At 69.6% G+C, this 49104-nt stretch carries 57 protein-coding genes; 30 read left to right on the top strand and 27 right to left on the bottom strand.

The window, feature by feature from the left end:
- The coding region (locus tag O2L01_RS24875) for a phosphotransferase (RefSeq protein WP_270124759.1) at nucleotides 1-701 on the bottom strand (701 nt) is incomplete at its 3' end.
- 116 nt (nucleotides 702-817) lie between these two features.
- On the opposite strand from O2L01_RS24875, the gene O2L01_RS24870 reads away from it, so the two are divergent.
- Nucleotides 818-1630, top strand: coding sequence for a CPBP family glutamic-type intramembrane protease (locus tag O2L01_RS24870; RefSeq protein WP_270124758.1), 813 nt, complete (start codon nucleotides 818-820; stop codon nucleotides 1628-1630).
- A 50-nt stretch (nucleotides 1631-1680) separates the two neighbouring features.
- On the opposite strand, the gene O2L01_RS24865 is transcribed toward O2L01_RS24870, so the two are convergent.
- Nucleotides 1681-2364: an NAD(P)-dependent oxidoreductase gene (locus O2L01_RS24865; protein WP_270124757.1), complete on the bottom strand. Its 684-nt coding sequence runs from the start codon at nucleotides 2362-2364 to the stop codon at nucleotides 1681-1683.
- 92 nt (nucleotides 2365-2456) lie between these two features.
- On the opposite strand from O2L01_RS24865, the gene O2L01_RS24860 reads away from it, so the two are divergent.
- Nucleotides 2457-3161: a TetR/AcrR family transcriptional regulator gene (locus O2L01_RS24860; RefSeq protein ID WP_270124756.1), complete on the top strand. Its 705-nt coding sequence runs from the start codon at nucleotides 2457-2459 to the stop codon at nucleotides 3159-3161.
- A gap of 29 nt (nucleotides 3162-3190) precedes the next feature.
- On the opposite strand, the gene O2L01_RS24855 is transcribed toward O2L01_RS24860, so the two are convergent.
- The 6 genes from O2L01_RS24855 to O2L01_RS24830 all read right to left on the bottom strand — a co-directional run bounded on the left by O2L01_RS24855 (nucleotide 3191) and on the right by O2L01_RS24830 (nucleotide 8222).
- Nucleotides 3191-3862: an alpha/beta fold hydrolase gene (locus tag O2L01_RS24855; RefSeq protein WP_270124755.1), complete on the bottom strand. Its 672-nt coding sequence runs from the start codon at nucleotides 3860-3862 to the stop codon at nucleotides 3191-3193.
- On the bottom strand, nucleotides 3855-4814 hold the full coding sequence (locus O2L01_RS24850) for an EamA family transporter (protein WP_270124753.1): 960 nt from the start codon (nucleotides 4812-4814) through the stop codon (nucleotides 3855-3857). Before O2L01_RS24850 ends, O2L01_RS24855 begins: the two co-directional genes overlap by 8 nt.
- 78 nt (nucleotides 4815-4892) lie before the next feature.
- Nucleotides 4893-5612, bottom strand: a complete 720-nt coding sequence (locus O2L01_RS24845; RefSeq protein ID WP_270124752.1) for a TetR/AcrR family transcriptional regulator — start codon at nucleotides 5610-5612, stop codon at nucleotides 4893-4895.
- 92 nt (nucleotides 5613-5704) lie between these two features.
- Complete coding sequence (locus O2L01_RS24840; protein ID WP_270124751.1) at nucleotides 5705-6925, bottom strand: FAD-dependent monooxygenase; 1221 nt, start codon at nucleotides 6923-6925, stop codon at nucleotides 5705-5707.
- A 222-nt stretch (nucleotides 6926-7147) separates the two neighbouring features.
- On the bottom strand, nucleotides 7148-7399 hold the full coding sequence (locus tag O2L01_RS24835; protein WP_270124750.1) for a DUF397 domain-containing protein: 252 nt from the start codon (nucleotides 7397-7399) through the stop codon (nucleotides 7148-7150).
- Entirely contained in the window at nucleotides 7332-8222 is an 891-nt protein-coding gene (locus tag O2L01_RS24830; RefSeq protein WP_270124749.1) for a Scr1 family TA system antitoxin-like transcriptional regulator, read from the bottom strand. The genes O2L01_RS24835 and O2L01_RS24830 overlap by 68 nt, the downstream gene beginning before the upstream one ends.
- Before the next feature lie 417 nt (nucleotides 8223-8639).
- Here O2L01_RS24830 and O2L01_RS24825 point away from each other — a divergent pair, with 417 nt between their 5' ends.
- Together O2L01_RS24825 and O2L01_RS24820 are read left to right on the top strand one after the other, a co-directional pair.
- Nucleotides 8640-8927 (top strand): hypothetical protein, encoded by a 288-nt coding sequence (locus O2L01_RS24825; RefSeq protein ID WP_270124747.1) that lies wholly within the window; start codon nucleotides 8640-8642, stop codon nucleotides 8925-8927.
- On the top strand, nucleotides 8920-9231 hold the full coding sequence (locus O2L01_RS24820) for a hypothetical protein (protein WP_270124746.1): 312 nt from the start codon (nucleotides 8920-8922) through the stop codon (nucleotides 9229-9231). The genes O2L01_RS24825 and O2L01_RS24820 overlap by 8 nt, the downstream gene beginning before the upstream one ends.
- A 138-nt stretch (nucleotides 9232-9369) precedes the next feature.
- Here the strand turns inward: O2L01_RS24820 and O2L01_RS24815 are convergent, their stop codons facing one another.
- Nucleotides 9370-9888 carry a CGNR zinc finger domain-containing protein gene (locus O2L01_RS24815; RefSeq protein WP_270124745.1) on the bottom strand — a complete coding sequence of 173 codons (519 nt, stop codon included), beginning with the start codon at nucleotides 9886-9888 and terminating at the stop codon, nucleotides 9370-9372.
- Nucleotides 9889-9987: 99 nt separating this feature from the next.
- Between O2L01_RS24815 and O2L01_RS24810 the strand changes: the two genes are divergently transcribed.
- The 4 genes from O2L01_RS24810 to O2L01_RS24795 all read left to right on the top strand — a co-directional run bounded on the left by O2L01_RS24810 (nucleotide 9988) and on the right by O2L01_RS24795 (nucleotide 14426).
- Nucleotides 9988-10533, top strand: a complete 546-nt coding sequence (locus tag O2L01_RS24810; protein WP_270124744.1) for a putative glycolipid-binding domain-containing protein — start codon at nucleotides 9988-9990, stop codon at nucleotides 10531-10533.
- A gap of 435 nt (nucleotides 10534-10968) precedes the next feature.
- On the top strand, nucleotides 10969-11676 hold the full coding sequence (locus O2L01_RS24805; RefSeq protein WP_270124743.1) for a hypothetical protein: 708 nt from the start codon (nucleotides 10969-10971) through the stop codon (nucleotides 11674-11676).
- Between the two features lie 657 nt (nucleotides 11677-12333).
- Entirely contained in the window at nucleotides 12334-13113 is a 780-nt protein-coding gene (locus tag O2L01_RS24800; protein WP_270124742.1) for an SDR family NAD(P)-dependent oxidoreductase, read from the top strand.
- A 107-nt stretch (nucleotides 13114-13220) separates the two neighbouring features.
- Nucleotides 13221-14426 (top strand): sulfotransferase family protein, encoded by a 1206-nt coding sequence (locus O2L01_RS24795; RefSeq protein WP_270124741.1) that lies wholly within the window; start codon nucleotides 13221-13223, stop codon nucleotides 14424-14426.
- A gap of 58 nt (nucleotides 14427-14484) precedes the next feature.
- Here O2L01_RS24795 and O2L01_RS24790 read toward each other — a convergent pair whose 3' ends face one another.
- From O2L01_RS24790 to O2L01_RS24780, 3 genes are all read right to left on the bottom strand, one after another.
- Nucleotides 14485-14778 carry a hypothetical protein gene (locus O2L01_RS24790; RefSeq protein WP_270124740.1) on the bottom strand — a complete coding sequence of 98 codons (294 nt, stop codon included), beginning with the start codon at nucleotides 14776-14778 and terminating at the stop codon, nucleotides 14485-14487.
- 130 nt (nucleotides 14779-14908) lie between these two features.
- Nucleotides 14909-16108 (bottom strand): right-handed parallel beta-helix repeat-containing protein, encoded by a 1200-nt coding sequence (locus O2L01_RS24785; RefSeq protein ID WP_270124739.1) that lies wholly within the window; start codon nucleotides 16106-16108, stop codon nucleotides 14909-14911.
- A gap of 188 nt (nucleotides 16109-16296) precedes the next feature.
- The gene (locus tag O2L01_RS24780) at nucleotides 16297-17175 is read right to left on the bottom strand and encodes a sigma-70 family RNA polymerase sigma factor (protein WP_270124738.1); all 879 of its coding nucleotides are present in this window, start codon (nucleotides 17173-17175) and stop codon (nucleotides 16297-16299) included.
- A gap of 79 nt (nucleotides 17176-17254) precedes the next feature.
- Here O2L01_RS24780 and O2L01_RS24775 point away from each other — a divergent pair, with 79 nt between their 5' ends.
- Nucleotides 17255-18010 carry an SDR family NAD(P)-dependent oxidoreductase gene (locus O2L01_RS24775; protein ID WP_270124737.1) on the top strand — a complete coding sequence of 252 codons (756 nt, stop codon included), beginning with the start codon at nucleotides 17255-17257 and terminating at the stop codon, nucleotides 18008-18010.
- Nucleotides 18011-18050: 40 nt separating this feature from the next.
- Here the strand turns inward: O2L01_RS24775 and O2L01_RS24770 are convergent, their stop codons facing one another.
- Nucleotides 18051-19094 (bottom strand): glycoside hydrolase family 43 protein, encoded by a 1044-nt coding sequence (locus O2L01_RS24770; RefSeq protein ID WP_270124736.1) that lies wholly within the window; start codon nucleotides 19092-19094, stop codon nucleotides 18051-18053.
- A 186-nt stretch (nucleotides 19095-19280) separates the two neighbouring features.
- On the opposite strand from O2L01_RS24770, the gene O2L01_RS24765 reads away from it, so the two are divergent.
- Entirely contained in the window at nucleotides 19281-20027 is a 747-nt protein-coding gene (locus O2L01_RS24765; RefSeq protein ID WP_270124735.1) for an SAM-dependent methyltransferase, read from the top strand.
- Nucleotides 20028-20121: 94 nt separating this feature from the next.
- The gene (locus O2L01_RS24760; RefSeq protein ID WP_270124734.1) at nucleotides 20122-20961 is read left to right on the top strand and encodes an alpha/beta fold hydrolase; all 840 of its coding nucleotides are present in this window, start codon (nucleotides 20122-20124) and stop codon (nucleotides 20959-20961) included.
- Nucleotides 20962-21016: 55 nt separating this feature from the next.
- On the opposite strand, the gene O2L01_RS24755 is transcribed toward O2L01_RS24760, so the two are convergent.
- The 7 genes from O2L01_RS24755 to O2L01_RS24725 form a co-directional block, all read right to left on the bottom strand.
- Nucleotides 21017-21694 (bottom strand): hypothetical protein, encoded by a 678-nt coding sequence (locus O2L01_RS24755; protein WP_270124733.1) that lies wholly within the window; start codon nucleotides 21692-21694, stop codon nucleotides 21017-21019.
- Complete coding sequence (locus O2L01_RS24750) at nucleotides 21694-22512, bottom strand: ATP-binding cassette domain-containing protein (protein WP_270124732.1); 819 nt, start codon at nucleotides 22510-22512, stop codon at nucleotides 21694-21696. Before O2L01_RS24750 ends, O2L01_RS24755 begins: the two co-directional genes overlap by 1 nt.
- Complete coding sequence (locus O2L01_RS24745; protein ID WP_344469129.1) at nucleotides 22509-22838, bottom strand: PadR family transcriptional regulator; 330 nt, start codon at nucleotides 22836-22838, stop codon at nucleotides 22509-22511. Before O2L01_RS24745 ends, O2L01_RS24750 begins: the two co-directional genes overlap by 4 nt.
- A gap of 127 nt (nucleotides 22839-22965) precedes the next feature.
- Nucleotides 22966-23868: an ABC transporter substrate-binding protein gene (locus O2L01_RS24740; RefSeq protein WP_270124729.1), complete on the bottom strand. Its 903-nt coding sequence runs from the start codon at nucleotides 23866-23868 to the stop codon at nucleotides 22966-22968.
- Nucleotides 23865-24584, bottom strand: coding sequence for an ABC transporter permease (locus tag O2L01_RS24735; protein ID WP_270124728.1), 720 nt, complete (start codon nucleotides 24582-24584; stop codon nucleotides 23865-23867). Before O2L01_RS24735 ends, O2L01_RS24740 begins: the two co-directional genes overlap by 4 nt.
- Nucleotides 24581-25249, bottom strand: coding sequence for an ABC transporter permease (locus O2L01_RS24730; protein ID WP_270124727.1), 669 nt, complete (start codon nucleotides 25247-25249; stop codon nucleotides 24581-24583). The genes O2L01_RS24735 and O2L01_RS24730 overlap by 4 nt, the downstream gene beginning before the upstream one ends.
- Nucleotides 25246-26058 carry an ABC transporter ATP-binding protein gene (locus O2L01_RS24725; protein WP_270124726.1) on the bottom strand — a complete coding sequence of 271 codons (813 nt, stop codon included), beginning with the start codon at nucleotides 26056-26058 and terminating at the stop codon, nucleotides 25246-25248. Before O2L01_RS24725 ends, O2L01_RS24730 begins: the two co-directional genes overlap by 4 nt.
- Before the next feature lie 76 nt (nucleotides 26059-26134).
- On the opposite strand from O2L01_RS24725, the gene O2L01_RS24720 reads away from it, so the two are divergent.
- From O2L01_RS24720 to O2L01_RS24705, 4 genes are all read left to right on the top strand, one after another.
- On the top strand, nucleotides 26135-26671 hold the full coding sequence (locus O2L01_RS24720) for a PadR family transcriptional regulator (protein WP_270124725.1): 537 nt from the start codon (nucleotides 26135-26137) through the stop codon (nucleotides 26669-26671).
- Nucleotides 26672-26718: 47 nt separating this feature from the next.
- Complete coding sequence (locus O2L01_RS24715; RefSeq protein WP_270124724.1) at nucleotides 26719-27696, top strand: zinc-binding alcohol dehydrogenase family protein; 978 nt, start codon at nucleotides 26719-26721, stop codon at nucleotides 27694-27696.
- Between the two features lie 124 nt (nucleotides 27697-27820).
- Nucleotides 27821-28639: an NAD(P)H-binding protein gene (locus O2L01_RS24710; protein ID WP_270124723.1), complete on the top strand. Its 819-nt coding sequence runs from the start codon at nucleotides 27821-27823 to the stop codon at nucleotides 28637-28639.
- 120 nt (nucleotides 28640-28759) lie between these two features.
- Nucleotides 28760-30775, top strand: coding sequence for a potassium transporter Kup (locus O2L01_RS24705; RefSeq protein ID WP_374727623.1), 2016 nt, complete (start codon nucleotides 28760-28762; stop codon nucleotides 30773-30775).
- A 50-nt stretch (nucleotides 30776-30825) separates the two neighbouring features.
- Here O2L01_RS24705 and O2L01_RS24700 read toward each other — a convergent pair whose 3' ends face one another.
- Nucleotides 30826-31692: an SDR family oxidoreductase gene (locus O2L01_RS24700; RefSeq protein WP_270124720.1), complete on the bottom strand. Its 867-nt coding sequence runs from the start codon at nucleotides 31690-31692 to the stop codon at nucleotides 30826-30828.
- Between the two features lie 97 nt (nucleotides 31693-31789).
- Here O2L01_RS24700 and O2L01_RS24695 point away from each other — a divergent pair, with 97 nt between their 5' ends.
- From O2L01_RS24695 to O2L01_RS24685, 3 genes are all read left to right on the top strand, one after another.
- Nucleotides 31790-32182: a winged helix-turn-helix transcriptional regulator gene (locus O2L01_RS24695; RefSeq protein ID WP_270124719.1), complete on the top strand. Its 393-nt coding sequence runs from the start codon at nucleotides 31790-31792 to the stop codon at nucleotides 32180-32182.
- Between the two features lie 61 nt (nucleotides 32183-32243).
- On the top strand, nucleotides 32244-33356 hold the full coding sequence (locus O2L01_RS24690) for a PP2C family protein-serine/threonine phosphatase (protein ID WP_270124718.1): 1113 nt from the start codon (nucleotides 32244-32246) through the stop codon (nucleotides 33354-33356).
- A 349-nt stretch (nucleotides 33357-33705) separates the two neighbouring features.
- Complete coding sequence (locus O2L01_RS24685; protein WP_270124717.1) at nucleotides 33706-36651, top strand: RICIN domain-containing protein; 2946 nt, start codon at nucleotides 33706-33708, stop codon at nucleotides 36649-36651.
- A gap of 57 nt (nucleotides 36652-36708) precedes the next feature.
- Here O2L01_RS24685 and O2L01_RS24680 read toward each other — a convergent pair whose 3' ends face one another.
- On the bottom strand, nucleotides 36709-37266 hold the full coding sequence (locus O2L01_RS24680; RefSeq protein ID WP_270124716.1) for a TetR/AcrR family transcriptional regulator: 558 nt from the start codon (nucleotides 37264-37266) through the stop codon (nucleotides 36709-36711).
- Nucleotides 37267-37363: 97 nt separating this feature from the next.
- Between O2L01_RS24680 and O2L01_RS24675 the strand changes: the two genes are divergently transcribed.
- Together O2L01_RS24675 and O2L01_RS24670 are read left to right on the top strand one after the other, a co-directional pair.
- The gene (locus O2L01_RS24675) at nucleotides 37364-38086 is read left to right on the top strand and encodes an SDR family NAD(P)-dependent oxidoreductase (protein ID WP_270124715.1); all 723 of its coding nucleotides are present in this window, start codon (nucleotides 37364-37366) and stop codon (nucleotides 38084-38086) included.
- A gap of 73 nt (nucleotides 38087-38159) precedes the next feature.
- A complete protein-coding gene (locus O2L01_RS24670; RefSeq protein ID WP_270124714.1) occupies nucleotides 38160-38753 on the top strand; it encodes a 3'-5' exonuclease in 594 nt (197 codons plus the stop codon).
- 96 nt (nucleotides 38754-38849) lie between these two features.
- Here the strand turns inward: O2L01_RS24670 and O2L01_RS24665 are convergent, their stop codons facing one another.
- Complete coding sequence (locus O2L01_RS24665) at nucleotides 38850-39794, bottom strand: aldo/keto reductase (protein WP_270124712.1); 945 nt, start codon at nucleotides 39792-39794, stop codon at nucleotides 38850-38852.
- 160 nt (nucleotides 39795-39954) lie between these two features.
- On the bottom strand, nucleotides 39955-40731 hold the full coding sequence (locus O2L01_RS24660; protein ID WP_270124711.1) for an SDR family oxidoreductase: 777 nt from the start codon (nucleotides 40729-40731) through the stop codon (nucleotides 39955-39957).
- A 168-nt stretch (nucleotides 40732-40899) separates the two neighbouring features.
- Here O2L01_RS24660 and O2L01_RS24655 point away from each other — a divergent pair, with 168 nt between their 5' ends.
- The 7 genes from O2L01_RS24655 to O2L01_RS24625 all read left to right on the top strand — a co-directional run bounded on the left by O2L01_RS24655 (nucleotide 40900) and on the right by O2L01_RS24625 (nucleotide 45331).
- Entirely contained in the window at nucleotides 40900-41754 is an 855-nt protein-coding gene (locus O2L01_RS24655) for a helix-turn-helix transcriptional regulator (RefSeq protein WP_270124710.1), read from the top strand.
- 83 nt (nucleotides 41755-41837) lie between these two features.
- Nucleotides 41838-42293 carry an SRPBCC domain-containing protein gene (locus O2L01_RS24650; RefSeq protein ID WP_270124709.1) on the top strand — a complete coding sequence of 152 codons (456 nt, stop codon included), beginning with the start codon at nucleotides 41838-41840 and terminating at the stop codon, nucleotides 42291-42293.
- Complete coding sequence (locus O2L01_RS24645) at nucleotides 42290-42643, top strand: ArsR/SmtB family transcription factor (RefSeq protein WP_270124708.1); 354 nt, start codon at nucleotides 42290-42292, stop codon at nucleotides 42641-42643. The genes O2L01_RS24650 and O2L01_RS24645 overlap by 4 nt, the downstream gene beginning before the upstream one ends.
- 14 nt (nucleotides 42644-42657) lie before the next feature.
- Nucleotides 42658-43104 (top strand): SRPBCC family protein, encoded by a 447-nt coding sequence (locus O2L01_RS24640; protein ID WP_270124707.1) that lies wholly within the window; start codon nucleotides 42658-42660, stop codon nucleotides 43102-43104.
- Nucleotides 43105-43237: 133 nt separating this feature from the next.
- Nucleotides 43238-43783 carry a hypothetical protein gene (locus tag O2L01_RS24635; RefSeq protein ID WP_270124706.1) on the top strand — a complete coding sequence of 182 codons (546 nt, stop codon included), beginning with the start codon at nucleotides 43238-43240 and terminating at the stop codon, nucleotides 43781-43783.
- Between the two features lie 91 nt (nucleotides 43784-43874).
- Entirely contained in the window at nucleotides 43875-44522 is a 648-nt protein-coding gene (locus O2L01_RS24630) for a TetR/AcrR family transcriptional regulator (protein WP_270124705.1), read from the top strand.
- Nucleotides 44519-45331 carry an SDR family oxidoreductase gene (locus tag O2L01_RS24625; protein ID WP_270124704.1) on the top strand — a complete coding sequence of 271 codons (813 nt, stop codon included), beginning with the start codon at nucleotides 44519-44521 and terminating at the stop codon, nucleotides 45329-45331. The genes O2L01_RS24630 and O2L01_RS24625 overlap by 4 nt, the downstream gene beginning before the upstream one ends.
- Here the strand turns inward: O2L01_RS24625 and O2L01_RS24620 are convergent.
- Complete coding sequence (locus O2L01_RS24620; protein WP_270124703.1) at nucleotides 45289-46635, bottom strand: APC family permease; 1347 nt, start codon at nucleotides 46633-46635, stop codon at nucleotides 45289-45291. The genes O2L01_RS24625 and O2L01_RS24620 overlap by 43 nt on opposite strands.
- A gap of 80 nt (nucleotides 46636-46715) precedes the next feature.
- Between O2L01_RS24620 and O2L01_RS24615 the strand changes: the two genes are divergently transcribed.
- Nucleotides 46716-47180 carry an Lrp/AsnC family transcriptional regulator gene (locus O2L01_RS24615; protein WP_270124702.1) on the top strand — a complete coding sequence of 155 codons (465 nt, stop codon included), beginning with the start codon at nucleotides 46716-46718 and terminating at the stop codon, nucleotides 47178-47180.
- Nucleotides 47181-47184: 4 nt separating this feature from the next.
- Here O2L01_RS24615 and O2L01_RS24610 read toward each other — a convergent pair whose 3' ends face one another.
- Nucleotides 47185-47610, bottom strand: coding sequence for a hypothetical protein (locus tag O2L01_RS24610; RefSeq protein ID WP_270124701.1), 426 nt, complete (start codon nucleotides 47608-47610; stop codon nucleotides 47185-47187).
- Nucleotides 47611-47701: 91 nt separating this feature from the next.
- On the opposite strand from O2L01_RS24610, the gene O2L01_RS24605 reads away from it, so the two are divergent.
- Nucleotides 47702-48061: a MerR family transcriptional regulator gene (locus O2L01_RS24605; RefSeq protein WP_270124700.1), complete on the top strand. Its 360-nt coding sequence runs from the start codon at nucleotides 47702-47704 to the stop codon at nucleotides 48059-48061.
- Here the strand turns inward: O2L01_RS24605 and O2L01_RS24600 are convergent.
- Nucleotides 48042-48677, bottom strand: a complete 636-nt coding sequence (locus O2L01_RS24600) for a TetR/AcrR family transcriptional regulator (RefSeq protein ID WP_270124699.1) — start codon at nucleotides 48675-48677, stop codon at nucleotides 48042-48044. The two genes, O2L01_RS24605 and O2L01_RS24600, sit on opposite strands and share 20 nt — an antisense overlap.
- A gap of 37 nt (nucleotides 48678-48714) precedes the next feature.
- On the opposite strand from O2L01_RS24600, the gene O2L01_RS24595 reads away from it, so the two are divergent.
- A complete protein-coding gene (locus tag O2L01_RS24595) occupies nucleotides 48715-49041 on the top strand; it encodes a rhodanese-like domain-containing protein (protein WP_270124698.1) in 327 nt (108 codons plus the stop codon).
- The last annotated feature ends 63 nt before the right edge of the window (nucleotides 49042-49104 follow it).

Raw genomic sequence — 49104 nt, 5'->3', positions numbered from 1 at the left:
AGCAGCATCCAAGCGGCGCACAGATCGGCCGCCGGGTCGCCCGCGCACAGCTCACCGAAGTCGATGACACCTGTCAAGACACCCTCAGCCCCAACCGCATTCGCCGGATGCAAGTCACCGTGAATCCACACAGGACCACGCTTCCATGAATCTGCAGCAAGCGCGTCGGCCCAGATCTCGCGCATCGCCGCGGCGTTCCCCGCCGTCGACCAAGCCTCGATCCCCCGCTCCACATCAGCCGCATGATCGGGCAGCGGCAGGCTCCGGTGCGGGTTGATCGGCGCGTCCGCGGGCGCCTCCTCGTGCAGGGCCGCAAGGAAACCCGCCAGCGCCGCCGCCGATTCGGGCCCGCGTTCGAGCGGCCTGCGGTCGATCGGTTCGCCTGCGACCCAAGTGGTCACGAGCCAGGTCGCGGGGAACGCCGCAGTCGGCGCACCGAACCTGACCGGTGCAGATACAGGAAGCGGCAGCCGCGCCGCGATGTCCGGCAGCCACCGGTACTCCTGGTCGAGCAGGTCCGGCCCGCGCGGTGTGCGCGGGATGCGGACGGCCAGGTCGTCGCCGAGCCGCCACATCTTGTTGTCCCAACCACCCTCGACCTCCCGAAGAGGCAGCCCAGCCAGATCGGGATGCCGCTCGCGCAGCATCGCCCGCACGAAGGCTTCGTCAATCTCGATGTCGCTCAACTGCAAGTCGGTCATCCAGGCAACCTACACGCGGGAGGTAAACCCCCTGCAAAGCGCGCTGTCATGCGCCGCCGTAGCCGCGACAGCGGCGTGACAGGCCCGTGTCAGTTCGCGGGGCGAAGCTCTACGACATGCAGAACACGCAGTCGCTCACCGCCAATGCGGAAGCCCCCCAGACCAAGGGATTCGTCGCGAAGCTCCTCGCCGACCGGCACTCGATCCCGCTGTCCATCGCCCTCCACCTCGTCCCCGGCGCGCTCATCGTCGCCGCCTACGCCTGGATCGGCGCCCCGATCAGCCACGCCGTCGGCGCGCCGATCTTCGCCGCCTGGGCCATCGCGCTCATGATCGTGCTGTTCCCGCTGCTCTTCGGCCTGTTCTGGCTGGGCAAGAAGCAGACCGGCCGCTACACGCTGCGCGGCGGCGTGGTCCACTACCGCGACAAGCCGTTCTCGCGGGGCAAGATCACGCTGATCGGCATCGGCTTCCTGCTGTACATGGCGATCGTGTCGCTCTCCCTTGCGCCGCTTGACGCTTGGACGTACGACACCTTCTTCACCTGGGTGACGTTCGAGGGCTCCGGCAGCTCGGGCACGACCTACCTGGACGCGTACAGCAACGAAACCATCCTCACCACGATGCTGATCTTCGGCCCGTTCACCGGTTTCATCCTGCCGCTCATCGAGGAGTACTACTTCCGCGGCTTCCTGCTCCCGCGCCTCCCGCAGCTCGGCTGCTGGGCCCCGCTGTTCAACACGACCCTGTTCTCGATCTACCACTTCTGGGCGATCTGGACGGTCCCGTCGAAGATCATCTTCCTGCTCCCGGGCGTCTGGTTCGTCTGGGGCAAGCACGACATCCGCGCCTCCATCTGGATGCACCCGGGTTCGGCGCTCCTGATGACCGTGGTCGGCACGACCGCCTACTTCTTCGGCCTCATGTAAGACCAACCCGAAAAGGGCCCCTCGCATCGAGCGAGGGGCCCTTCGCCGTTTCAGTAGCCGACGGTGAAGCGGCGCTTGACATGCCGTGCGGTCTCGGCCTCGTCGACGACCGCCATGGCGAGGTCTTCGAGGCTGATGTCGCTGGTGCCGTCGGCGCGCACCAGGAGCTGGTCGCCGCCGATCCGGAACCGGCCGGTCCGCTCGCCGGGTTCGATGCGCCCGGCGGACGGGCTGAGGTACGTCCAGTTCCGGTTGGATGTGCGGTACCGGTTCAGTGCCTCGACTCCGGCCCTGACGGGGTTGACGTACTCGACAGGAACGCCGAGCGCCTTCGGCAGGTTCTCCGCGAAGCCCTCGGCCTCGACGACCGTGACGCCCGGCGCGACTTCGAGGCTCCCGGCCCCGCCCATGACGATGACCCTGAGGTCCGGGCGCGAGGTGAGCGCTTCGATCATCGCGCTTGCGGCCCTGGGGAACACGTCGGCGTTGGCGATGGTCTCGGGGACGTCCCGCCCGGCGTTGATCGCGCTCACGACGACGTCGAGCCCGTCGATGGCCGAGGCGATGCTCGCGGGGTCGAGCGCGTCGGCGACCTGCCAGGTCACGCTGTCCGCAGTCGGGCCGAACCGGGCCGGGTCGCGGGTGAACGCGGTGATCTGGTGGCCGCGTGCGACGGCTTCGACGACGATCTGGCCGCCGATGGCGCCGGTGGCGCCGAATACTCCGATGCGCATGAAGGATCCTCCTCGACTCAACAGCGCACAAACATTGAACGCCGTGTAGTTTTCATACGGAGCATAGTTTCTACATGGGGTACACTGTCAACGTGACGAACACGACTCCGACTCGGCGCCAACAACTTCGGCTCGACACGACCGCCGAGATCAAGCGGGTCGCGCTGGAACTCCTCGCCGAGGGCGGGCCGGACGCGATCTCGCTGCGCGCCATCGCCCGCGAAATGCGCATGACCGCCGGGGCGCTGTACAGCTACTACGCCACCCGCGACGAGCTGATCACCGCGTTGACCGCCGACATGTACACCTCGTTGGTGGACAAGGCGGAAGCGGCACGCGACGCACACCCCGCCGACGAGCCGGGCGCCCGCCTGCGCGCCTGGGGGGAGGCGTTCCGGGCATGGGCCGTCGCCGACCCCGCCGGATTCAAGCTCGTCTACGGCGACCCCGTGCGCGGCTACAAGGTGCCCGAGGGCGGCGCCGCCCCCGAGGCCGCTTCGCGCGCCTGCGCCGGGCTCACCGGCCTCGTCGCCGCGGCCTGGCCCGTGAAAAGCCAAGGCCCCGAAGACGAATACACCTGGGACGACTTCGATCCGGGCCTCGCCGACCTCGTCAGGACGAAGTTCCCGGAGCTCCCGCCCGCCGCCGTGGCGCTCGCACTGCGCGTCTGGGGCAGGATGCACGGCCTCGTCGCGCTGGAGGTCTACGGACACCTGCGCGCGCAGACGAAGGATCCGGCCCGGCTCTACCGGGCCGAACTGCGCGACCTCGCCCGCTCGCTCGGACTCGAGGACTAACGAGGCCCCGCCAGCCGGAGGCCGCGACCTCAGCGCGGCAGTTCGGTCCAATACCGGTGCAGGCGTTCGGCCAGTTCGCGCGGCCGGGCGAGGGCGATCATGTGGCCGCCGTCGATCTCGTCGGGGACGAAGCCGAGCCGGTCGTTCACCATGGCGCGCACGAACACCGGCGGGAAGAACCGGTCGTCGCGGCAGAGCAGGAACCGGGTCGGGACGTCCGGCCAGGCCTTGAGCGGTGACGGTTCGCCGTCGCGCTCGCCCGTCTGCGCACGGCCGCGCGCGGTGCACTCCTCGGCCAGCGCAGCAGGCACGCCGTTGTAGAACTGGTCCTCTTCGGACTCTGACGCCTCGAGGTCACTGAAGCCGCTCGCAGCCCACCAGTCATTCGGCGCCTCCCCGGGCAGGGGCACCATCGCGGTCACGAACACCAGCAGTTCGGCGTCGATGCGGGAGGCCACGATCGGGGCGACGAGCCCGCCCCACGAGTGCGCGACCACGACGAGGTTCGGGCGGCCGGCGCAGGCTTCGACGACGGCGTCGGCGTACTCCCCGACGCCGTTCGCCGGGTCCTCGATGGGCAGGTCGACGGCGACGACCTCGTGCCCGAGTCCCTTCAGGACCGGGGCGACGAGGTGCCAGTCCCAACTGGTGCTGCCTCCGCCGTGAATGAGGACGAAGGTCGCGGTGCTGCTGTCAGCCATGGTCGGGCTCCTCTGGTCGCTTCCGTTGGGGGCGTTCGGTACTCACAACGATGACGACGGCGGCGATGACGATCGCGCCACCGACGATGATCGGCACGGTCACCGCCTCGGACAGGATCAGCCAGCCGAGGAACACGGCCACCAGCGGGTTCACGTACGCATAGGTGGCGACGAGCGAGATGTTCGCCGCCTGAAGGAGCCAAACATACGCTGAGAACGCAACCACCGAGCCGAACACGACGAGGTAGGCCCAGGCGGCCCAGGACCGTGCCGAGTACGCGGCCGGGTCGAACCGCTCGCCCGACGCGAGGCCGACCGCCAGCAGCACGACCCCGGCGACCGCCATCTCGTAGACGGCCGCCACGAACGCGTCCTTCGGCATCCGCAAGCGGGGCTGGAGCCAGGACCCGAATGCCCACGACGCGCTCGACAGCAGCACCAGCACGATGGTCCAGAACGGGAACTCGCCGCCCACGCCGTTCGCGATCAGCAGCGCGGCGAGCCCCGCGAAGCCCATCGTCACGCCCGCGACCGTGGCCTTCTTGGGCCGCTCGCCGGAGAGCAGCCGGTAGAGCAGGACCCACAGCGGCACCGCCGCGATCAGCAGTGCGACCAGACCCGAAGGGGCGCCGCCGCTTTCGGCGATCGTCACCAGGCCTTGGCCGAGGACGGGCAGCAGCAGGCCGATCAGCGCGCACGAGAGCAGTTCGGCCCGGGTCAGCGCGAGCCGCGAGAAGCCGCCGCGGGCCATGAGGATCACCGCGAGGATGATTGCGGCGCATGCGAACCGGCCTCCGGCCGCGATCATGGGCGGGATGTCTTCGACCATGATCCGGATGCCGAGGTAGGTCGAGCCCCACACGACGTAGACGATGGCCAGCGCGGCCAGGACCAGAATGGGGCGGGCCGACTGCTGTCGCCCGGTGTCCGGTTCGGCTGTTGTTGCTGTCATGCCCACACGCTATGCGGCAACGGCCGCGATGCAAAGCGAAAAGTTCCGGGCCGGGCGTCGGCTCTGCCCGGCCCTCGGTCACCTGGTGCCTTCGGCGCCTTTCGCGACCAGTTCCAGGAGGTGGGCGTGAATCTGGGTGAACCTGGCCCGCACCGCTTCCGCGGCCGCTGCGATGACGGCCTCGCGGGGGTCGCGAGAGGGTTCGAGCATGACGTGGAAGGCGTCGGCGAGCGCGGCCTCCACCTCGTCGGCGTCGTGGGTCCGGGGGTCTGAGGGCCTCCCCATGATCGTGCTGAAGCCGACCAGCAGTGCGGACGTGGCCTGGATCTGCCTCGCCGTCGGGAGGTCGTCACGGATGACGTCGTGCTCGCGGAGGATCGCAATGACTTCCCCGCACATCGCGCTCGGGGAGGACTCGGCGAACCGCTCCCGGTCGGCGTCGCGCTGGAGGACCTGCCACAGGGCGTCCTCGTCGCTGCGGAGCCTGCGCAGCCATGGATTGTCCATCGTGGACTTGATGAGGAGCGGGGCGAGGCGGCGAGGCAGGACCACGCCCGGGTCGCGGGCGATCTGGTCGATCACCTCCTCGATCCAGGCGAGGATCTCGCGGGCGAGGAGCCCGACGATCAGGTCCTCCTTGGTCGCCCAGTACAGGTAGACCGTGCCCTTGCCGACGCCCGCGGCGGCGGCGATCTCACTGATCGTCACCTTGCGGGCCCCGTGGGCGCGCACGAGGTCGCGGGCGCTGTCGAGGATTCTGGCCGCCTTGGCGGAGTCGTGTTCGATCAGCCGGCTCACCGTCGCGGCCCCTTCCGTCGGTTCGTTCGGGACCATGATGGCACGCGCGCCCGGGACGGCGGGCCGGCTGATCGTGCTGCTCGCGGATCGGGTCACGCCGACGCGATGTCGAGGGTCTTCATGCGGGCGGCTTCACTGCGGTGCTGGCGCCTCGACAGGACGCTGCGGCCGAGCCTGGTCCCGGCGATTCGGTTGAAGACCCTTCGCATCCGCATCTCCTCAGCGTCGGCCGGGACGAACAGCGCGCGCATGGCCATGCCCGTGTCCTGGTGGAACTCGACGAACGGGCGCAGCTTCGCCTCCCACGCCCGCAGCGCTCCGGTCAGGTCGCCGGGGTGGCGCTCGATCATGGTGCCGAGGAGGTCGGCACCGGCCATGCCGGTCGAGGCGCCCATGCCCGAGTAAAGGGTCAGGCACCAGGCGGCGTCGCCGGCGAGGACCACGCGGCCCTGGTGCCAGTGGTCGAGGCGCACCTGCTCGGCGGTGTCGAAGAGGTGGTCGGGGGCCTGCTCGAACTGGTCGAGGAGCCAACCGAGGACCGGACCGCTCGGCTCGGGGCCGAAGGCGGAGCGCAGGCGCTCGATCGCGGGGCGGTCGAACTCGGCGTCGGCGTTCTCGGTTCGGTAGTTGAACAGGACGGTCGGGGGCCGGTCGGCGAAGGGGAACACCCAGGCCGAGCGAGCCGCCTCGGCGAGGACGACACCGTCCCGGGGGCGGAAGCCGGGGACCGCGCTGGGGAGGCTGCACGCGGCGAGCATGTAGCCGAGCCGGTGAAGGCGGCCCTCGTCCGGCCCGAACGCGAGGCGGCGCACGGTGGAGCGGAGCCCGTCGGCGCCGACGACGAGGTCGAACCGCTCAGTGGCGGTGGTCCCGGCAGCCCGGTCCTCGATGTCGACTTCGACGCCGTTCCCGTCCTGACGGATGGCGGCCGGGGCCGACGCGTACCGGATCTCAACGTCGGCGGGGAGTGCCGCGAACGCGGCGTCCTCGATGTCGCCGCGCACGACGAGGCGGGTGCGGCCGGGGACGGCATCGGCGAAGTTCAAGGCGCGCTTGCGGTGTCCGGCACGGTCGACGCTGTAGTTGGCGAGGTCGTCCGAGACGCGGTCGGGCAGTTCGATACCGAGGCGGCCGGCGGCGGCGAGCCCGGTGCCGAAGAGGCCGATGAAGTAGCCGCCGGTGCGGCGTTCGGGGGACTTCTCCAGGACGACGACGTCCCATCCTGCTTGGTGGAGGCGCAAGGCCGAGGCGATGCCGCTGACTCCGAGTCCGACTACGAGTGCCCGCTGCTGCGAGGAGGTGGTGATGTTCATGCCTTCGAAGCTAGACCGACTGACCAGAATCGTCAACTGGTCAGTTTCGGAATGTGGCGCACGCCATGACACCCGGGTTCTTCTTCCCCCCAATGGTTCTCGGGCTTTGGCCGCGCGGAGGGGTCGTGGAGAGGGCGCGGCCGAGGCAGCCGCGACTCGCAAAAACGCCCCCGGCTCCGGGACGGGAGCCGAGGGCGACGCGTTTGCGGCGGCCGGGGTTTGCTAGTCGCGGTCAGCGACGCGCAGCAGGCCGGTGAAGTCCGAGGCCGACAGGTCGAAGACCGGGGATTCGTGGCCCAGCTTGGAGTCTCGAACCTGGAAGCCAGCGGCCGTGTTCCGAGCCTCGACACAGTCAGCATCAGCTGTGTTACTGCTTCGGGTGCTCTTCCTCCAGGTCTGACGGCACTCAACGCAGTTGGGCTGACCCGAGTCGCTGCTTCGGGTGCTCTTCCGCCAGTTGGTGTACTCCACCATCGAGGAACCTTCCAATACCTTGCGAGTTCGATCGCAGGAACCTGCGGGCTTGATCATACAAGGCGAGCTTGTTCTCATCGACCACGTGGCGGCTCTGGTCCAAGTTGTCGACGTACACGAAGCTCGGCCCCGCGAAGGAATCCTGGTCCGATTCGAACGCCTCGAAGGCGTAGTTCGCGAAGTGCGGCGGTCGCACCACCCTCACCTCGCACCCAGGCAGAGAATCCACCCACTTAAGTCGTGCGAGCTGCGCAGACTTCTCCTCGTCTGTAAGCATGTCGAGGTCCGCGATCGCGCCTGAAGGGATGTAAAACTCCGCTCGCGGAGGATTCTTGCCACTGAAGCGCGCAAAGAACCGACGAGCCCTACGTTCCTTCACCTTCCACCATTTCACCTTGTCCGCTGGGGCATCCAACGGGCCAGCTAGCAGTTTCATGTGGTACGGCTCGACCTGAAGCAGCGCTGAAATCAGCAATGGGTTCCACTTGACATGGACCGGGTAGGTTCGCTCGCCGCTCTCCACGATGTAGAGATTGCGCTCGTCGAGATCCGATATCAGCTCCGAGTTCTTGAGGAGCTGATCGCTGACATGCAGGATGAATCGTTTGCGGTCCGGTTCGACCTCCGCCTGGTCGCATAGAAGCGACAGGTTGCCCTTGTCGGGGATGCGGCTTCCGTCGAGCCAAGCGCGGATCGTGGTGGAGCTCTTGCTCATCACCCTTGCGAACTTGTTCGGGGTCCATCCGGCGTCCTGCGAAATCGTGTTGACCTCGGCGGTCAAGTAGGCCCGAGCGAACTTCTGGTACAAGACCGTGCCTGCCATCCGGTGCTCCCTGCGCTGCGCGAATAACGGTTTGTAGCGATGATCGCACAAGCGTCCCCATCCGCATTCATCACGACTCGAACCAGTTTCGATGCACCGTAATGGAGCCTCCGCAACGGTGCACCGAAACGGGATACCCATCATGGAACTCCGTTTCGGAGCGTCGAAACACTATGGGAGACATAGCTCTTGAACAGGCAAAACGTCACTTAGAGTGGCCTTATCGCGGGTCACCTCCCGGCTCGCGAGCGGTGGGAATGCCGGGGAGGCACTGCCTCGCAGAGGTTCTGGTGGGCCTTGCGAAGCCTCCCCGGCGTCACCACTGTCGGCAATCTGACACTCTCTCCATTGGAGGTCGCGATGCGAAACCGATCCTCGAAACCGAAACCCGAAAGCGCTCAACCCGTCTCGGATCCATTGGTTCGAGGCCAGTTCAGCGACGGTCGCCGAATCTTCGTCGTCCGCGCCTCCAGTGCCGAAGCGCCGGACTCGTTCCAGGTGCACGCCAAGGCGAACCAGTCCGATGTCATCCTCGTCGTCTCCGGCCTCAACTCCGGGAACCTCCACGCCACTTGGAACGAGGAGTGGCGCTCGACCTCGCCCGAGTGGCGCGAGTGGGCGAGGAACAAAGCGTTCAAGGCCTTCCGCACCAACCGATCAGCCGATACGGCCCAGCGCGGAAAGATCCGGTTCTGCCGTGGCTGACACGACCTTCGCCGAACCGCCCGAAGACAACCCGCCCGAGCCCGAGGGGGAACACTGCCTCGGGAAGTTCCGGCGACACCCGGCCGAGTTCTCCGTCATCTTCGTCTCGACGCCGCTCGGCACGCCCAACGTCTACCGGGTCGACTGCGACGACGGCGTCGGTCCGCACGAAGTCTGCCGCTTCGGCGACGACCCCGCCGAGCCAGTGATCTGGCGGGGCGCATGGCAGGGCGACCCCTGGTGCGCATGGATTCTCAAAAACGCCCGCGAGTTGGTCGCCAAACCGAGTCTCTTCGACTTCTAGACTTGACCCCGAGGCCGGTCGAACAAGGTGGAGTTCGACCGGCCTCACTCTGCCTCACTCTGCCTCAGTCACCCAATGCGACAGAGCTGCTTTCGATCTGGATGCGCCGAGAATCGGCGAGCACCCCGCGGCCCCTGATCATTCAGTGGTGCGGGTGCGCTTGCGGTGGGCGCGGACCTTTGCGATGCTGCCGCAGGATCGTCCGTCGGGGCCGCCTGCGGTCATCAGGCACCAACGTTTGCTGGCGTTGCGACTGTGGTCGTAGAACACCCAGCGGCAGTCCGGGCAGGCTTTGAGCCTGCGCCAACGGCCGGCCGCGATCGCCTCCAACGCGGCCGAAACGAGATCCGCGCCAAGACCCCCCGAGTGCTTGAACGCGATCGTGTCGTCCACGACCTGCGGAAGAATCGCCAAGCGTTTGATCCAGTCGTTGAGCACCGCCGAGGTGTCGGCCGAGCGCTCCACCGCTGCACGGAGATCCGCGCGCAGGGCCAGGAGTTCATGACGCCTGGACTTCGACAGCCCGGCCTGGTCCGCGTACTCCTCGAAGCGGTCTTCGGCCCGGCGCGTGTCGTTGGGGATGCGCCAGGTATTGAGCAGAGTGCGTACCGCCTCAAGCGAACCCGGCGCTTCCTGTTCAGTCCCGGTGTTAACCACTGAACCAGCATACCGGTGTACACCCTGCGACCAAGATGTTAACCTATAAATCCGATAGGTGGTTATCAACAAGCAGGCGCGACGAGGAACGGGGTTGTCATGAAGCGGCAGATCATGTGGACCGCCCAGCAGTGGCCCGGCTGCGAGCACCTGGAGCTGTGCATCGATGACGATGGCATCGTCGCCGACGGACTCGTCCTGGCCGCTCCCGACAACACGCCCGTCCGGCTCGCCTATCGCATCGAATGCGACACCGCCTGGAACACCCGGTCGGTCACCATCGATTTCCACCATGTTCGTCGCAACCTCGCTCGCGACATGGACGGCCGCTGGTTTGACAACGGCCAGGAACGGCCCGACCTGGCCGGGTGCACCGATATCGACATCGCCTTGACACCGTTCACCAACACCCTCCCGATCCGTCGCCTCCGCCTCACCCCCGGAGCCGCGGCCGACCTGCGGGTCGTCTACATCCAGCCCGAATCCGAGCTGACGATCGAACCCGCCTCGCAGCGCTATCACCGCCTCGGAACCGGTTATCGGTACGAGTCCGGCGACTTCCGCGCCGACCTGGACATTGACGCCGACGGTCTCGTCATCGAGTACCCCGCCCTCTGGACCATGGTGCCGTCGATCGCGCAATAGCCCAGGCGGTCAGGTCCTTCATCGCGCCGTCTCCGAAGGATCGTGACGGGGTATGGGACTTTGCCACTTCGTTGCAAGTCACGGAAGCCGGTCGGGAGTACCGGGGACGACTGTATGGCTGCAGCGGGCGAGGCGGTGGAGGATGACGCGAGTGCCTTGGACCATGCCGAACTACTTGATCGCTTCGTAACCGTAGGCGCCAGCTCATGAGGTCTGGGATGAAGGGTGGGCGTGCAGCGTGTTCCTTCTGGTGCACATGGGATCGACTGCCCACCTCGAGAACCCAAACGGGGACAGCGTTCACCTACTCTGGATCTGAACCCAACGGACAGAGGCGAGATGATGCCTGAAGCGCTGAGGAAACAGAATTCACCCGAGGTTCCACAGTCAAGAACCAACCCCTTGCGTTCGTGGTGGCGAAGACGGTCTGAAGCCATGCGAACCACCATCGTCTCGGGATTCATCGCGATTTTCGTAGCCACGGGGAGCCTTGCCGCGCCGCCTCTCCTCAAAGCGCTCACAAATGACCCGTCCCCCGATGTGAGGCTGGCAAGTGTGGTGGTGCATGAGCCCGGCGGCGAGGTGCTGTCCATGGAATTCACGATCCATAACACCGGCAGCAGTCGCGGAATTGTCGAGGAAGCGATCTTCACCGTGGAAGACCACATGACCGTCCTCCCATGTGTCGGCGGCGGCATCGTTGAACTCTCGGCGGAATACGACCTGCTTCTTCCTTCGAATGCCGAGCGAGGCGATCAGTTCACTGTGCCCGTCAGCCAACAGGTCGGTCCCGACGAAGCCGACCGCTTCGCTGTCAACGCCCGCTTGGACGAGGCCTCCATGGGCTTTGAGGAGTTGTACCGCCTGGATGTCGAGCTTGTCGTTGACGGTCGAGCAGAAGATGTGGACGTCGGGCCGGTCATCGTCGTTCTGCCGCATTCGCCCGCGGACGACCAGTTGTCGTACTGGGGTGGTGAGCACACCCAGTTCAACCGGGACTGGATCGAGGCACAGGGAGACGAAGGCACCGACGAATGCATCGACGACAACACGCAGAACCTGCATGACTTCCTGAATACTCCTGGAGAGCGTCCTCCTTCTCTTGAACGGCTTTTCGACGATCTCGATCTCGATGCCATCTGAAGCCGCCCCCTCACGACGGTCGCTGATGCGCCTGCCCCGGGACGACACTGCGGTCATCGCTCCATCACGTGCGATGGTGCTCGCCCGGAGGCGTCTCTTGCCGTGCGTTTCGTGGCGCTGCCGGGCCAGGTCCTCTATTGCCTGGTCTGGCGTTGCCGCTCATGCTGGCGGTCTTACCAGTGTGTGCCTCGTTCAGAGCACTGCCACGGTCGAGGTGATCCCGACCAACGATCTCCCACCCAGCACGCCCCCTGTTCGGGGCCGTGGTCCGCTGTGGAACCCGATAGCACGAAGAGACTGAGCTGACGAGGCTCGGGAAAAATCATCCGGTTTGGGTTTCGGCCAGAGGCTTGGCGTAGTCTGCTTGCACCTAATCGCCACCTGTACGTTTTCCGTATCCCTGTGCGTACATCAATCATCCCTCACACCACCCCACACCGTCATCACCCACAGGGGTACAAGACCCTCACATTCGCCCCAACCCCACTGCACCCCAACGAAATAGGGGCGCCGACCCGACTCGAACCCGCGCCCCGCCAACCGACCCCGCCCCCAACCCACCTCTCCGTCGCTGACGCCTTTCGGGCTAACCGGACCCCCGAACAGCCCGCAGGACACCGACCATCCGCCGGAAACGCATTCCTCTAGGGTTCGGGCATGACCGCACAGGACTACCTCTCCGAGCTGTTCTCGTTGGAAGGCCGCGTCGCCGTCGTCACCGGCGGCAGTTCCGGCATCGGCAAAGCCATCGCGGGCGCGTTGGCGCACGCGGGCGCGCGGGTCGTGATCGTCGCCCGAGGCGAGCAGGCGCTCTCCGCGACCGTCGAGGAACTCGCCGGACAGGGCCGTGAAACTGCTTGGGTGAGTGCGGATCTGACCACCCGCGAGCACGTGAGGGCCGCGGCCGAACAGGCGGTCAGGATCTTCGGGGAGCCCGACATCCTCGTCAACTCCGCCGGGATCAACCTCCGCCCGCCCATGGGCGACATCGACGAAGCGGTCTGGGACCGGACCATGGCCGTGAACCTCGAAGCGCCGTTCCTCCTCGGCCAGCGCTTCGGGCCCGGCATGGCCGAACGCGGGTTCGGGCGGATCATCCACGTCACCTCCCAGCAGGCGCACCGCGCGTTCGTCCAGAGCGGCGCGTACGGGGTCTCCAAGGGCGCCTTGGAATCCCTCGCCCGGTCGCAGGCCGAGGCGTGGTCGCCGCACGGCGTCACCGCCAACACGCTCGTCCCGGGTTTCGTGATGACGCCGCTGAACCAGCGCCTCGCCTCGGACCCCGAGAAAGTCGCCGCCCTGGCGGCGCGAACGATGATCGGGCGCAACGGCCTGGCCGAGGACTTCGCCGGCGCGGCCGTGTTCTTGGCGAGCCGCGCGTCCGCCTACATCACCGGGCAGGCGATCTTCGTCGACGGCGGCCTGTCCGTCCATTAGGGCGTGACCGGCGCTCCCACGACCGCATGTCCACCGCGAATCACCGGGAGTAGTCTGTCGAAGCCAGCTAACGCCTTGCGGGCCTTGTGCTTCGAGAGGAACCCCCCATGAGCCGGACCACGTTCACCGCCAGTCTCGTCAATGCCATGCTCAAGCCGTCGACGGGCGGGCGCAAGCGCCCGCTCGAGACGTGGGCGAAGGCCGTCGCCCAGGTCGAGTCGTCGACCGGATGGTCGGCGGAGGGCGAAGAGCAGTTCGTCGCCGACCTCGGCTTCCACCTCGAGTGCCTCGCCGACGAGCCGCGCCTGACGCCGTTCGGGTGGCAGTCCGGGCTGCTCGACGCCAAGTCGCGCTTGGAGAACCGGCTGCGGATCCGGCAGCGCTTCCTGGAGCGTCCGGAGATTGCGGACGAGCGGATCGTCGCGCCGGTGTTCGTGGTGGGCCTGCCGCGCACGGCGACCACGTTGGCGCACAAGATCCTCGCGGCCTCGGACGCGCACCGCGGGCCGCTGCTGTGGGAGATGCTTCGTACCGATGTGCCGGTCCCCCAGGCGGAGTCGGAGAAGACGATCCGGATGATCGAGTCCGGGGCGCGGATGATGGTGCGGTTCGCGCCGTCGTGGGAGGTCATCCACCCGATCCGGGCGCGCGAGCCCGAGGAGTCGATGTTCGTCCTGCCGCACGGCACCTACCATCTGGCGCTGCGCGGGGCGCTGCCGAAGTACAAGGCGTGGCTGGGCGAGCGGGACTACGCGCCGGACTACGTGTACTTGAAGCGGGCGCTGCAGGTGCTGCAGTACGGGCGGGAGCCGAAGCGCTGGACGCTGAAGTACCCGGCGCACCTGAACGACATGGACGTGATCCGGCAGGTGTTCCCGGACGCGAAGTTCGTTTGGACGCACCGTGATCCGACCACGGTGATGGGTTCGGTGTGCTCGCTCATGGAGACGTCGTGGTCGCTGTACCAGCGCCGCCCGGATCTGGACGAGATCGGGCAGGTCGCGCTGGGCCTGCTGGTGGACTCCATCGAGCGGGGCCGGCAGTCGCGGATCACGCTGCCTTCGGATGCCATTGTGGACGTGCCCTACCACCGGTTGAACTCGGACCCGGTGAACGAGGTTCCGAAGCTGTACAAGGCGATCCACGCCGAGTGGACCGAGAAGGACGCCGGGAACCTGGAGCACGTGCTCGCGCGGCCGCAGCGGGACCGGCGGCACGAGTACTCGCTGTCGCGGTACGGCTTGACGATCCAGGGCGTGGAGGACGCGTTCGGCGACTACGTGCGCCTGTGCGGGACACTCAACACGCGCTGATTCGGGTTGTGGCCCAAGGGCAGACGGAACCTGATCCGTCCGCCCCTAGGCGCGGGCGTTAGAACCCGGTCTGGTTGCGGAAGTCGTCGATGGACCCCTGGGCGCCTTCGACGCCCTCCTGCGCTTGGCCTTGGGCGTTCTCGACGCCTTCCTGGACCTGGCCCTGCGCGTTCTCGTAGCCTTCCTGCGCTTGGCCCTGCAGGTCTTCGACGGCGCCGCCGGCCTGTTCGCCGAGCTGGTCGACCGGTGCGTCAGCGACGCCCCCGATCATCTCCTCGGCCTTGCCTTTGGCGTCTTCGACTGCCCCCGAGAACATGTCCTTCAGCTCGTTGAACTTGTCCGCAAAACCCATGTTGCATCCCCCTTGTTCACGTTGGCTCTCCAACTATAGGGGTTTGCACCGAAAAAGCTAAATATCGTGCGGCACGATGTGTCAGGGCCCGCTCCCTCGCGGCAGCGGGCCCTGATGTGAGGAGCGGGGGTCAGCCCATGACCTGCTGCCCGCCGAAGGTGACGACGAGCGAGCCGTCCTCGGCGAAGCTCCAGTCGAGCGCGCCGGCGTAGTCGGCGCAGCGGGAGCCGTTCGAGCCCTCCCAGAACTGGTTCGAGCCGTCGTCGCTGCCGACGATGCGGTCCTCGTCGCCGCTGTCGCAGGAGGTGTTGCCCGAGAACCGGTGCGTGCCTTCGTCGAAGTTGAAGTTGCGCTCGGCGTTGCCGATGCTCACGTTGTCCGACACGGTGATCGAGCCGGGGTTGGAGTTGTAGGTGAAGCCGTGCTTCCCGTTGTCGTAGGCGATGGAGCCGGTCACGACGTGGTCGACGCCGATGTCCTCGCCGCCGAGCTTGTAGCCGTTGCGGTCGCCCGCGCCGGCCTGCGAGCCGTCCGAGAGGGTGCCGTTCTCGTAGGCGAGGGAGTCCTCGATGGTCACCGCGCCGATGGGTCCGGTGTCGCCCTTGGTGTACAGGTCGTACCCGTCGTCGATGTTGTTGTGGGACACCGTGTACCGGAAGACGTTGCCGGGGCCGACGGTGAGCTTCGGGGCGAACCCGTCGGCGTCCTCGCCGTCGGAGTCGACGTTGTCGTGGGACTCGACGGAGACGATGAGGTTGTTCGCGGGCCACTCCGCTTCGGGGGCTCCAGCTGTGTACCGGGAGAGCTGGAGGCCGGAGTCGGCGTTGTGGCGGGTGACGACGCGCTCGATGACGTTGTTGCTGCCGCCCAGGAGGATGCCGTTGTCGCCGGCGTGCTCGACGACGATGCCCTGCACGTGCCACCAGTCGCCGCCGACGGCGAGGCCTCGGTTCGCGGAGTTCTCCTCCTGCGCCGAGAAGTTCATGACGGGGGTCTCGCCGGGGTAGGCGAAGAGCTGGGTGCGGTCGGCTTCGGTGCCGTCGTTGCCCGGCTCGATGGCAACCGTTTCCGATAGGTCGTAGATGCCGCCGCGCATGTAGATCGTGCCGCCCGGCTCGACCTTCGCGATCGCGGCCGCGACGGTGGTCGGGTCGGCCTCGGTGCCGGCCGCGCCGTCGCTGCCGTCGGGGGCGGCGTAGATCGCGCCGTCCTGCGCGGGTCCGCCGACCGGATCGGCGTTCGCGGTGGTCATGGCGACCATTGTGGTCGCCGCGGCCACCAGGCCGCTCACGCCGACCACGACGGCGGTCTTGGTCCGTGTCCTTGACATGTGGTCTCGCTCCTTCCCGGGCGTGGCCCGGATCGGTCCGTCGCGGGGCGCCCGTCCGGGCGCGGCCCGCGTTCGTCGTCGCGTCGCTACGCAGTGTTGAAATGCGAGAAAAACGCGATTTGTCCACCGAGCCTAGGCAAGGGGTTGCCACATGTCAATATGTCAATGGACTTTCGCTTCGGGTGCTTTTACGCGTCCGGCAGCGCCAGTTCGGCGTCAGCGAGCCGGTCCGGGTCGGCGAACGCCTCGAACCCGGCGATCCGGTCGCCGTCGAACGCCAGCGAGATGACCATGAGCAGCTGCCCGCGCGGCGACACGACCGCCACACCGACCTCACCGTCGAGCAGCACCGCGTGCGCGAGCATCGCGTTGCCGTTGAACGCTTCCGCAACGGCCTCGGCGCCGAACGGCGCGGCCCCGGGGTAGAGGCGCAGGGCGCCCGCGTCGAGTCGGAAGGTGACGCTCGGGTCCAGCAGCGAGAGCAGCGTCTCGAACTGGCCGTCGCGCGCGGCGCGCAGGAAGGCCTCGACGGCGCGGTACCGCTCGGCACGGTCGCCGTCGGCGGTGTCGGCCTTGCCGCGCACGCGCTTGCGGGCGCGGCTCGCGAGCTTCTGCGTCGTCTCGGGGCTGCGTTCGACGATGGGGGCGATGTCGTTGAAGGACAAGGCGAACATGTCGTGGAGGACGAACGCGAGACGCTCCGCGGGCGAGAGGGCGTCCAAGACCACGAGCATCGCGTGGCCCACCGAGTCCGCCAGCAGCGCTTCCTCTTCGGGGTCCACGCGGCGGGACACCCGCACCTCGGGCTCGGACTCCTGGCCGTCGAGCGTGTCCTCGCGGCGGGACTTGCGCGAGCGCAGCATGTCGAGGCAGACCCGGCCGATCACGGTGGTGAGCCACGCCGCGGAGTTCTCGACGCCGCTCGTGTCGGCGCGGTCGGCCTTGAGCCAGGTCTCCTGGACGGCGTCCTCAGCCTCGCTGAGCGAGCCGAGCATCCGGAACGCGACCGTGCGCAGATGGGCTCTGTGCTGCTCGAACACCGCCGCCGAAAAATAATCTCCGCTCATCGGTCTGGTTTCCTCGCCGCCGTCCGTCAGTGAAAGTACAAGCCCAAATTTCCCACCCCGAGCGAGAAGGAAGTCAACGATGGACGCGAACAAGACTGACTCGTCACAGACCACGGTGCTGATCACCGGCGCGAACAAGGGCCTCGGCCTCGAAGCCGCCCGCCGCCTCGGCGCGATGGGCTGGAAGGTCTTCCTCGGCTCGCGCGACCTCGAGCGCGGCCAGGCGGCCGTCGACAAGCTCGCCGCTGACGGCGCCGACGTGGTGCTCGTGCCGCTCGACGTGGCCTCGAACGAGTCGGTGACCGCCGCCGAACGGCTCGTGCGCGAGCACACCGACAGGCTCGACGTGCTCATCAACAACGCCGGCGCCCCCGGGCACTTCGTCGCCCCGGCCGATGCGACGGCCGAGGAGCTGCACGGCGTGTACGACGTGAACGTGTACGGGCCGGTGCGGGTCACGCACGCGTTCCTGCCGCTGCTGCAGGAGGCCGAGAACCCGCGCGTCGTCATGGTGTCGAGCGGCGGCGGCTCGTTCGCCGTCGTCACCGACCCGGCCCAGGGCATCTCGAAGATGCACGAACTCGCCTACACCTCTTCGAAAGCCGCGCTGAACATGATCACCGTCCGGTACGCCCAGGCGCTCCCGGGGATCAAGTTCAACCTCGTCACCCCCGGGGAGGTCTCGACCGGCAAGTTCGCCGCGACCGACATGAACGGCAACCGGGGCCTGCTCACCGTCACCGAGGGCACCGACCCGTTCGTCAAGCTGGCGACCATCGGCGCGGACGGCCCGAGCGGGATCTTCATCGACCGCCTCGGCCCCGTCGGGTGGTAGCCCGCGCGATCCCGGCCGCTCCACGATGGAGCGGCCGGGGTCAGTCGCCGTCGAGGTCGGTGCGCTGGCGCAGGACTCGCAGATCGTCACCGTCCCAGGCCATCTCGTAGAGCTTGCCGCGCGCCCCGGTGAAGGGGCGGTGGAGGACGAGCATGAGTTCGCCGTCGAACGTGGTGAAGAGCATCCCGTGGCCGGAGTCGCCGCGCACGAGCGGTTCCCTTTGTTCCCAAGGGCCTTCGAGGCGGCCGGAGGGGGAGACGGCCCAGGTCTGCACGTAGTCGCCGTCCAGGCCGCCCGCGGTGACGCGGTTCTTCTCGTAGGTCGACCACAGGCAGACGAGCGCGCCGCCGGGCGCGCGGACCAGCTGCGGGCCGTCGGTGACGTACGGCGCGAGCTGGTGCGGCACGCCGGCGGGCATGTCGCGGGTGAGCCAGTGGGCGTCGGAGCCCTTGAAGAGCATCACCGCGTCGCCCGCGATCGCGTCCAGCTTGTCGGACAAGGGGAACGCCTCGATGGTGCCGTCGATGCGCTGCAGCCATTCGTTCGCGTAGACCATCCACGGACGGCCGTCGTCGTCGGTGAACAGCGTCCCGTCGAGGGTCATGAGTTCGGGAGGCAGGATCGGCGCCTCGGGCTTGAGCATCCGGAACGGGCCCGTGAGCGAGTCGGCGACCGCGCAGATCGTCGACCGGCGGTAGTTCGGGACCGGGAACGGCGTGCCGTACTCCCCCGGTTCCGGCACGGGCAGTGCGGCGTCGGTGTTGTGCAGCGTCGTGAACAGGTACCAGCGGCCGTTCCAGCGGTGCACTTCGGGCGCCCACGCGCCGTGCACCGCCCACGGCGACTCCTCTTCGGCCACAAGGAAGACCGGCACGGGCTCGGCCCAGTCGCGGAGGTTCGGGGAGCGGTAGCACATCGTGCCGACCCCGGCGGCCGATACCGGCCCGGTCGCCTCGGCGGTGAAGCCCTGATTGGCGGTGTACAGGTGGTACAGGCCGGACTCGGCGTCGGCGACCACGTACGGGTCGTGCAGCGGCATCTCGGGCAGGCGCAGCGGGAAGGCGGACGGCATCGGCTCGCTCATGTCGAAAACGCTATCAGGGCGATGGATATCCGCTCGACACGACGGCCGCCCACCCGTTACATTGCGGCGAACGATGCAGGCGACGAGCGAGTGGAGTTGATTTTTTGAAGGTCCAGGCGCCTGCGGTCGGCCGCGGCCGACCGCTTTCCGACACCGTCATGAAATCATCGAAAGCAAAGGACCCCAGTGGATCTCCCACTTTCCATCGTCATCGGCGAGAGCAGCCACCGCATCCACAACCCCGTCGATAGCCGCAAGCTCGCCGCGCTCGGCGAGGCCCTGCGCCTCCCGCCCGGCCTGACCATGCTCGACCTCGCGAGCGGGTCGGGCGAGATGCTCTGCACCTGGGCCCGCGACCACGGGATCAGCGGCACCGGCGTCGACATCAGCACCGCGTTCACCGCCCGGGCCCAGGCCCGGGCCGCCGAACTCGGCGTCGCCGACCGCTGCGCGTTCATCCACGGCGACGCCGCCGGGTACGTCGCGAGCGAGCCGGTCGACCTCGCCGCGTGCATCGGCGCCACCTGGATCGGCGGCGGCACCGCAGGCACGGTCGCGCTCCTCGAGCAGAGCCTCAAACCGAACGGGCTCATGCTCATCGGCGAGTGCTACTGGCGCCAGGACCCGCCCGACGACGCCACCGTCAAGGGCTGCTATGCGGAGAGCCGGGACAGCTTCTTCGACCTCCCGGGCCTGTTCGACCACTTCGACGCGCTCGGCTACGACGTCGTCGAGATGGTCCTGGCCGACCAGGACTCCTGGGACCGGTACGCGGCACCGCACTGGCTCAACATCCGCCGCTGGCTCGACGAGAACCCGGGCCACGAGCTCGAGGACGAGATGCGGCACAAGCTCGACGTCGAGCGCCGCAACCACGTCCGCTATCAGCGCGACTACCTCGGATGGGGCATCTTCGCCCTCATGAAGCGGTAGACCGCGGGCGGGCCCGGCGCTCCAGTGCCGGGTCCGCCTGCGCCGCAAGGGATAAGGTCGGTCTCAGCGTTGACCATCGACCAGAAGGGCCGCGATGCCCACCGTAGACCTCTCCCTCGGCACCGTCTCCTATGAGGACACCGGGTCCGGCCCCGTGGTCCTGCTCCTCCACGGGCTGGTGCAGTCCGCCACCGTCTGGCGCAAGGTGGCCGCCGACCTCGCCGCAGACCACCGCGTCGTCATCCCGACGCTCCCCTATGGCAGCCATACGATCCCGCTGCGGCCCGACGCCGAGCTCACCCCGCACAGCACCGCGCTGCTCATCGGCGAGTTCGCCGACGCCCTCGACCTGCCGCGCGACACGGTCTTCGTCGAGAACGACGCCGGACGCCTCCAGCAGCTCGCCGCCGAACGCCCCGACCGCGTGGGCCGCATGGTGATCGCCGGGTGCGAGGCGTTCGACAACTACCCGCCCAAAGCCGGCGGCACGCTCATGGCCGCCGCCGCCAAGATCCCCGGCGGCATCCGCGCCCTCGCCCTGGCGCTCACACCGCGCCCGATGCGCCGCGTCCCCGGCACCGGCTTCGCCGTCATGACCGTGAAGGGCGTGCCGCACGAGCTCACCGACGGATGGCTCGAACCGCTGCGCACCGACTCCCGCGTGCGGGCCGACCTCGTCAGATATCTGCGGGCCACGCGCCGGACCGAAATGCTCGAAGCCGCCGGGAGACTCGCCGACTTCCACGGCCCGGCACTCGTGGTGTGGGGCAGGCAGGACAAGATGATGCCGCCCCAGCACGGCCGCCGCCTCGCCGAGCTCATCCCCGGCGCCGAACTCCTCGAATTGGACGACTGCGGCACCCTCATCCCCATCGACCGGCCGCGCGCACTCGCCGAAGCCGTGCGGCGGTTCGCCGCCGAACGCCCGCTCTGACGACGCACCGCGCCTCCGCCGCCGAGACGGCGAGGGAGGCGCGGGCGCCGACCGGTTACGGAGCGGGCTGCGGCAGCGCCTGCGGCCGCAGGCGCACCACCGCGGCCGTCCACGCGGCGGCCGAGCACAAGACGACGACCACCGCGAAGTGGAGCAGGCCGCGTTCGAAGTACTCGCCGCCCACCGGATCCACGGCGTACGCCGCCAGCTCGCGGGTCGACCAGAGCGGCAGCGCCTTCGCAAGCGTCCCTTCGGGATCGGCGAGCATCTGCGTGGCCATCACCGCGAGCAGCGCGAGCGCGCCCTCCAGCTCGCGCGGGAGCACGAGACTCACGACCGCGCCCAGCGGGGCGGCGATGAGCACCGTCGTCACGAGCAGCACCGCCACCGCCCACAGCCGTTCGACGTCCTGGGTGAGGGCGATGAGCCCGAAGTACCCGGCGGCCATCGCGAGACCGGTGGCGGCCAGTGCGGCCTGCCGTCCGATGAGGAGCGCGCTCGGCGAGGCGCCCACGACGGTGAGGCGGCGGTCGAGGTGCCGGGAGTTGACGTGCGAGAACAGGGAGAGCGTGGCCACGGCCCAGCCGACGCCGAGCGCGAGGAAGCGGATGGCCTGCCCCTGCTGGTCCGCGCGGGCGGCGTAGAACGCGAGCGGGAGCGCGATGACAAGGAGCAGCGCGGCGCGGCGGCGGCCGATCTCGCGCAGGCTGGTGGCGGCGATCGTGAGTGTCATCAGCGGTCCTCCGAGCCTTGGAGTTCGAGCACGTGGTCGACCTTGTCGAGGTCGTGGAGCAGGTGGGTGACGACGAGGACGCCCGCGCCCGCGTCGCGCCAGGCGTACACCTGGGCCCACAGGTCGAGGTACGAGTCCTGGTCGAAGCCCTGGTAGGGCTCGTCGAGGAGGATGAGGTCGGGCCGGTCGAGCTCGCCGAGGACGACGTTGAGCTTCTGCTGGGTGCCGCCGGAGAGCTTGCCGGCGACGGTGTCGCGGGGGCGCCAGCCGAGGCCCGCGGCGAGGCGCGTGCCGGTGGCGACGGCCTTGCGGGCGCCCATGCCGTGGACGGCGCCGAAGAGCCGGAAGTGCTCGTCGGGGGTGAGGTACGGGGCGACGCCGTGCTGTTGGGGCGCGTAGCCGATGCGGGCCGCGCGCTCGACGGTGCCGCCGCTCGCCTTGACCGAGCCGGCGCAGACGCCGAGCAGTGTGGATTTGCCGGAGCCGTTGGCGCCCACCACGGCCGCGACCTCGCCGCCGCGCAGGACGAGGTCGACGCCGCGCAGGACCTCGCGGCGGCGGTAGCGCTTGGTGACGCCGGCGAGGCGCAGCACGACCGGGCCGCGGGCGCGGGCGAGCGGGGCGGCGAGCGGTTGGCGCGCGGCGCTGGCGAGGCTGGTGGCGTAGGCGGTGGCCGGGCCGAAGAGCTCGGCCGGGTGGAGGCCGGAGGCGAGGGCTTCGGCGGCCGAGTCGTCCGCGAGGCGGCGGGCCTCGCGCGGGTCGACGCCGAGTTCGGCGAGGCGCCGGTCGCAGGCGGCGTGCCACTCGGCGGCGTTCATGCGGTCTCCTCGGCGAGCGCCGCGACGCGGTCCACGGCGGCGCGGAACTCGCGCCATTCGGCGGCGCGCGCGGCGGCGGCGGCGCGGCCGTCGGGGGTGAGGTCGAAGTACTTGCGGCGGGGACCGACTGTGGAAGTCTCCCAATCGGTCTGGACCAGGCCCTGCTTCTCGAGGCGCAGGAGTGAAGGGTAGAGGGTCCCGCCGGGGATGTCGCCGAAGCCGGCCTCCGCGAGGCGCTGCCCGAGGCCGAGACCGTAGTCGCGGCGCTCGGCGAGCAGGCACAGGAGGGACAGGTCGAGGAATCCGTGCAGCCATTGCTTTCGCATCGAATCGAACACGGTAGAAAGGCTAACTGAATACCGGTAGATAGTCAAACTGAGTACTGATGTCGCGGCCTGGACGGCGAAACGCCTCCCCCGCCGTCTGCGGCGGGGGAGGCGCGGTTCGGTCGGGTCAGCCGAGGTCGGCTTCGGCGAGCCAGTCCTTGGCGATGGTCTCGGCCGGGAGCTCCTCGTCGACGCTGCGGGCGTTCATGGCGAGCAGGTCTTCCGGGGTCATCGCGGCGCTCACCGCGTTGATCACGTCGGCCGCCTCGTCGTTGACGTTGTCGCTCGCGAGCGGCACGACGTGCGAGGCGAGGAAGAGGCCCTTGGTGTCCTGCAGGGAGACCAGGTCGTTCGCGGTGATCGACGGGTCGGCGGTGTAGATGATGGCGAGCTGGATGTCGCCGTCGTTGAGCGCCGCCACGGTGAGTGGGCCGCCGCCGTCCTCGATCGGCGTGAAGCCGACCTCGACGCCGTACGTGTCGCGCAGGCCCTGCGGGCCGTTCGGGCGGTTCTCGGCCTCCGAGTTGGCGCCCATGGTCATCGGCTCGGTCACGTTCGCCAGGTCGTCCACTGTGGTGAGGGACCACTGCTCGGCGAACGCCTTGGTGATGGTGTACGAGTCCTGGTCCGTGGCCGCCGACTGGTCGAGCACGCGCAGGCCCTCAGGGGTCGCGTCCTGCAGTGCCGCATAGACGTCGTCGCTCAGCCGCGCCGGGGTGTCGGGCTGCCAGTACTGCAGCACCGGACCCGAGTACTCGGGGAAGAGGTCGATCGAGCCGCCCTCGATCTCGGGTAGGTAGGCCTCGCGCTGGCCGATGCGGAAGTCGCGCTCCACGGTGAACCCTGCGTCTTCGAGGGACTGGGCGTAGATCTCGGCGATGATCTCGTTGGAGTAGTAGTCCTGCGAGCCGATCACGATGGTGTCGCCGTCCGAGTCGCCGCTCGAGAGCGGGTCACCCGACGAGCAGGCGGTGGTGGTCAGCACGGCCGCGAGCGCGACCGCGCCGATGGCCTTGGTGCGGGTGTTCATACGGATTCCTTCACTAGGGGACTCTCGGGCTGTACTGCCGCGCTTGACGATCGGGCGGGCGCGGCGATGCGCCTCGCCGCCGAGCGCTGCCAGGCGGCGAGGAGGAGTTCGAGCAGGAGGGCCAGGCCCGCGACGAGGAGCGCCCCGGCGAGCATCTCGGCGTAGTCGCGGGATTTGAGGCCGGAGAACAGGTACCGGCCGAGGCCGAAGTCCGCGGTGTACGCCGCGAGGGTGGCGGTGGCGACGACCTGGAGGGTCGCGGCGCGCAGCCCGCCGATGATCACCGGCGCGGCGAGCGGGATCTCGACTTGGAACACGACCTGCTTGGGGCTCATGCCGATCGCCTTCGCGGCGCCCGTGACGGCCGAGTCGACGTTCTGGACGCCCGCGTACGCGCCCGCGAGGACGGACGGGATCGCGAGCACGATGAGCGCGAGCAGCGGCGCCTTCAGGCCGATGCCGAGGGCCAGGCCGAGAAGCGTGAGGAGGCCGAGCGTCGGGATGGCGCGGGCGGCCCCGGCGATCGCGCCGACGATCCCGGCGCCCTTGCGGGTGTGTCCGATGAGGATTCCCGTGGGCAGGGCCAGGATCGCGGCCGCCGCGACGGCGGCGAAGGTGATGACGAGGTGCTGCAGGACGCGGGTGGGCACGCCGCTCGGGCCGGACCAGTTGGCCGGGTCGGCGAGCCAGGCGATCGCGTCGAGGAAGAGGTTCATGTCGTCTCCTCTTGCGGGAGCAGGCGTTCGCGGCGGCTCACAGTCCAAGGAGTGAGGATGCGGCCGGCCGCGACGAGGACGGCGTCGAAGAACAACGCCAGGAGCATCGTCGCGATCACGCCCGTGGCGACCTCGGCGGGGATGCCGCGCTGGAAGCCGTCCGTGAGGAGCGTGCCGAGGCTCGGGACGCCGATGAGCGCCCCGATCGTGACGAGGCTGACCGTGGAGACGGCGACGACCCGCACACCGGCGAGAAGCACCGGGACGGCCAGCGGGAGGTCCACCCGCCAGAACACGCTGCGGGGCGAATGCCCAACGGCCACAGCCGCTTCGCGCACCCGGGGATCGACGGAGCCGAACGCGTCCGCGGCGGTGCGCACGAGGAGCGCGAGGCCGTAGACGGTGAGGGCGATGATCATCGTCGCGGGCGAGCGCAGCGGGATGCCGAAGATCACCGGGATGATGATGAGCAGCGGCAGGGCGGGGATCGCGTAGAGGAGGCTGGCCGCGCCGAGAAGCGGGCCGCCGAGGCGCGGGCGCTGCTGCGCGAGCCGTCCGATGGGGACGGCGAGCAGGACGCTGAGGAGGATCGCCGGGGCGCTGAGCAGCAGGTGGTCCCGGGTGAGCTCGACGACCTGCGGCCAGTTCAGGCTGAGCCACTTCAAGGCGCGAGCACCCCCACGGGTCGGCCGGAGGCGTCGACGGCGATCGTGCGGCCGTCCACTTCGGTGATGTGGAGTTCGCGCTCGGCGCGGTCGGCGCCCACGAAGTCGCGCACGAAGTCGTCCGCGGGGGCGCCCAGGATCTCGGCGGGCGTGCCGCGCTGGGCGATCACGCCGCCCTCGCGCAGGACCACGACCTCGTCGCCGAGGAGGAACGCCTCGTCGACGTCGTGCGTGACGAACACGATCGTCTTGTGCATGTCCGCCTGCAGCCGCAGGAGTTCCTCCTGCAGTTCGCGGCGCATGATCGGGTCGACGGCGCCGAACGGCTCGTCCATGAGCAGGATGTTCGGGTCCGCGGCGAGCGCGCGGGCGACGCCCACGCGCTGCTGCTGCCCGCCGGAGAGCTGCCCGGGGAAGCGGCGGCCCACCTTCGGGTCGAGGCCCACGCGTTCGAGGAGTTCACTTGCGGCCGTGCGGGCCTCGCGCTTGGGGACGCCGTTGAGGACGGGCACCGTGGCGATGTTGTCGAGCACCGAGCGGTGCGGGAGGAGCCCGCCGTGCTGGAGCACGTACCCGATCGAGCGGCGCAGCGCCACGGGGTCGCGTTCGCGCACGTCCTCGTCGTCGATGAGGACGCGGCCGGAGGTGGGCTCGACCATGCGGTTGACGGTGCGCAGCAACGTGGACTTGCCCGAGCCGGAGGAGCCGACGAGCACGACCGTGCGGTGCGAGGGGACCACGAGGGAGAAATCGGATACGGCCGTGGTCTGGCCCGGATAGGTCTTCGTCACCGATTCGAACTCGATCACAGCGGCTTCCCTGAAGGATGGGGGCAAAGCGGTCACGGCCAGTCTATACAACGAACCGAGGTATAGGATAGGACCTGTGATCGAATTGATGATCCTGGGTTTCCTGGCGGAGGGTCCGCTGCACGGCTACGAGCTGCGCCGCAAAATGGCCCAGCTCCACGGATACGCCCGGACCTTCAGCGACGGCACGGTCTACCCGGCGATCAACCGGCTCGTCGCGGCCGGCGCGCTCACCCGCGAGATGCACCGGGGCCAGGCGGCCGCGCAGAAGGGGATCCTCAGGCTCACCGACGCCGGGCACGAGCGGCTGCGGCGCCTGCTGCGCGACGCGGACGGGTACGACATCACCGACACCGGCCGGTACTTCGTGGTGCTGGCCTTCCTCTCGCAACTGCCGGACCCGGAGGAGCGGCGGGCCGTGCTGCGCCGGCGCCTCGCCTTCCTCGACCAGCCCGCGAGCTTCTTCTATGACGGTGCGCATCCGTTGCGCGCCAAGGAGATCGACGACCCGTACCGGCACGGGATGCTCGTGATCGCCAAGGCCGCCAGCAAGGCCGAGCGCGCCTGGCTGCGCGAACAGCTCGACCTCACCACCGAGGGGCACCACCGATGACTTCGGGAGAAGCCGTCATGAGAGGCACTGCAATGAGAAGCGCTGTCATGCGAGCCGTCGTCCTCGACGAGCCCGGTCCCGTCACGAACCTCCGCATCCGCGAACTGCCGGTGCCCGAACCCGCCGAAGGCTGGGTGCGGATCAGGGTGAAGGCCTTCGGGCTCAACAGGTCCGAACTGCACACCCGGCTCGGCCTGGCCGAGGGCGTGACGTTCCCGCGGGTGCTCGGCATCGAGGCCACCGGCGTCGTGGACGCCGACCCGAGCGGCACTTACGCTGCGGGGCAGCAGGTCATGACGATGATGGGCGGCATGGGCCGGGTCTTCGACGGCGGGTACGCCGAGTACACGTGCGTGCCGCTCGGCCAGATCGTCCCGTTCAAGTCCGAACTGGACTGGGCGGTGCTCGGCGCGGTCCCGGAGATGCTGCAGACCGCGAACGGCTCGCTCACGGTCGGGCTCGACGCGCGGCCGGGCCAGCGCCTGCTCATCCGCGGCGGCACGTCCTCCGTGGGGGTCGCGGCCGCGATCCTCGCCAAGCGCATCGGCATGACCGTGCTCGCGACGACCCGCAGCGCGGCGAAGGCGGACGCGCTCGAGCGGGCCGGGGTGGACCACGTGCTCATCGACGACGGGGACGTGGCCGCGCAGGTCCGCCGGATCCTCCCCGAGGGCGTCGAGGCGGCGCTCGAGCTGGTGGGCACGCCGACGCTGCCGGACACGTTGCGCGCCACCAAGGTCCACGGCACCGTGTGCTTCACCGGGATGCTCTCGAACGAGTGGATCGTCAAGGACTTCTACCCGATCGGCTACCTGCCGGCCGGGGTCCGGTTGACCGCGTACTCCGGGGAGGCGAACGACCTCTCCCCCGAGGTCCTGCAGTCCTACTTGGACGATGTGGCGGCCGGGCGGGCGGCGGTGCCCCTCGACCGGGTCTTCGACCTCGACCGCATCCGGGACGCCCACGCGCTCATGGAGTCCGACGGAGCGAAGGGCAAGCTCGTCGTCGACCTCTCCGGGTCTTAGGACCAGCGGCGTACCCGCGTGCCCGTCGCTGGTCCGATGCCGATGCGCCCCAACGCGCTTAGCGTTGGCCGGGCCGCCACAGGGGCCGGTCCCACGGCCCCCGGCGAACCGAGAGGGCACAGCGATGACCATCCTGATCACCGGCGCGACCGGCAACGTCGGACGACACCTCGTCCAGGAGCTCCACGCCGCGAAACAGCCGGTACGGGCGTTGACGCGGGACCCGGCCCGCGCGGGTCTCCCTGCGGGCGTTGACGTCCGGGCCGGGGACTTCACCGACTTCGCGAGCCTCGAGGCCGCGCTCGAAGGCGTCACCGCCGTGCACCTGTTGACGACGTTCGGGCCCGGGAACACCACCGTGCCCCGCGCCCGCGACCTCGTGGACGCCGCCGTCAAGGCCGGCGTGCGGCGCGTGACCCTCCTCTGGAACGGCTACACCGGGCCGGTCGAGGAGGCCGTGGAGGACTCTGCGCTCGAGTACACGCACCTGCGGCCCGGCGAGTTCATGTCGAACGCGCTCGGCTGGGCCGAGCAGATCCGTGCTGAAGGCGTCGTGCGCGAGGCCTACGGCGAGGTCGGCCACTCCCCCGTCGACGTGCGCGACATCGCCGCCGTGGCCGCCCTCGCTCTGACCGAGGACGGCCACGCCGGGAGGGCCTACACGCTGACCGGCCCCGAGGTGCTCACCGTCCCGCAGCAGGTCGCGGCCATCGCCGCCGCTGTCGGGAGAGAGGTGCGGTACGAGGCCGAAGCGCCCGAGGACGCGAAGGCGCGGATGCGGGCCATGGGCATCGAGGCGGACGCCGCCGACTACGTGCTGGACTGGCGCGCGAATCCGCCCGAATTCGCACGACAGGTGTTCACGACGGTCGCGGACGTCACCGGCCGCCCGGCGCGCACCTTCGCCGAATGGGCCCGGGACCACGCGGAGGCGTTCCGGTAGGCGTCGCGGTCCCGGGTCTCCCCCGGGGCCGACGCGCAGGTCACAAGGTGCTCTGGATTACGCCACTCGGTGGTCGGGAACCCGATTCGCGCGGTATCGTCCACCGGTCGGATCGGACCGATGGTGCCCGATCCCCGAGAAGGAGTAGCCGTCGTGACCGCCCATTCCGACGCGAGCCAACACGCTTCCGCCCCGGCCCCGGAACCGCAGCCCGCGCCCGCCCGCAACGCCGCAACGCCCCGCGGCACCTTGCGACTCGCCCTCGCCGTGGGCGCCCTCGGCGTCGTCTTCGGCGACATCGGCACCAGCCCGATCTACGCCCTCCAGACCCTGTTCAACCCGGCCGACCCGCACCCCGTGCCGATCAACGACAACAACGTCTTCGGGCTCATCTCCCTCATCTTCTGGTCGATGATGATCATCGTCACCATCTTCTACGTCATGCTCGCGATGCGCGCGGACAACGACGGCGAGGGCGGCATCATGGCCCTCATCACCCTCATCCGCCGCCACGCCTCCGGCCGCGGCCGCCGCACCAGCCTCGTCCTCGCCGCCCTCGGCATCTTCGGCGCGTCCCTCTTCCTCGGCGACAGCATGATCACCCCCGCGATCTCCGTCCTCTCCGCCGTCGAGGGCCTCAAGGTCGTCAACCCCAGCTTCGAGGCCTGGGTCATCCCCGTCACCGGCGTCATCATCGTGCTGCTCTTCGGCTTCCAGCGCAGAGGCACCGCCAGCATCGGCCGCCTCTTCGGGCCGGTCATGATCGTCTGGTTCCTCACCATCGCCCTCCTCGGCCTCGGCGGCATCGCCCGCCACCCCGACATCCTCCGCGCCTTCAACCCCGTCTACGCCGTCGAATTCCTCTTCGGCCACTTCCACATCGGGTTCTTCGCGCTCGCCGCCGTCGTGCTCACCTTCACCGGCGTCGAAGCGCTCTACGCCGACATGGGCCACTTCGGGCGTCGCAACATCACCACCGGCTGGATCTTCCTCGTCTTCCCCGCCCTCATGCTCAACTACATGGGCCAGGGTGCGCTGATACTCGACAGCCCCTCCAACGTCAGCGGCCCGTTCTTCCTGCTCGTGCCCGAATGGGGCCGCATCCCGCTGCTGGTCCTCGCCACCGCCGCCACCGTGATCGCCTCCCAGGCCGTCATCACCGGCGCGTACTCCGTGGCGTCCCAGGCCTCCAAGCTCGGGTACCTGCCGCGCCTGCGCATCGCCCACACCTCCGAGCACGAGATCGGGCAGATCTACGTGCCCTGGATCAACTGGCTGCTCATGGTCTCCGTGCTCACGCTCGTGTTCGCCTTCCGCAGCTCCGCCGCGCTCGCGTACGCGTACGGCATGGCCGTCATCGGCACGATCACCATCGTCACACTGTTGTACTTCTACATCGCGCGCACGCAATGGCGCGCACCGAGCTGGCTCGTCTTCATCGGCGGCGGCCTGCTGCTCGCGTTCGACCTGCTGTTCCTCGCCGCCAACAGCACCAAGCTCGTGCACGGCGCGTGGCTGCCGCTGGTCATCGGCATCACCGCGTTCGCCGTCATGGTCACCTGGCAGCGCGGCCGCGAGATCGTCACCGACCAGCGCGTGCGCCTCGAAGGCGCCCTCCGCGACTTCCTCGCCCGGCTCAGCGCCGGCGAACCGAAGGTCGCTCAAGTCCCAGGCGCCGCGATCTTCCTCAACCGCGGCTCCGAGACCGCGCCGCTCGCCATGCGCGCCAACATGGAGCGCAACCACGTGCGGCACGCCCAGATCGTGGTCCTCTCCGTCGAGACCGAGCCGGTGCCGCGCGTCCCCGAGGCCGACCGCGTCATCGTGGACGACCTCGGCCTCACCCACGACGGCATCATCCACGTCACCGCCCGCTTCGGGTACATGGAGGCCCAGGACGTGCCCGCCGCGCTGCGCCTGGTCAAGGCCCGCCAGTCCGAGGGCCGCAAGCTCAAGCTCAAGGACGCCACGTACTTCCTCTCGACCATCCAGCTGCGCATCGGCCCCGAGAAGACCATGGCGACCTGGCGCAAGAAGCTGTTCATCGCGACCTCCCACATCACCGCCGACGCGGCCGACCACTTCAAGCTGCCGCGCGACCGCACCGTGATCATGGGCTCCCACATCGAGATCTAGGGACGCGAAACGGCCCGCGGGAGTGATCCCGCGGGCCGTTTCGCCTTGTCTTACGCCCGAGCGGCCTGCAGGCCCTCGGTGATCGCGTGCGCGATCGGGGTCGTCGGACGCCCGATGAGCTTCGCCAGGTCGCCGGTCTGCACGGCCAGCAGGCCGCGCGAGACCGCGTCCTCGACACCCACGAGGATCGCCGCGAACGGGTCCGGGACGCCCGCGCCGACCAGGATCTCCCGGTGCGCCTCGCCCGGGACGCGGTTGACGCCGATCTCCTCGCCGAGCTGGCGCGAGACCTCCGCCGCGTACTCCTCGTAGGTCCAGGCGTGGTCGCCGCTGAGCTCGTACTCGCGGTTCTCGTGGCCCTCGGTGGTGAGCACGGCGACCGCCGCCGCCGCGAAGTCGGCGCGGGTCGCGCTCGCGATCCTCGCGCCCTCGGCGGAGCTGGTCAGGACGCCGCCGTTGGCGACGGCCTGGCCCAGGGCGGCGGTGTAGTTCTCGTGGTACCAGCCGTTGCGCAGCAGCACGTACGGCAGGCCGGAGTCGATGAGGTACCGCTCGGTGATCTGGTGCTCGCGGGCGAGCTCGAAGTCGGCGGCGGGGCCGCCGAGAACGCTGGTGTAGCCGAGGAGCGCGACGTTCGCGTTCTTGGCCGCGTCGATGACCGCCTTGTGCTGCGGCACACGCTGGCCTACTTCGCTGCCCGAGATGAGCAGGACCTTCTCGCCCTCTTTGAAGGCGTCCGCGAGGGTGGCCGGGTCGTTGTAGTCGGCGACGCGGACCTCGACGCCGAGCTCGCCGAAGCGGGCGGCCTTGGCGGGGTCGCGGACGACGACGGCGATCTGCTCGACGGGGACCTCGTTGACGAGGCCTTCGACGACGAGTTGCCCGAGTTGGCCGGTGGCACCGGTGACGACGATCATTGTTTGCTCCTTCGACTGTCGATTGCGTCTACCATTGCACTTACGAAACGAAAGCACAATCATTTAGAAAGTACTGTTGCGGAGGTAACATCGCGTCATGAGCACCCAGCCCACCGAACTCGTGCCCGGCTTCGCAGTGGAGGCCAAGGGCTGCGAGTCGCGCGTCATCCTCGACCACATCACCGGCCGCTGGGGCACGCTCATTCTGCTGGCCCTCCATGAGGGCCCGATGCGGTTCAGCGAGATCCGGCGGTCGATCGAGGGCATCAACGAGAAGGCCCTCGCGCAGAGCCTCAAGCACTTCGAACGCGACGGCATCGTCGACCGCCTCGCCCCCGAGGACGGCTACCCGTCGCGCGTCGAATACCGCCTCACCGAGGTCGGCGCGGGGCTCGAACGGCGCCTGCGCGAGCTCGTGCTGCACCTCTACGAGGAGATGCCGAAGGTGCTCGACTCGCACGCCGAGTACGACGCCCGCCGTCCGTCCTGATTCTTCCCTCGACCTGTTCGAAATCGCAGGTAGCGGCCGCGACTGGGCCTAGACTCGGGCCATGGCTGCGCAGGTCCCGCGAGCGGGCGAGCTGCGGCCGGGCACGGCCATTCCGCGGTGGGTCCGGCTGCTGCCGCTGGTAGCGCTCGGGATCGCCGTCGTCACCCAGATCTTCTCGGACGACCAGTTCCACGCCGGCATCGCGGTGACCGTGGTGCCGCTCCTCGCCGCGTTCGTGCTCGGCCCGGCCTGGACCGCGGGCATCTCCCTGCTCGCGCTCCTCCTCATCGCCGCGCCCCTGCCGATCACCGAGGGCTTCGACATCGTCGACGACCTCGTCGTCGCGATCATCTTCACTACGGCCGTGAGCATCTCGTGGATCCGCCAGCGCTTCGAGGCCGGCCTCGTGACGATGCTCAGCGTCTCGGAGGCGGCGCAGCGGGCGGTGCTGCCGGAGCTGCCCGAGCGGGTGGACGACCTCGCGTGCGCGGGGCTGTACCACTCGGCGCAGCGCGGGGCGACGATCGGCGGGGACCTGTTCGACGTGCGGCCCAGCCCGTTCGGGGTGCGGATGATCCTCGGCGACGTGCAGGGCCACGGGCTCGACGCGGTCGGCACGGCCTCGATGCTGCTCTCGGTGTTCCACGAGGCGATCCTCGACGAGGCGGAGCTGGGCGGGGTCGCGTGGCGGCTCGAGCGGCGGATGCTGGAGGACGCGGCGCACGGGTATGTGCCGGAGCTGTTCGCCTCGGTGCTGCTGGCGGAGTTCGTGGACGAGTCGGACGAGGTGCGGCTGCTGTCGTGCGGGCATCCGTCGCCGCTGCTGCTGCGGGGCGAGCGGGTCGAGGAGATCGACTTGAAGCCCGCGCCGGTGCTGGGGCTGCGGCTGGCGACGCCGGTGCGGCCGCTCGGGACGGCCTCGGTGGCGTTCGGCGAGGAGGACACGCTGCTGGCGTTCTCGGACGGGCTGGTCGAGGCGCGCGACGAGGAGGGGCACTACTATCCGCTCGCGCACCACCTGGACGGGCTGGTCGTGCCGGCCTCGCCGCGGCGGCTGGTCGAGTTCGTCTGGGACGACGCGGCGCGCTTCGCGACGCGGATGGACGACGACGTGAGCATCCTGGCGATCACGCGGGTGGCGAGGAGCGCGAGGCGCCGGCCGCTGACGGAGTGAGCGGCTTGGGTGGCGGCGAGCGGCGAATGTGAGCGGAGGGTCTGCGCAAATCGGACATCGCTGGACCCCGTGCCACGGCGAAGCTTGCGAGCCGTGCGCTTTGCACAGGAACCCTGACCGAGGGGTACGACATTTTCCGGGTCACGAAAGATGAACGGAGCGTCTGCGCATTTCGGACATCGATGGGCCCCCGGTATCAACCCTGCATCTTGGGTACGACATTTCGAGGTCGCGGGAGCGATTCCAGGTCAGCGTTTTTCAATCCGTTAGACAAAGGGTGTTCACAAGCGTTGAGTTCTGTGCGAATATTCAGATCACTCGATTGCACCCCCCTTTGAAGGAGACAACGATGTCATCTCCCCGACCGAGGCGCAGGCGCCCATTGGCCGCGGCCGGTGCGGTGGGCCTCGCCGCCGTGATCGCCGGTTCCGCGCTGCCGCTCCTCAATGCGGGCGCGAGCGCGCAGGAGGGCGCGGCGGCCGCCGTGAACGTCACGCTCGACCCCTCGTACCAAGGGCAGCAGTTCGAAGGCTGGGGCACGAGCCTCGTCTGGTTCGCGAACGCGACCGGCGGCTACCCCGACGAGATCCGCAATCAGCTGGTGGACATGGTCTTCGGCGAAGAAGGCCTCAACCTCAACATCGCCAGGTACAACATCGGCGGCGGCAACGCCCCGAACATCGACAACGAGTACCTGCGCGGCGGCGCCTCCGCCGTCCCCGGCTGGTGGGCCGCCCCCGAGGGCACCACCCAGGAGGACAAGGACTGGTGGGACCCCGAGAACCCCGAGCACTGGAACTGGGACGCCGACGCGAACCAGCGCTGGTGGATCGACCAGATCAAGGACGACGTCACCCACTGGGAGGCGTTCTCGAACTCGCCGCCGTACTTCCAGACCGTCTCCGGTTACGTCTCGGGCGGCTTCGACGCGAACGCCGACCAGATCCGGGCCGACTCGGTGGACGAGTTCGCCACCTACCTGACCCAGGTCATGGAGCACGTCGAGGCCGAGCACGGCATCCAGTTCGACACCGTGGACCCGCTCAACGAGCCCAACACGAACTACTGGGGCACCCAGCTCGGCGCGGACGGCGTGCAGCCGACCGGCGGCGGCCAGGAGGGCGCGCACGCCGGCCCCGAGCTGCAGCAGCAGGTCATCAACGCGCTCGCCGCGCAGCTCTCGGAGTCCGAACTGGACACCGTGATCGCGGCGATGGACGAGACCAACCCCGGCAAGTTCACGACGAACTGGAACGCGTACACCGAGGAATCGCGGGCGAACGTCGGGCAGATGAACGTCCACACCTACGGCACCGGCCAGCGCACCAGCGTCCGCGACCTCGCCAAGGCCGGCGACAAGCCGCTGTGGATGAGCGAGGTCGGCGGGGCCTGGACCGACGGCCAGGACTACACCTCGATGGAGAACGGCCTGGGCATCGCCACCCGCATCACCGACGACCTGCGCGAGCTGGAGCCGTCGGCGTGGGTGCTGTGGCAGCCGATCGAGGACAAGAACCTCGGGCACAGCTGGGGCGAGATCCAGCTCCCGTTCGACTGCACGGCCGAGGACACCCTCGAGACCTGCAAGATCGAGACGAACACGAAGTACGACACGATCCGGAACTTCACGCATTACATCGAGCCGGGCGACTACATGATCGGCACGGACAACGCGTCCACTGTGGCTGCTATCAAGGACTCCGAGGACGCGGCGGTCGCCGTGTACACGAACAACTCGGAGGACGCGGTCGAGGTGACCCTGGACCTGTCGAAGTTCGGTTCGGTCGACTCCGGCGCGACGGTGACCCCGGTGACCTCGAGCGCCGCCGGCGCCCTGGTCGAAGGCCAGTCGGTGGTCGTGAACGGTGCGACCGCGACACTGACCGTTCCGGCGAAGTCGGTGACGACCTTCAAGATCGACGGCGTCTCGGGCGTCAGCGAGGACGCCGCGATGGTGCAGCGGCACCACACGTACCGCTTCGACGGCGTGCAGAGCGGCAAGTCGATCGCGCCGTCCGAGGATGGCACGGGCATCGTGCTCCAGACCGACGACGCGTCGAGCGCCGCGCAGCTCTGGGAGATCGACCAGCTCACCGACGGCTACTCGAACCGCGAGCAGTACGCGATCGTCAACGCCGACACGGGGACCCGCTTGGCGGTGGCCGACGGGAAGGCCGTGCTCGAAGCGGCCGACGGCGACCCTTCGCCTGCGGCCCAATGGTTCCTGTCCACCACCGGCGACGGCACGTACGTGCCGGTGAACGTCGGCACCGGCCTGGTGCTCGACGTGTGGGGCGAGGCGACCGCGGACGGTTCGCCGGTGCAGACCTACACGCCCACCTCGGCGAGCAACCAGCGCTGGACGCTGATCGACGAGACGGTGCTGGGCACCGCGACCGTGCAGTCCTACACCGTCCCGGGTTACACGCCGGAGCTGCCGGACACGGTGGCCGGGATCTACCGCGACGGGCAGCGCGGGGCGCTGCCGGTCGAGTGGGACATGCCGGACGACTCGAAGTGGAACCGGCCTGGGACCGTGACCGTGAAGGGCACGGCGACCGACGCGCTCGGGAACACGTTCCGCGCCAAGGCGAAGGTCAGCGTGGACACGTTCAGCAAGACGGCGCCGGCCTCCGCGAAGACCTACCCGGGCTTCACGCCGCACCTGCCGGACACGGTGACCGCGATCGGCAGCCGGGGCACGCAGGCCACGGTGCCGGTGGTGTGGGAGGAGCCGCCCGCCGGCGCCTTCGACGACTACGGAACGGTCACGTTGGGCGGCACCGCGACCCTGATCGACGGGACCGAGCTTCCGGCCCAGATCGATGTCGAGGTGACCGACCCGATCGAGGTCAACGTGGCGCTGGAGGACGGCGTGACGACCTCGGCGACGTACACCGAGCCGGGCTATTCGACCGAGGCCCTGCGCAACGGGAACCTGACGGACAAGGGCTGGTCGAACTGGAAGTCGGGTCCGTTCAACACCGAGGACACGATCACCGTGACCCTGCCGGAGGCGCGCGACGTGACCCGCGTGGTGTCGCACTTCTGGAGCGACGGCGGCCGCAACAGCTACGCGGACACGCTGCAGGTGCAGTACCTGGACTCGGAGGGCAACTGGCAGAACGCCGGTGACGTCGTGGACGTGCCGACCGGTGAGGCGCCGGTCATCGACGTCGCGGTGAACGCCGAGACCTCGGCGGTCCGGGTGGCCATGACCGCCGGGTCGGGCGGCACGGTCGGCTGGATCATCCTCAGCGAGATCGAGGTCTTCGCGAAGGCTCCGGCCGTCTAAGGGATCGAGAGTGAGGGGCCCTTACCGCCGTTCGGCGGTAAGGGCCCCTTCGTCGTGTCAGCCGTTCGCGCGCAGGCCTGTGAGGTGGAGGTCGAGGAAGCGCCGCCAGTCCCCCGATTCGTGGATGACCTGGGAGATCGCCGCGCCGAGCATGGCGAGGTCCATGGGCTGGAAGTCCTCGCGGAGGTCCCCGCTGGCTTTGGCGCGGGCGATGAGCTTGAGGACCTGGTCGACGTTGCGGGAGCAGACTTCGGCGATCTCGGCGCTGGCGGGGCGGCGGCGGGCGATCGCGTCGTTGAGGCTGCGGTCCTTGGCCTGGAGTCCGAACACGCCTTCGAGGTAGGCGACGAAGCCGTCCCAGGGGTCGTCGGTCGCGAGGGCGCGGGCGACGATCTGGTCGAGGGCGCCGAGGCGCGCGGGGATGATCGCGTTGTAGAGGTCGTCGCGGGTCGGGAAGTGGTTGTAGAGCGTCCCGATGCTGACGCCGGCGGTGCGTGCGATCTCGTCGAGCGGCACTTCGAGGCCGCGTTCGGCGAAGAGTTCGGCGGCGGCGGCCAGGAGCCGGTCCCGGTTGCGCAGGGCGTCGGAGCGGCGGGATCGGGTCTCAGCGGGCATACCCCCATCATACGAAGTCGAGGGCACCCTCAAGTTGTGGTACCGTCGGCTCATAACTTGAGGGCACCCTCAAATTAGTCTCGGGAAGGGAACCACCATGCCCAGCAACCAGACCGCCGTCGTCCTCGGAGCCGGACCCGGCCTCGGCATGTCCATCGCGCACCGCTTCGGCCGCGAGGGCTACCGGGTCGCGCTCGTCTCCCGCAGCGACACCCGTCACGCGGACTACCTCGCCTCGCTCGCCGAGGCCGGGATCGAGGCGGCGGCGTTCACCGCCGACCTCAACGACAAGGCCCGGCTCGAGGCCGTGCTCGACGAGATCACCGCCCGCTTCGGCGGCGTCGACCTCGCGTACTACGGGCCCGCGGCGATGGACGGGCCGATGCCCGGGCCGATCGACGAGGCCGACTCGGACGGCGTGCGCGCGGCGATGGGGATCATGTACCCGGCCGTGGACGCGGTCGCGAAGGTCCTGCCGGGCATGCTCGAGCGCGGCTCCGGCGGGCTCCTGTTCGCCGGCGGGCTCAGCTCCGTCGTGCCGATGCCGACCCTCGGCGCGCTCGCGGTCATGTCCGCCGCCCTCAGGAACTACGCCCTCACCCTCAACGCCGGCCTGGCCGGGCGGGGCGTCTACGCCGGGGCGCTCACCATCGGCGGCCTCATCGAACGCGGCGACATCCACAAGGCCGTGACCGCCGACCCGAAAATGTTCGGGGACATCGCGATCGCCACACTCGACCCGGACGCCATCGCCGACACCGCGTGGGAGCTGTTCAGCAAGCGCGACCGCGCCGAGGCGGTCTTCAACGTCCTCGGCTGACGCCCGCCGCCGGGCCGAGGAAGGCCAGGGGTCCTGCTAACCTTCGGGCTCGTTGGGCGGCGAAGGGCGGCAGATGGACTCTTGGGTGGCGATCGACTTCGAGACCGCCAACGGCAGCAGGGCGAGCGCCTGCTCGGTGGCGGTGGCCCGGGTCAAGGGCGAGGAGGTCGTCGACCGCTTCGCGACCCTCATCCGCCCGCCCGCCGGGCACGACCGGTTCGAGTACCGCAACACGCAGATCCACGGCATCCAGGCGTCCGATGTGGTCGGTGCGCCCCGGTGGCCGAAGGTGTGGGCGCGGCTGAGCGAGTTCGTGGGCGACGACCCGCTCGTCGCCCACAACGCCTCGTTCGACACCTCGGTCATCCGGGCCGCCAACACCGCCGCCGACCTCCCCTGGCCCGCGATGCGCTACGCCTGCACCATGGTCATCGCCAAGCAGACCTGGCCGATGCCCTCCTACCGGCTGCCCGACGTGGCCGCCGCCGCGGGCGTCGACCTCACCCGCCACCACGAGGCCGCCTCGGACACGCTCGCCGCCGCCGGGATCCTCGTCGCCCAGCAGCGCGCGCACGGCGTCGACGACCTCGAGGGGCTCCTCCAGTCCGCGCGCGTCTCGTGGGGCCGGATCTACGACGGCGGGTACGACACCTGCCGCCGCAAGTAAGGCCTCATCCCCCGGACGACGGTAAGGGCCTCAGGGTCTCCGGATAAGGAAGGGGCGGGAGGGTCGTGAAGACCCGCCCGCCCCGTTCGCGATCCCTTAGGCGCCGATGACGTCCGAGAGCGCGGTGAGCTCGTCCGCCTCGTCACGGGTCAGCTCCAGTTCGGCCGAGGCCAGGAGCGGGCCGAGCTGGTCGGCGGTGCGGGCGCCCGCGATCGGCGCGGCGATGCCGGGGCGGGTCCGCGTCCACGCCAAGGCGACCGACGCGATCGCGACGCCGCGGGCCTGGGCGATCTGGTCGAGCTTCTCGATGATCGCGAGGCCGGACGGGTTGAGGTGCCTCGCGGCCGAGTCTCCTCGGATGCTCTGCTTGAGGTCCGCCTCGGTCCGGTACTTGCCGGTGAGGAAGCCCGAGGCCAGCGCGTGGTACGGCAACGCGCTCAGGTCCTCGGCCACGGCGAGGTCGCGCAGGCCCGGCTCAAACGTGCTGCGGCTGACGAGGCTGTACTTGGGCTGCAAGGCGACCGGGCGGGCGTAGCCGTGGCGCTCGGTGATGTCGAGCCATTCGCGCACGCGCTCGGGGCTGTAGTTGGAGATGCCGATGTGGCGGATCGTGCCCTCGTTGGCGAGGTCGTTGAAGGCGCCCACGGTCTCCTCGAGCGGCGTCTCCTCGTCGTCGAAGTGCGCGTAGTAGAGGTCGATCACCTCGGTGCCGAGGCGCTTGAGGGAGGCCTCGGCGGCGGCCCGGATGTTCGCGGCGGTGAGGCCCTTGAACTCGGGGTGCTGGGAGACCTTGGTGGCGACCATGGCCTGCGTGTCGCGGTGCTTGGCGAGCCAGGTGCCGATGACGGTCTCGGATTCGCCGCCCACGTTGCCGGGGGCCCAGGCCGAGTACACGTCGGCGGTGTCGATGAGGTTCCCGCCGGCGGCGGTGAACGCGTCGAGGACGGCGTGCGCCTCGGCCTCCTCGGTGTTCCAACCGAAGGTGTTGGTGCCCAGGACAAGAGGGTAGATCTCGATGTCAGTCCTGCCGAGCTTGGCCATGTCGAACCTCCGTGCTGTGTGATTACCGGGACGCGTGGCGTCCTGCTGGTGTACCCAAACGGCAATCCTGCCACGCGGGCCGGGGGCGCCGCGCCCGTTTGTGAGCGGTCGTCGCGGGGACGGCCGCCCGGCGGGGCGCGGCGCGGTGCCCGTCCACGGTCTAGTTCTGCTGGAAGGTGGGCATGATGGTGAGCTGCTGGAAGTTGACGCGGGCGGGCTGCTGTGCGAGGAACGCCACGGCCTCGGCCACGTCCGAGGGCTCAAGGACCTCCTGGGTCGCCAGGGTCTCGTCGAGCCAGGCGGTCGCGCCCGGGTCGGTGACGTGGCCCTGGAGTTCGGTCTTCACGATCCCCGGTTCGATGACCGCGACCCGCACGTTCTTGGCGCCGAACTCGGTGCGCAGGTTGCGGGAGGCGTGCGAGACGAAGGCCTTCGACCCGGTGTAGACCGCGAAGTTCTCGAAGATGTTCTGCGCGGCGATCGAGGAGGTGTTGACCAGGTCGGCGACGCCCTTCTCCGCGGCGGCCCGCACCAGTTGCGGGGTGAAGGCGCCGATCGCGTTCATGAGGCCGCCGATGTTGATGTCGATCTGGCGGCTCCACTGGTCGGTGCGGAGCTCGACGACCGGCGAGGGCAGCATGACCCCGGCGTTGTTGAACAGCAGGTCGGCGGTGCCGAGTTCGGCCTCCACGCGGGCGGCGGCCGCTTCGAGCGCGGCGGCGTCGGTGACGTCGACCGGGATCGCGAGGACGGTGCCGCCGTTCTTTTCGATGCGGGCGGCGAGTTCGGCGAGCCGGTCGGCGCGGCGGGCCAGGAGGGCGACCTTCGCGCCGCGTTCGGCGAGGAGTTCGGCGGTGGCCTCGCCGATGCCGCTGGAGGCGCCGGTGATGACGGCGACGCGGTTCGCGAGCGGCAGGGCGGTGTTCACAGTGGACATTGCGTTCCTTCGGTGTGCTTGGCGTTCAGGGCGGTTGCTCCGTCCCGTGGACAACTACAACACCGATCGGGGCGCCGGAACGGCCCTAAGAACGCCCTCTCGTGACTGGTACCGCCAGGACCACCCTTGCACCGCCCCCGGGGCGGCGACTGGGGCAGGATTGACCGCATGGACCCACGCAGCGAGATCTCGGACTTCCTCCGCAGCCGGCGGGCGCGCGTGAGCCCGGGCGACGCGGGCCTGCCGGACGACGGGCGGATCCGCCGCGTCCCGGGACTGCGCCGCGACGAGGTCGCGCGGCTGGCCAACATGAGCGTCGAGTACTACACCCGCCTCGAGCAGGGCCGCGCCGGGAACCCCTCGCCGGAAGTCCTGGAGGCGCTGGCCGAGGCACTGCGGCTTGACCCGTCCGAGCGCGAGCACCTGCAGGACCTGGCCGGGCGGCGTACCGCTCCGCGCAAGCGCGGCCCGATCGCGGCCCAGCGGGTGCGGCCGGGCCTGCACCTGACGCTGCAGAGCCTGGAGTCGGTGCCCGCGTTCATCATCGGCCGGCGCATGGACGTGCTCGCGACGAACAGGCTCGCACGGGCCGTGATCACCGACTTCGACGCGCTGCCCGCGAAGCGGCGGAACCTCGCCCGCTGGTACCTGCTCGACCCCGAGGCGCGGGAGCGGGTCGTGGACTGGGAGGTTGCGGCGCGCGACTCGGTCGCGGTGCTGCGCTTCGACGCCGGCCGCCACCCCGACGACCGCCAGCTCGCGGACCTCGTGGGCGAGCTGACCCTCGGCTGCCCCGAGTTCAGCGGCTGGTGGAACCACCACCAGGTGCTGCGTCGCACGCACGGGAAGAAGGCGTACCGGCACCCGGTCGTGGGCGAGATTGAGTTCGCGTACGAGTCGCTGGAGTTCCCCGACGACCCGGACCAGACCCTCTGCGTCTACAACGTCGAACCGGCCTCGCCGAGCGCCGAGGCGCTGCGCCTCCTCGACAGCTGGACGGCGCCGGCCGCGCAACGTCCCTGACCACCTTTTAGCAACGAAAGGTTGCACGTTCTCGCGGATTGCGGTAGCGTGATGTGCAACCAAACGTTGCGAAAGGTGGAGTCATGGAACTCGGATCGATCGAGCGGGAGATCCGCATCGAGGCCTCCCCGGAGGTCGTCTTCGACGTGGTGAGCAGTCCCGAGCACCTCAAGGAGTGGTGGCCCGACGAGGCGGAGCTCTCGCCCGACGGGAACGGCCGCATCGGCTTCGGCAAGAGCGCCGAAGGGATCACGTGGGAGCAGTTCACCGTGGTGGACGCGATGCCGCCCCGGCACTTCTCGTTCCGGTGGACGCACCCCGAAGGCGAGCGGGCCGTCCTCGGCAACTCGTACCTCGTCGTCTTCGAACTCGAGCCCGCCGGCACCGGCACGCTCCTCAAGATGACCGAGACCGGCTTCCGCGAACGCGGCTGGGCCGAGGCCAAGGTCGCCGCCGAGTACGCCGACCACGTCAACGGCTGGGACTACTTCATCCCGCGCCTGGCCCCGTACGCGGAGAAGGTGGGGGCGGGCCGATGAGCACCGCGGTCGACGACGACCTGTGGTCGGCGATCGGCGACCCGACCCGCCGCCGCATGCTCGACCTGCTGCTCAGCGAGGGCAGCGGCACGGCCACCAGCCTCAGCGACCACCTGCCGGTCACCCGCCAGGCCGTCGCCAAGCACCTCGCCGTCCTCGACCGCGTCGGCCTCGTGCACGCCGCGACCGCGGGCCGCGAGAAGCACTTCCGGGTGGACGAGACCCAGCTGGCGCGCGCCGTCGCCCAGCTCAACGAGGTCGGCAGCACCTGGGACTCCCGGCTGCAGCGCATCAAGCGCCTCGCCGAGACCATCGAACGCCAGAAGCAAGAGACCGAGAACGAAGAGTAGAAGGAGACCACCCCATGGTCGACATTGTGCACCGCATCGCCGCCAAGGACGCCAGTCCCGAGCAGACCTACGACGCCCTGGCCACCCTCGAGGGCCTCTCCCGGTGGTGGACTGAGAACACGACCGGCACGACCGACGTCGGCGGCCGCATCTCGTTCAAGTTCGAGAACGGCGACTTCGAGATGGAGGTCACCGAGCTCGACAAGGGCGAGCGCGTCCTCTGGGAGGTCGTGGGCGGCAGCGCGCCCGAGTGGATCGGGACCAAGATCCACTGGGACCTGAAGACCGAGGGCGACCACACGGTCGTGCTGTTCAAGCACGAAGGGTGGCGCGAACCGGTCGAGTTCATGCACCACTGCTCCACCAAGTGGGGCTCGTTCCTGATGAGCCTCAAGCAGTACTTGGAGACCGGCGCAGGAGCGCCGTGGCCGCACGACGTGCACATCGACAACTGGGGCTGAGCCGCAGGGGAATCCGGGGAGGGCCGCGGCCCTCCCCGCCGCGCGCCCGCCGCGCACCCGCCGAAGCTACCCGTGAGTAACCATGCGGTAGCGCTTGATGACGGGTTTGCCCCCACTGGATATGATTCGCGCCATGACGACCATCTTCGAGGTGTTGACCTGGGGCCGTGAGGGAACCAAGGTCGACGGCCAGCTCACCGCCCGCCTCGGCGGGGGCGCCGGGTTCCCGCGGGGGGTCGAGTTCGGACTGCAGCTGCTCATGGACGCCTGGTTCCAGGGCTTCGGCACGATGGCGCTCGACCCGGGCACCGCCAAGGAGTTCGAAGAGTGCTTCGAGCTGTTCCTCGGCAAGCAGGTGTGGACCGACGACGAAGGCCACCTCCTCGACGCCGCCACCAAGGAGCCCGTGCGCCCCAAGGTGAAGGCCGCCGAACTCTACGCCGACCGCCTCGACGGCTCCAGCGGCCGCTCGAACGGCTACCGGTACCTCGTCCTCAAGCCGCAGTGCGACGCGTTCCGCCGCCGCGCCACCGCCATCGTCACGTCCTTCGCCATCGAGAACGGCCCCGGCGGCGAGAAGGCCCACTTCACCGTCGAGGCCGCCGACCCGAAGTACGTGGCGCACATGGACAAGCACCTCTTCTTCCAGACCGCCTTCACCGGGGACCTGCCCGGGTAGCGCGGCGACGGGCGGCCTTGCCGCCGGAGGTAATCATCCTCACAGATAATTCAATTATCCATCTGGTTGATTAACTGGTAGCGTCTACGGCATGGAACCGAAGACGCCCGGCCGGCGCTCCCCCGAATCCGCTGAGCGGGTGCGGGACGCCAAGCGCACCAAGCGGAAGCTGAAGGACGCGGCGCTGACCGAGTTCGCCGCCAACGGCTACGACGGCGCCCGCGTCGGCGAGATCGCCGCCCGCGCCGGCGTCAACAAGCAGCTCATCAGCTACTACTTCGGCGGCAAAGAGGGCCTGTACCGCGCGATGCAGCGCGAATGGCTCGACGACGAGCGCGACCAGGCCGGCCCGGACGTGCCCGCGCAGGACGTCATGCGCTGGTACCTGCGCGACAGTCTCAAGGACCCCCGCATCGGCCGGCTCGCCATGTGGCAGGCCCTCAGCGGGGACCTCCCCGAGGAGGAGTCCCAAGAGGACGCCGAACGCGACATCGAGGAGATGCGCGAACGCCAGCGGCGCGGCGAGATCGCCGCCGACCTGGACCCGGCCGCCGTGCAGATCGCGATGATGGGCATGACGCTCGCCCCGGTCATCTTCCGCGGCACCGCAAGACGCCTCTTCGGCGTCGACATCGACGATCCCGAATTCGAAACCCGCTACGGCGACACCCTGTCTCGCATCCTCGCGAGGCTCGCCGAGAACACCGAACACCACCCTGAAAGGAACACCGAATCATGACCGTCCTGGTTACCGGCGCCCGCGGCGCCATCGCCCGCAACGTCATCGCCCAGCTGCTGGAGGCCGGCACGCCCGTGCGCGCCGCCAGCCGCGTCCCCGGCGCGACCGACCTCCCGGCGGGGGGTAAAGGAGGCACTGTCGAGCCGGTGCGGGTCGACTTCACCGCCCCCGAGACCCTCGCGCCCGCTTTGGAAGGCGTCGCGAAGGTCTTCCTGTACGCCGCCCACGAAGGCATCGACGCGTTCATCACCGCCGCGCAGGAGGCCGGCGTGAAGCACGTCGTGCTCCTCTCCTCGGCCGCCTCGGCCGACCCGGAGAACCAGATCGGCCGCGTGCACCTCGACGTCGAGCAGGCCCTCGAGGCCTCCGGCATCCCGTGGACCTTCGTCCGCCCCGCCATGTTCGCCACCAACTCCCTGTGGTGGGCCGACTCGATCCGCGCCGAAGGCGTGGTGCGCCTGCCCTACCCGGACGCGCCGGTCAACCCCGTGCACGAGCGCGACATCGCCGAGGTCGCCTACGCCGCCCTCACCGAGGACGGCCACGAAGGCCGCACCTACGTGATCGACGGCCCCGGCCACCTCACCCAGCGCCGCCAGGTCGAGCTGATCGGCGAGGCCATCGGCCGCGAGCTCACCGTCGAGGAGCTGCCGCGCGCGGTCGCCGCGAAGTTCATTCCCGAACCGGTGCTCGACATGCTCGCCTCCGGCTCGACCGAGCTCTGGGGCCCCACCTCGGAGGCCGTCACCGGCCGCCCGGCCCGCACCTACGCGGACTGGACCGTCGACCACGCCGCCGACTTCCGCTGAGCCGCAAGGAAACCAGATAACGCCTCCTGCCGCGCCCCGACCGGGCGCGGCAGGGGGCGCTGCTGCCTCCCGCGCAGGTAGACGAGGGCGAGCACCGCGATCCCCAAGGGCAGCAGCAGATACCAGGACAGGGCCGTGCCGATGGCCGCCGTGCAGGCGGTCGCGAGCAGCGCCCACAGGCGGGCCCGGCCGGCCAGCAGCCGCACGGCCGCCGCGCACGCCAGGACCGTGACCCCCGCGAGCACCGCCGAGGTCGCGCGCATCTGCACGTCGAGCCCGAGCCCGAACCAGGTCGCCCCGGCGAACGCGGTCCCGGTGAGGACCGCGAGCACCGCGAGGCTGCGGTGGGGCGTCCGGCCCGGCTCGTGGCCCTTCGCGAGCGGCGCGGGCATCGCGCCGTCACGGGCGAGCGCCGCGCCGAGCCGGGACGCGCCCGCGATGAAGGTGTTCATGGCGCCCAAGCTCAGCAGCGCCGCGCACGCGGCCGTGAGCGGCGCGGCCGCCGGACCGAACCCGTACCCCAGCAGGTCCGTGAGCGGCACGGCCGCTACCGCCGCGCCGCCGCCGAGCACGCCCGCCGTTGCGGTCGCGAGCGCGAGGTAGACCGCGGCCACGGTCGCCAGCGCGAGGGCCGTCACGCGGCGCAGTTGCCTTGCGGGGTCGGTGAACTCGCCGGAGAGGTGGCTCGCGGCCTCCCAGCCGGAGAAGGCGTAGAAGAGGACGGCGGCGGCGGAGAAGACGCCCGCGACGCCGTGGGGTGCGAACGGCCGCAGGTTGGCCGGGTCGAAATGCGGGAGGGCGGCGATGCACGCGGCGGCGAGGAGCGCGATGAGGAGTCCCATGAGGACGAGCTGCGCCCCGCCGGAGAGGCGCAGGCCGATGTGGTTGGCGGCGAACGCGGTCGCGAGGAGGGCCGCGGCGATGGCGGTGACGGCGGTGCGGCCGAGCCCGGCGGCGTCGGCGATGTAGGCCGCGCCCACGAGGGCGGCCGAGCTGGCGCCGACGGGGATGACGCTGTAGAACCACCAGCCGCAGACGGCGGCGGCGCGGTCGCCGAACGCCGCGCGGGTGAACGTGGCGACGCCGCCCGCGTCGGGGCGTTGGGCGGCGAGCGCGGCGAAGGTGGCGGCGACGGGGATCGAGAGGACGAGGAGCGCGGTCCAGGCGATGAGGGCGGCGGGTCCGGCGGCCTGCGCGGCGAGCCCGGGGAGGGCGAGGACGCCGGGTCCGAGGATGGCGCCGAGGTAGAGGGCGGTGCCGCGCGCGGTCCCGAGGGAGCCGGCGTGGGTGGTGCGGGCGTTCATGTGGGGCAACGCTATTCGTGCGTTCGGCGATTCGGGGCCCGCGCCGAACGTCTGCTCGGAATCGGCGGGATAATCCGCGGATGGACGAACTTGACGTGTCGATCGTGCGGTTGCTCCAGTCGGATGCGCGGCTGTCGAACCGGGAGCTGGCCCGCCGGCTCGGGGTCGCGCCGTCGACCGCGCTGGAACGGGTGCGGGCGTTGACGAAGCGCGGCGTGATCCGCGGGTACGGGGCGGATGTGGACCTGGCGGCGCTGGGGCGGCGCGCCGAGGCGCTGGTGTCGGTGCAGTTGCGCCAGCACCAGCGGTCCTCGTACGAGTCGTTCCGGGAGACCGTGGGCTCGTGGCCGGAGGTGGTGTCGCTGTTCGTGGTCTCCGGCGGCAGCGACATCGTGATCCATGTGGCGGTGCGGGACGTGGAGCGGCTGCACGCGTTCCTCGTGGACCGGCTCGGCACACGGCCGGAGGTGGCGCGGTTCCAGACGTCGATGGTGTTCCAGCGCCATCACAACCGGGTGCTCGAGCCGCTGCCGCCGGAGGACTGACCGGTCAGGCCCGGCGGGCGCGCGGCCACAGGCCGAGCTGCGCGGCGCCCCAGGCGGCTTCGACGACCAGGAAGCCCCAGAGGATCTCCGGGCCGCCGTGCGCGAGCGCGGAGATCATCGAGGCGGTGAACAGGACGCGCGCGATGCCGTCGAAGAGGCCGTGGATCACTTGGGGCCGAACGAGTCGCAGCAGGGACCAGACCACGACGACCGAGCCCATGAGGTTGGCGTAGAAGACCTGCATGAGGTCGAGTTCGGGGAAGCCGCGCAGGCCGAGCGCGCCGCTCGCGGCGTCGAGCGCGGTGTGCAGGAGCGCGAAGGTCCAGGGGGTGGCGAAGCCGGCGGTGACGACGAGGTCGTAGACCGCGCTGGCGCGCACGAGGCGCAGGTAGGCGGGTTGTGTTGCGGGCGTGAGGGTCGCGGCCGTCATGGGGGACTCCGTTCGTGCGGGTGTCGGGGACGGCTTACCGTAAACGGTGGAGTGCACTCCAAGGTCAAGTCGAGCAGAGCGGGGAGGCGGCGTGCGCATCGGTGAACTCGCGGAGCGATCGGGTCTGAGCAGGGACGCCATCCGGTTCTACGAGAAGATCGGGTTGCTCGGATCACATCGCTCCCCGAACGGCTACCGCGAGTTCGCGGCGGACGCGGTGCCGTGGCTGGCGTATGTGCGCACGGCGCAGCGGCTGGGGTTCTCGCTGGCCGAGATCGCTTCGCACGGCAGGGAACTGCGCGAGGCGCCCGATTCGGCCGCGGCGCTTTCGGCGATGTTCGCGGAGAAGATCGCGATCGTGGACGCGAAGATGGACGAGCTGGCCGCGCTCCGGGAGGAGCTGGCCGAGCGGGCGGGGACCGGGTGCCCGCTCAGGCCCGACCAGCGATAGTCCACATTCGACGGATACCGGTTCTGATCCGCTCCTCCCCCAGGTCGGGGAGCAAGGCGGTCAGGTGTTCGGCGTCGAGCGTCGCGAGCAGGGCGTGCGCGGTGTACTCGGGGTCCGCCTCGGGGTCCTCGTCGCGCGGCAGCAGGATCACGACGTGGCGGTGCCAGAAGCGGTAGGCGCCGATGCGGTAGCGCGCGCCCGGGCTCGCGGTCTCCGACATGCGCACCAGCGGCAGGTACTCGAACGCGTAGTCGAGGTAGGCGTCCGCGAAGGCGACGAGCCGTTCCCCTTCGGGCGCACCGGGCCCGAGCGGCGCGGGCCCGCTGAGCACCGCTTCCTGCAGGACGCGTTCGCGCGCGTCGAGGAGGGCGGCGGCGAGCCCGGCCTTGTCGCCGAAGCGGCGGAAGAGCGTGCCCTTGCCGACTCCGGCGGCGGCCGCGACCTGGTCCATCGAGACGGCTTCCACGCCGTGCTCGGCGAAGAGCCGGCCGGCCGCGTCCAGGATCGCCGCGCGGTTGCGGGCCGCGTCGGCGCGTTCCTTGGGCGGCGGGGTGCGCAGCAGCTCAAGGGGTGTTGCAGAAACGGACTGCGGTCCGCTAATATCGTCCTCGTACACATCTGGACTATAGTCCACTTACTTGGAAGGCGATACCATGACCGCGCTCATCACCCGCGAGGAACTGCAGACCGCCATCGCGAACGGCACCGTGACCGTGATCGACGCCCTCGGCGGCGAGTACCACGCCAAGCAGCACCTGCCCGGGGCCCTCCCGCTCGTGCTCGCCGACGTGGACGCCCAGGCCCCGAAGCTCCTGCCCGACCGCGATGCCGCGATCGTCACCTACTGCTCGAACGAGGCCTGCCCCAACAGCGGCCAGGTCGCCGAGCGGCTGACGAGCCTGGGCTACGCCAATGTGCGCAAGTACAAGGAGGGCATCCAGGACTGGACCGAGGCGGGCCTGCCCGTCGAATCCGCCTGAGCCGCAGCCGATCGGCCGCCCCCCCCCCCCCGGGGGGCCCCCCCCCCCGGGGCGCGGGGGGCG

Source organism: Glycomyces lechevalierae (assembly GCF_027622945.1).
Lineage (GTDB): Bacteria > Actinomycetota > Actinomycetes > Mycobacteriales > Micromonosporaceae > Glycomyces > Glycomyces rutgersensis.
Note: the sequence above shows the minus strand (reverse complement) of the source record. Positions and strands in the feature narration are given on the sequence as shown.

Bases quoted from the DNA above. Each gene is read 5' to 3' on its own strand.
- O2L01_RS24660 (WP_270124711.1), bottom strand. From the start codon at position 40,731: ATGTCCACTGTGAACACCGCCCTGCCGCTCGCGAACCGCGTCGCCGTC.
- O2L01_RS24620 (WP_270124703.1), bottom strand. From the start codon at position 46,635: ATGAACGCCCGCACCACCCACGCCGGCTCCCTCGGGACCGCGCGCGGC.
- O2L01_RS24715 (WP_270124724.1), top strand. From the start codon at position 26,719: ATGCGAGCCGTCGTCCTCGACGAGCCCGGTCCCGTCACGAACCTCCGC.
- O2L01_RS24670 (WP_270124714.1), top strand. From the start codon at position 38,160: ATGGACTCTTGGGTGGCGATCGACTTCGAGACCGCCAACGGCAGCAGG.
- O2L01_RS24785 (WP_270124739.1), bottom strand. From the start codon at position 16,108: ATGTCAAGGACACGGACCAAGACCGCCGTCGTGGTCGGCGTGAGCGGC.
- O2L01_RS24870 (WP_270124758.1), top strand. From the start codon at position 818: ATGCAGAACACGCAGTCGCTCACCGCCAATGCGGAAGCCCCCCAGACC.
- O2L01_RS24640 (WP_270124707.1), top strand. From the start codon at position 42,658: ATGGTCGACATTGTGCACCGCATCGCCGCCAAGGACGCCAGTCCCGAG.
- O2L01_RS24750 (WP_270124732.1), bottom strand. From the start codon at position 22,512: ATGAACGCCGCCGAGTGGCACGCCGCCTGCGACCGGCGCCTCGCCGAA.
- O2L01_RS24835 (WP_270124750.1), bottom strand. From the start codon at position 7,399: ATGGTGGAGTACACCAACTGGCGGAAGAGCACCCGAAGCAGCGACTCG.
- O2L01_RS24745 (WP_344469129.1), bottom strand. From the start codon at position 22,838: ATGCGAAAGCAATGGCTGCACGGATTCCTCGACCTGTCCCTCCTGTGC.
- O2L01_RS24615 (WP_270124702.1), top strand. From the start codon at position 46,716: ATGGACGAACTTGACGTGTCGATCGTGCGGTTGCTCCAGTCGGATGCG.
- O2L01_RS24865 (WP_270124757.1), bottom strand. From the start codon at position 2,364: ATGCGCATCGGAGTATTCGGCGCCACCGGCGCCATCGGCGGCCAGATC.
- O2L01_RS24830 (WP_270124749.1), bottom strand. From the start codon at position 8,222: ATGGCAGGCACGGTCTTGTACCAGAAGTTCGCTCGGGCCTACTTGACC.
- O2L01_RS24690 (WP_270124718.1), top strand. From the start codon at position 32,244: ATGGCTGCGCAGGTCCCGCGAGCGGGCGAGCTGCGGCCGGGCACGGCC.
- O2L01_RS24740 (WP_270124729.1), bottom strand. From the start codon at position 23,868: ATGAACACCCGCACCAAGGCCATCGGCGCGGTCGCGCTCGCGGCCGTG.
- O2L01_RS24775 (WP_270124737.1), top strand. From the start codon at position 17,255: ATGGACGCGAACAAGACTGACTCGTCACAGACCACGGTGCTGATCACC.
- O2L01_RS24710 (WP_270124723.1), top strand. From the start codon at position 27,821: ATGACCATCCTGATCACCGGCGCGACCGGCAACGTCGGACGACACCTC.
- O2L01_RS24760 (WP_270124734.1), top strand. From the start codon at position 20,122: ATGCCCACCGTAGACCTCTCCCTCGGCACCGTCTCCTATGAGGACACC.
- O2L01_RS24645 (WP_270124708.1), top strand. From the start codon at position 42,290: ATGAGCACCGCGGTCGACGACGACCTGTGGTCGGCGATCGGCGACCCG.
- O2L01_RS24635 (WP_270124706.1), top strand. From the start codon at position 43,238: ATGACGACCATCTTCGAGGTGTTGACCTGGGGCCGTGAGGGAACCAAG.
- O2L01_RS24695 (WP_270124719.1), top strand. From the start codon at position 31,790: ATGAGCACCCAGCCCACCGAACTCGTGCCCGGCTTCGCAGTGGAGGCC.
- O2L01_RS24840 (WP_270124751.1), bottom strand. From the start codon at position 6,925: ATGAACATCACCACCTCCTCGCAGCAGCGGGCACTCGTAGTCGGACTC.
- O2L01_RS24595 (WP_270124698.1), top strand. From the start codon at position 48,715: ATGACCGCGCTCATCACCCGCGAGGAACTGCAGACCGCCATCGCGAAC.
- O2L01_RS24770 (WP_270124736.1), bottom strand. From the start codon at position 19,094: ATGAGCGAGCCGATGCCGTCCGCCTTCCCGCTGCGCCTGCCCGAGATG.
- O2L01_RS24780 (WP_270124738.1), bottom strand. From the start codon at position 17,175: ATGAGCGGAGATTATTTTTCGGCGGCGGTGTTCGAGCAGCACAGAGCC.
- O2L01_RS24805 (WP_270124743.1), top strand. From the start codon at position 10,969: ATGCGAACCACCATCGTCTCGGGATTCATCGCGATTTTCGTAGCCACG.
- O2L01_RS24625 (WP_270124704.1), top strand. From the start codon at position 44,519: ATGACCGTCCTGGTTACCGGCGCCCGCGGCGCCATCGCCCGCAACGTC.
- O2L01_RS24700 (WP_270124720.1), bottom strand. From the start codon at position 31,692: ATGATCGTCGTCACCGGTGCCACCGGCCAACTCGGGCAACTCGTCGTC.
- O2L01_RS24685 (WP_270124717.1), top strand. From the start codon at position 33,706: ATGTCATCTCCCCGACCGAGGCGCAGGCGCCCATTGGCCGCGGCCGGT.
- O2L01_RS24610 (WP_270124701.1), bottom strand. From the start codon at position 47,610: ATGACGGCCGCGACCCTCACGCCCGCAACACAACCCGCCTACCTGCGC.
- O2L01_RS24650 (WP_270124709.1), top strand. From the start codon at position 41,838: ATGGAACTCGGATCGATCGAGCGGGAGATCCGCATCGAGGCCTCCCCG.
- O2L01_RS24795 (WP_270124741.1), top strand. From the start codon at position 13,221: ATGAGCCGGACCACGTTCACCGCCAGTCTCGTCAATGCCATGCTCAAG.
- O2L01_RS24850 (WP_270124753.1), bottom strand. From the start codon at position 4,814: ATGACAGCAACAACAGCCGAACCGGACACCGGGCGACAGCAGTCGGCC.
- O2L01_RS24755 (WP_270124733.1), bottom strand. From the start codon at position 21,694: ATGACACTCACGATCGCCGCCACCAGCCTGCGCGAGATCGGCCGCCGC.
- O2L01_RS24680 (WP_270124716.1), bottom strand. From the start codon at position 37,266: ATGCCCGCTGAGACCCGATCCCGCCGCTCCGACGCCCTGCGCAACCGG.
- O2L01_RS24735 (WP_270124728.1), bottom strand. From the start codon at position 24,584: ATGAACCTCTTCCTCGACGCGATCGCCTGGCTCGCCGACCCGGCCAAC.
- O2L01_RS24630 (WP_270124705.1), top strand. From the start codon at position 43,875: ATGGAACCGAAGACGCCCGGCCGGCGCTCCCCCGAATCCGCTGAGCGG.
- O2L01_RS24810 (WP_270124744.1), top strand. From the start codon at position 9,988: ATGAAGCGGCAGATCATGTGGACCGCCCAGCAGTGGCCCGGCTGCGAG.
- O2L01_RS24675 (WP_270124715.1), top strand. From the start codon at position 37,364: ATGCCCAGCAACCAGACCGCCGTCGTCCTCGGAGCCGGACCCGGCCTC.
- O2L01_RS24790 (WP_270124740.1), bottom strand. From the start codon at position 14,778: ATGGGTTTTGCGGACAAGTTCAACGAGCTGAAGGACATGTTCTCGGGG.
- O2L01_RS24800 (WP_270124742.1), top strand. From the start codon at position 12,334: ATGACCGCACAGGACTACCTCTCCGAGCTGTTCTCGTTGGAAGGCCGC.
- O2L01_RS24705 (WP_374727623.1), top strand. From the start codon at position 28,760: ATGGTGCCCGATCCCCGAGAAGGAGTAGCCGTCGTGACCGCCCATTCC.
- O2L01_RS24655 (WP_270124710.1), top strand. From the start codon at position 40,900: ATGGACCCACGCAGCGAGATCTCGGACTTCCTCCGCAGCCGGCGGGCG.
- O2L01_RS24855 (WP_270124755.1), bottom strand. From the start codon at position 3,862: ATGGCTGACAGCAGCACCGCGACCTTCGTCCTCATTCACGGCGGAGGC.
- O2L01_RS24665 (WP_270124712.1), bottom strand. From the start codon at position 39,794: ATGGCCAAGCTCGGCAGGACTGACATCGAGATCTACCCTCTTGTCCTG.